This is a genomic window from Enterococcus sp. DIV1421a, from assembly GCF_051711025.1.
Lineage (GTDB): Bacteria > Bacillota > Bacilli > Lactobacillales > Enterococcaceae > Enterococcus_B > Enterococcus_B hirae.
The window spans coordinates 1-57,671 of the sequence record NZ_JBIOLU010000002.1; the positions used below are offsets into that span (position 1 = coordinate 1).

General features: G+C 31.6%; 57 protein-coding genes, 1 tRNA gene and 5 pseudogenes. 7 read left to right on the top strand and 56 right to left on the bottom strand.

What is annotated here, in order from left to right:
* From mobL to IGK21_RS13095, 25 genes are all read right to left on the bottom strand, one after another.
* Positions 1 to 364, bottom strand: a 364-nt coding sequence (mobL, locus tag IGK21_RS12975; RefSeq protein WP_438719505.1) for a relaxase MobL, incomplete at its 3' end; no start/stop codon positions are given.
* Complete coding sequence (locus IGK21_RS12980; RefSeq protein ID WP_002334431.1) at positions 364 to 738, bottom strand: hypothetical protein; 375 nt, start codon at positions 736 to 738, stop codon at positions 364 to 366. The genes mobL and IGK21_RS12980, both read right to left, overlap by 1 nt.
* Positions 722 to 1,009, bottom strand: a complete 288-nt coding sequence (locus IGK21_RS12985) for a hypothetical protein (RefSeq protein WP_161645545.1) — start codon at positions 1,007 to 1,009, stop codon at positions 722 to 724. The genes IGK21_RS12980 and IGK21_RS12985 overlap by 17 nt, the downstream gene beginning before the upstream one ends.
* 383 nt (positions 1,010 to 1,392) lie before the next feature.
* Positions 1,393 to 2,325 (bottom strand): hypothetical protein, encoded by a 933-nt coding sequence (locus IGK21_RS12990; RefSeq protein ID WP_161645544.1) that lies wholly within the window; start codon positions 2,323 to 2,325, stop codon positions 1,393 to 1,395.
* A gap of 16 nt (positions 2,326 to 2,341) precedes the next feature.
* On the bottom strand, positions 2,342 to 4,831 hold the full coding sequence (locus tag IGK21_RS12995; RefSeq protein ID WP_161652471.1) for a VirB4 family type IV secretion system protein: 2,490 nt from the start codon (positions 4,829 to 4,831) through the stop codon (positions 2,342 to 2,344).
* The gene (locus IGK21_RS13000) at positions 4,828 to 5,163 is read right to left on the bottom strand and encodes a DUF5592 family protein (RefSeq protein WP_094939986.1); all 336 of its coding nucleotides are present in this window, start codon (positions 5,161 to 5,163) and stop codon (positions 4,828 to 4,830) included. The genes IGK21_RS12995 and IGK21_RS13000 overlap by 4 nt, the downstream gene beginning before the upstream one ends.
* Before the next feature lie 85 nt (positions 5,164 to 5,248).
* Positions 5,249 to 7,306 (bottom strand): pLS20_p028 family conjugation system transmembrane protein, encoded by a 2,058-nt coding sequence (locus tag IGK21_RS13005; RefSeq protein WP_181918650.1) that lies wholly within the window; start codon positions 7,304 to 7,306, stop codon positions 5,249 to 5,251.
* A complete protein-coding gene (locus IGK21_RS13010; protein ID WP_181918651.1) occupies positions 7,307 to 9,865 on the bottom strand; it encodes a type IV secretory system conjugative DNA transfer family protein in 2,559 nt (852 codons plus the stop codon). It abuts the gene before it with no gap.
* Positions 9,862 to 10,251: a hypothetical protein gene (locus tag IGK21_RS13015; RefSeq protein ID WP_128436205.1), complete on the bottom strand. Its 390-nt coding sequence runs from the start codon at positions 10,249 to 10,251 to the stop codon at positions 9,862 to 9,864. Before IGK21_RS13015 ends, IGK21_RS13010 begins: the two co-directional genes overlap by 4 nt.
* Positions 10,252 to 10,620 carry a hypothetical protein gene (locus IGK21_RS13020; protein WP_181918652.1) on the bottom strand — a complete coding sequence of 123 codons (369 nt, stop codon included), beginning with the start codon at positions 10,618 to 10,620 and terminating at the stop codon, positions 10,252 to 10,254.
* 69 nt (positions 10,621 to 10,689) lie between these two features.
* Complete coding sequence (locus IGK21_RS13025) at positions 10,690 to 11,088, bottom strand: hypothetical protein (RefSeq protein WP_161652475.1); 399 nt, start codon at positions 11,086 to 11,088, stop codon at positions 10,690 to 10,692.
* Complete coding sequence (locus tag IGK21_RS13030; RefSeq protein WP_161652476.1) at positions 11,088 to 12,743, bottom strand: hypothetical protein; 1,656 nt, start codon at positions 12,741 to 12,743, stop codon at positions 11,088 to 11,090. Before IGK21_RS13030 ends, IGK21_RS13025 begins: the two co-directional genes overlap by 1 nt.
* Positions 12,718 to 13,827 (bottom strand): hypothetical protein, encoded by a 1,110-nt coding sequence (locus tag IGK21_RS13035; protein WP_081115502.1) that lies wholly within the window; start codon positions 13,825 to 13,827, stop codon positions 12,718 to 12,720. Before IGK21_RS13035 ends, IGK21_RS13030 begins: the two co-directional genes overlap by 26 nt.
* Before the next feature lie 23 nt (positions 13,828 to 13,850).
* Positions 13,851 to 14,210: a hypothetical protein gene (locus IGK21_RS13040; RefSeq protein ID WP_081115503.1), complete on the bottom strand. Its 360-nt coding sequence runs from the start codon at positions 14,208 to 14,210 to the stop codon at positions 13,851 to 13,853.
* Positions 14,200 to 14,397 (bottom strand): hypothetical protein, encoded by a 198-nt coding sequence (locus IGK21_RS13045; RefSeq protein ID WP_081115504.1) that lies wholly within the window; start codon positions 14,395 to 14,397, stop codon positions 14,200 to 14,202. Before IGK21_RS13045 ends, IGK21_RS13040 begins: the two co-directional genes overlap by 11 nt.
* A 75-nt stretch (positions 14,398 to 14,472) precedes the next feature.
* Positions 14,473 to 15,282, bottom strand: coding sequence for a hypothetical protein (locus IGK21_RS13050; protein WP_181918653.1), 810 nt, complete (start codon positions 15,280 to 15,282; stop codon positions 14,473 to 14,475).
* Between the two features lie 16 nt (positions 15,283 to 15,298).
* On the bottom strand, positions 15,299 to 15,763 hold the full coding sequence (locus IGK21_RS13055) for a hypothetical protein (protein ID WP_081115506.1): 465 nt from the start codon (positions 15,761 to 15,763) through the stop codon (positions 15,299 to 15,301).
* Positions 15,764 to 15,804: 41 nt separating this feature from the next.
* Positions 15,805 to 16,182, bottom strand: a complete 378-nt coding sequence (locus tag IGK21_RS13060; RefSeq protein WP_081115507.1) for a hypothetical protein — start codon at positions 16,180 to 16,182, stop codon at positions 15,805 to 15,807.
* 37 nt (positions 16,183 to 16,219) lie between these two features.
* Positions 16,220 to 16,324 (bottom strand): DUF3789 domain-containing protein, encoded by a 105-nt coding sequence (locus IGK21_RS13065; RefSeq protein ID WP_128436221.1) that lies wholly within the window; start codon positions 16,322 to 16,324, stop codon positions 16,220 to 16,222.
* Positions 16,325 to 16,532: 208 nt separating this feature from the next.
* Positions 16,533 to 17,579, bottom strand: a complete 1,047-nt coding sequence (locus IGK21_RS13070; protein WP_081115508.1) for an FUSC family protein — start codon at positions 17,577 to 17,579, stop codon at positions 16,533 to 16,535.
* A gap of 248 nt (positions 17,580 to 17,827) precedes the next feature.
* A complete protein-coding gene (locus IGK21_RS13075) occupies positions 17,828 to 19,345 on the bottom strand; it encodes a peptidoglycan DD-metalloendopeptidase family protein (protein ID WP_081115509.1) in 1,518 nt (505 codons plus the stop codon).
* The gene (locus IGK21_RS13080) at positions 19,346 to 19,627 is read right to left on the bottom strand and encodes a hypothetical protein (protein ID WP_081115510.1); all 282 of its coding nucleotides are present in this window, start codon (positions 19,625 to 19,627) and stop codon (positions 19,346 to 19,348) included.
* 218 nt (positions 19,628 to 19,845) lie between these two features.
* The gene (locus IGK21_RS13085) at positions 19,846 to 20,097 is read right to left on the bottom strand and encodes a hypothetical protein (protein WP_438719513.1); all 252 of its coding nucleotides are present in this window, start codon (positions 20,095 to 20,097) and stop codon (positions 19,846 to 19,848) included.
* A gap of 203 nt (positions 20,098 to 20,300) precedes the next feature.
* The gene (locus IGK21_RS13090) at positions 20,301 to 24,461 is read right to left on the bottom strand and encodes a SpaA isopeptide-forming pilin-related protein (protein ID WP_438719515.1); all 4,161 of its coding nucleotides are present in this window, start codon (positions 24,459 to 24,461) and stop codon (positions 20,301 to 20,303) included.
* Between the two features lie 149 nt (positions 24,462 to 24,610).
* Positions 24,611 to 25,543 carry a LysM peptidoglycan-binding domain-containing protein gene (locus tag IGK21_RS13095; RefSeq protein ID WP_081115513.1) on the bottom strand — a complete coding sequence of 311 codons (933 nt, stop codon included), beginning with the start codon at positions 25,541 to 25,543 and terminating at the stop codon, positions 24,611 to 24,613.
* A 140-nt stretch (positions 25,544 to 25,683) separates the two neighbouring features.
* Here IGK21_RS13095 and IGK21_RS13100 point away from each other — a divergent pair, with 140 nt between their 5' ends.
* Together IGK21_RS13100 and IGK21_RS13105 are read left to right on the top strand one after the other, a co-directional pair.
* The gene (locus tag IGK21_RS13100; RefSeq protein ID WP_438719517.1) at positions 25,684 to 25,929 is read left to right on the top strand and encodes a hypothetical protein; all 246 of its coding nucleotides are present in this window, start codon (positions 25,684 to 25,686) and stop codon (positions 25,927 to 25,929) included.
* A 51-nt stretch (positions 25,930 to 25,980) separates the two neighbouring features.
* On the top strand, positions 25,981 to 26,205 hold the full coding sequence (locus IGK21_RS13105) for a hypothetical protein (RefSeq protein WP_236592757.1): 225 nt from the start codon (positions 25,981 to 25,983) through the stop codon (positions 26,203 to 26,205).
* Positions 26,206 to 26,675: 470 nt separating this feature from the next.
* Here the strand turns inward: IGK21_RS13105 and IGK21_RS13110 are convergent, their stop codons facing one another.
* The 10 genes and pseudogenes from IGK21_RS13110 to IGK21_RS13155 all read right to left on the bottom strand — a co-directional run bounded on the left by IGK21_RS13110 (position 26,676) and on the right by IGK21_RS13155 (position 33,689).
* Entirely contained in the window at positions 26,676 to 27,041 is a 366-nt protein-coding gene (locus IGK21_RS13110; RefSeq protein ID WP_081115515.1) for a hypothetical protein, read from the bottom strand.
* 18 nt (positions 27,042 to 27,059) lie between these two features.
* Positions 27,060 to 27,400 (bottom strand): annotated as a pseudogene (locus IGK21_RS13115) (DUF5406 family protein).
* 18 nt (positions 27,401 to 27,418) lie between these two features.
* The gene (locus IGK21_RS13120; RefSeq protein WP_081115516.1) at positions 27,419 to 27,694 is read right to left on the bottom strand and encodes a hypothetical protein; all 276 of its coding nucleotides are present in this window, start codon (positions 27,692 to 27,694) and stop codon (positions 27,419 to 27,421) included.
* Positions 27,691 to 27,834 carry a hypothetical protein gene (locus IGK21_RS13125; RefSeq protein WP_164906917.1) on the bottom strand — a complete coding sequence of 48 codons (144 nt, stop codon included), beginning with the start codon at positions 27,832 to 27,834 and terminating at the stop codon, positions 27,691 to 27,693. The genes IGK21_RS13120 and IGK21_RS13125 overlap by 4 nt, the downstream gene beginning before the upstream one ends.
* 246 nt (positions 27,835 to 28,080) lie before the next feature.
* Entirely contained in the window at positions 28,081 to 28,299 is a 219-nt protein-coding gene (locus tag IGK21_RS13130; RefSeq protein ID WP_081115518.1) for a hypothetical protein, read from the bottom strand.
* Between the two features lie 480 nt (positions 28,300 to 28,779).
* A complete protein-coding gene (locus IGK21_RS13135) occupies positions 28,780 to 29,037 on the bottom strand; it encodes a hypothetical protein (protein ID WP_128436235.1) in 258 nt (85 codons plus the stop codon).
* A gap of 856 nt (positions 29,038 to 29,893) precedes the next feature.
* On the bottom strand, positions 29,894 to 30,199 hold the full coding sequence (locus IGK21_RS13140) for a hypothetical protein (protein ID WP_010738086.1): 306 nt from the start codon (positions 30,197 to 30,199) through the stop codon (positions 29,894 to 29,896).
* A 184-nt stretch (positions 30,200 to 30,383) separates the two neighbouring features.
* Positions 30,384 to 31,880: a primase C-terminal domain-containing protein gene (locus IGK21_RS13145; RefSeq protein ID WP_081186474.1), complete on the bottom strand. Its 1,497-nt coding sequence runs from the start codon at positions 31,878 to 31,880 to the stop codon at positions 30,384 to 30,386.
* A gap of 555 nt (positions 31,881 to 32,435) precedes the next feature.
* Positions 32,436 to 32,855: a hypothetical protein gene (locus tag IGK21_RS13150; protein ID WP_081115495.1), complete on the bottom strand. Its 420-nt coding sequence runs from the start codon at positions 32,853 to 32,855 to the stop codon at positions 32,436 to 32,438.
* Between the two features lie 21 nt (positions 32,856 to 32,876).
* The gene (locus IGK21_RS13155) at positions 32,877 to 33,689 is read right to left on the bottom strand and encodes a ParA family protein (RefSeq protein ID WP_081115494.1); all 813 of its coding nucleotides are present in this window, start codon (positions 33,687 to 33,689) and stop codon (positions 32,877 to 32,879) included.
* Between the two features lie 531 nt (positions 33,690 to 34,220).
* On the opposite strand from IGK21_RS13155, the gene IGK21_RS13160 reads away from it, so the two are divergent.
* A tRNA-Met gene (locus IGK21_RS13160) sits at positions 34,221 to 34,294 on the top strand.
* A 394-nt stretch (positions 34,295 to 34,688) separates the two neighbouring features.
* On the top strand, positions 34,689 to 34,808 hold the full coding sequence (locus IGK21_RS13165; protein ID WP_081115493.1) for a putative holin-like toxin: 120 nt from the start codon (positions 34,689 to 34,691) through the stop codon (positions 34,806 to 34,808).
* Positions 34,809 to 35,029: 221 nt separating this feature from the next.
* Here the strand turns inward: IGK21_RS13165 and IGK21_RS13170 are convergent, their stop codons facing one another.
* From IGK21_RS13170 to IGK21_RS13235, 14 genes and pseudogenes are all read right to left on the bottom strand, one after another.
* Entirely contained in the window at positions 35,030 to 37,237 is a 2,208-nt protein-coding gene (locus IGK21_RS13170) for a BspA family leucine-rich repeat surface protein (protein ID WP_181918635.1), read from the bottom strand.
* On the bottom strand, positions 37,221 to 37,559 hold the full coding sequence (locus IGK21_RS13175) for an LPXTG cell wall anchor domain-containing protein (RefSeq protein ID WP_128436446.1): 339 nt from the start codon (positions 37,557 to 37,559) through the stop codon (positions 37,221 to 37,223). The genes IGK21_RS13170 and IGK21_RS13175 overlap by 17 nt, the downstream gene beginning before the upstream one ends.
* Positions 37,560 to 37,768: 209 nt before the next feature.
* Positions 37,769 to 37,966, bottom strand: a complete 198-nt coding sequence (locus IGK21_RS13180) for a hypothetical protein (protein WP_181918636.1) — start codon at positions 37,964 to 37,966, stop codon at positions 37,769 to 37,771.
* A 148-nt stretch (positions 37,967 to 38,114) separates the two neighbouring features.
* A complete protein-coding gene (locus IGK21_RS13185; protein ID WP_181918637.1) occupies positions 38,115 to 39,536 on the bottom strand; it encodes a helix-turn-helix domain-containing protein in 1,422 nt (473 codons plus the stop codon).
* A gap of 477 nt (positions 39,537 to 40,013) precedes the next feature.
* Positions 40,014 to 41,060: a DUF916 and DUF3324 domain-containing protein gene (locus tag IGK21_RS13190; protein WP_309578074.1), complete on the bottom strand. Its 1,047-nt coding sequence runs from the start codon at positions 41,058 to 41,060 to the stop codon at positions 40,014 to 40,016.
* Positions 41,061 to 41,141: 81 nt separating this feature from the next.
* Entirely contained in the window at positions 41,142 to 41,819 is a 678-nt protein-coding gene (locus IGK21_RS13195) for a WxL domain-containing protein (RefSeq protein WP_181918638.1), read from the bottom strand.
* A 321-nt stretch (positions 41,820 to 42,140) separates the two neighbouring features.
* Complete coding sequence (locus IGK21_RS13200) at positions 42,141 to 42,752, bottom strand: DUF3862 domain-containing protein (RefSeq protein WP_128436420.1); 612 nt, start codon at positions 42,750 to 42,752, stop codon at positions 42,141 to 42,143.
* Positions 42,753 to 43,112: 360 nt separating this feature from the next.
* Positions 43,113 to 43,637: pseudogene (locus tag IGK21_RS13205) on the bottom strand (RNA-guided endonuclease TnpB family protein); the annotation flags it as partial.
* A gap of 127 nt (positions 43,638 to 43,764) precedes the next feature.
* A complete protein-coding gene (locus tag IGK21_RS13210; RefSeq protein WP_081115486.1) occupies positions 43,765 to 45,159 on the bottom strand; it encodes a glutamate decarboxylase in 1,395 nt (464 codons plus the stop codon).
* A 30-nt stretch (positions 45,160 to 45,189) separates the two neighbouring features.
* Positions 45,190 to 46,602 carry an amino acid permease gene (locus tag IGK21_RS13215; RefSeq protein ID WP_081115485.1) on the bottom strand — a complete coding sequence of 471 codons (1,413 nt, stop codon included), beginning with the start codon at positions 46,600 to 46,602 and terminating at the stop codon, positions 45,190 to 45,192.
* A gap of 989 nt (positions 46,603 to 47,591) precedes the next feature.
* Entirely contained in the window at positions 47,592 to 47,840 is a 249-nt protein-coding gene (locus IGK21_RS13220) for a hypothetical protein (RefSeq protein WP_081115484.1), read from the bottom strand.
* A gap of 78 nt (positions 47,841 to 47,918) precedes the next feature.
* Positions 47,919 to 48,140, bottom strand: a complete 222-nt coding sequence (locus tag IGK21_RS13225; protein ID WP_081115483.1) for a 50S ribosomal protein L22 — start codon at positions 48,138 to 48,140, stop codon at positions 47,919 to 47,921.
* A 145-nt stretch (positions 48,141 to 48,285) separates the two neighbouring features.
* Positions 48,286 to 48,846: a recombinase family protein gene (locus IGK21_RS13230; RefSeq protein WP_081115482.1), complete on the bottom strand. Its 561-nt coding sequence runs from the start codon at positions 48,844 to 48,846 to the stop codon at positions 48,286 to 48,288.
* An 892-nt stretch (positions 48,847 to 49,738) separates the two neighbouring features.
* Positions 49,739 to 50,377, bottom strand: coding sequence for an immunoglobulin-like domain-containing protein (locus IGK21_RS13235; protein WP_081115481.1), 639 nt, complete (start codon positions 50,375 to 50,377; stop codon positions 49,739 to 49,741).
* Between the two features lie 409 nt (positions 50,378 to 50,786).
* On the opposite strand from IGK21_RS13235, the pseudogene IGK21_RS13240 reads away from it, so the two are divergent.
* Positions 50,787 to 51,315 (top strand): annotated as a pseudogene (locus IGK21_RS13240) (transposase); the annotation flags it as partial.
* 42 nt (positions 51,316 to 51,357) lie between these two features.
* Here the strand turns inward: IGK21_RS13240 and IGK21_RS13245 are convergent.
* From IGK21_RS13245 to IGK21_RS13255, 3 genes are all read right to left on the bottom strand, one after another.
* Complete coding sequence (locus IGK21_RS13245) at positions 51,358 to 51,546, bottom strand: hypothetical protein (protein WP_081115480.1); 189 nt, start codon at positions 51,544 to 51,546, stop codon at positions 51,358 to 51,360.
* A 551-nt stretch (positions 51,547 to 52,097) separates the two neighbouring features.
* Positions 52,098 to 52,799 carry a nicotinamide riboside transporter PnuC gene (gene pnuC / locus IGK21_RS13250; RefSeq protein WP_081115479.1) on the bottom strand — a complete coding sequence of 234 codons (702 nt, stop codon included), beginning with the start codon at positions 52,797 to 52,799 and terminating at the stop codon, positions 52,098 to 52,100.
* Between the two features lie 12 nt (positions 52,800 to 52,811).
* Positions 52,812 to 53,534, bottom strand: a complete 723-nt coding sequence (locus tag IGK21_RS13255) for a nucleoside phosphorylase (protein ID WP_081115478.1) — start codon at positions 53,532 to 53,534, stop codon at positions 52,812 to 52,814.
* Positions 53,535 to 53,698: 164 nt separating this feature from the next.
* On the opposite strand from IGK21_RS13255, the gene IGK21_RS13260 reads away from it, so the two are divergent.
* On the top strand, positions 53,699 to 53,914 hold the full coding sequence (locus tag IGK21_RS13260) for an ATP-binding protein (protein WP_374220237.1): 216 nt from the start codon (positions 53,699 to 53,701) through the stop codon (positions 53,912 to 53,914).
* Between the two features lie 1,675 nt (positions 53,915 to 55,589).
* Positions 55,590 to 56,101, top strand: a pseudogene (locus tag IGK21_RS13265) (ISL3 family transposase); the annotation flags it as partial.
* Here IGK21_RS13265 and IGK21_RS13270 read toward each other — a convergent pair.
* The 4 genes and pseudogenes from IGK21_RS13270 to mazE form a co-directional block, all read right to left on the bottom strand.
* Positions 56,102 to 56,495: pseudogene (locus tag IGK21_RS13270) on the bottom strand (ParB N-terminal domain-containing protein); the annotation flags it as partial.
* Positions 56,486 to 56,611, bottom strand: a complete 126-nt coding sequence (locus IGK21_RS13275; RefSeq protein ID WP_229065704.1) for a hypothetical protein — start codon at positions 56,609 to 56,611, stop codon at positions 56,486 to 56,488. The pseudogene IGK21_RS13270 and the gene IGK21_RS13275, both read right to left, overlap by 10 nt.
* A gap of 230 nt (positions 56,612 to 56,841) precedes the next feature.
* Complete coding sequence (locus IGK21_RS13280; RefSeq protein WP_081115477.1) at positions 56,842 to 57,180, bottom strand: type II toxin-antitoxin system PemK/MazF family toxin; 339 nt, start codon at positions 57,178 to 57,180, stop codon at positions 56,842 to 56,844.
* On the bottom strand, positions 57,173 to 57,400 hold the full coding sequence (gene mazE / locus IGK21_RS13285; RefSeq protein ID WP_081115476.1) for a type II toxin-antitoxin system PemI/MazE family antitoxin: 228 nt from the start codon (positions 57,398 to 57,400) through the stop codon (positions 57,173 to 57,175). Before mazE ends, IGK21_RS13280 begins: the two co-directional genes overlap by 8 nt.
* Between the last annotated feature and the right edge of the window lie 271 nt (positions 57,401 to 57,671).

The window sequence follows — 57,671 nt, forward strand, 5'->3', positions numbered from 1 at the left end:
CCAGCCATTGATTATCAAATGAAAAAACATCTTGCCACATGACACTTCCATTTTTAGCGGCGGCGGTAAATTGTTCTTTCATTCTTTTTAAATCTTCTTCATTTAATTGGTGTTTATCTGTGGAAAATAAGCGAGACGTTTTGACAGGATTCGCCATATAATGAATGTACCCTTCTAATGTTTCGTCTTCGTCTCCTTCATACGCCGAACTCGTCCCTTCTCTATTCGTAAAAGCAGAGTAGGCCTCATAAGCTTCATTACGAACAGCTTCTTCTCGATCCATATAATCGATGTAAGACTGAAATGCAGACGAACCTGGTCGAGCAAATTTTCCAGTCATAATAATCCCAGGAGACGACCCCATCAGTCATTCACTCGCTGTTCAAAGTGATGAAAAATCTCTTGATTCCGTTTCATCTCTAAATGATTTTCTGCTTCTCTTAAAATATGATTGGGCTCTTGATCAGACGATTTCATTTTGGGAAAATCTTCGTAATGAAGTCGTGTGTTTTCAATTTCGTAAACCACATTCATTTTGTTTTCTAAATTTCGCAACAAACTTTTTCGCAAGCGACGTTCTTCATCTAATTCTTCTTGTAGTTGTTCGATCATTTTTTCTTGTGCTAAGTAACGATCCGCTAAAATATTTACCACACCAGTTTTCGTTCCACCAAATTTCCCTAACAGCTCATTTAATAAATCTTCTGTACGATGGTTAGGATTAATTGAAAATGTCATTGATGTTTTCCTCCCTTATTGGTTCTTGGACTAAAGGGATTAGTCCTTGTTGAACATTTAACAAATACGCTTGTGTGTTTAAATCTAAGTGGGCGATTACATCATCCATTATCGCCTTCATTCGTAATTCTGTTTCGAGTACTGCTTCAAATTTTCCTGCATCACGAATAAATTCCTTTAACATTTCTGAGCGACTACGATTTGATTTTTTACAAAATGCTTCAAAACGATCCCACTCTTCTTTATTCACATTTTTAATTTTTATATCCATTAATCATCTTCTCCTTTTAAACCTCATAGTCGACAAAAATTGACGAAATTTTTCTCCTTTGTTCGATAAAAAATAATAGATTCCATAAAAAATACAACCCATAAAAATAAAAAGGATCAATAAACACAATACGAATCGAATCAATGATCTCCCTCTCTTTCGTTCTAAAATGTAATTTGTCATTACTAATGCAAGAGCATAAGACAAAAAGGGGGGCCTAAACGTCCCCCAACCCGACAGTGTCGGGCTTTTTGAGGTACCCCCTAAAATAGCCGTTTTCACAATTTTTGTGAGGGTTACACAAATTCTGTTAACCAAAAAACAATTTTTGTGAGCCGTTTAACAGTTTTTGTGAGGGGTACTTTGAAATAAATTGGAAAAAATCACTTCTCTTTTTTGTGATAATCTTGAATCTGTTCATGAAGCTTTTGGATCTTCTCCTGCAATTCCTCATTGTTAGATTTTGCTTCAGTAATTTTTGTCTCATACTCACTAATTTGCGATTGTTTCGTTTGAATTTCTTGATTGGTTTCTTCAACTTCTGTCTTCGTCTCGTATTTCTTTTCGCTTTCTAACTCATTGATTTCCCTCTCAATTCCTTCAATAAATTTTTGACTTTGACGAATCAAATCTTTATTTGTTTGGATCAATTTTTCTGATTCTTTGATTTGTAACTTTAAACATTTTGCCAAATACTTGTCCTCATTTTGTGGTTTTGCCTGTGGATCTTCTGGTACTTTTTTTCGATTCATAAACAAAGCACCTTGTACAGTTTCTTCATCTGGATCGACTTCTTTTCGACCATAGTTTTCAAATAAATCTTGAATACTTTTTGGATCGAAATCAGGATTTGTTGGAGAAACAATACCAATATCAATGACGATTGATTTCCAATTTTCTGGAATCTGAGAGAGCTGAATCAAATAATAGTTCTCTGTTAAACGGATCAAATGATGCGGAATTTCTTGTTCTGTTTTTGATTCAGAAGCAATCATTTCTAACTTTCCACCTTCTGGCATTGTTCCATCTGCTTTCAATAATATCTCGGCATAATGTGTCTTTTCGTTATAGCCTCGTTCTAATTGTGTAAGGGTTAGATCATTCAAAGAAAGGCTATGATTCACACCGATAGGCGTGTCCGCTAAATCTTTTTCTGTCCCTAAAAGAATGGAAGGTACTGAAAAAAATAAGACCATTCCTATCGTAAAAAAAAGAGCCATACGATAAAATTGATCCGCATGCTCGACAAAAAATTGTTTCGTTTTTTTCCATTTTTGTTGAATAAAAGTAACGATAAGGTTCCACCTTCCTCTCAAAAAATAAGCGTCTAAACTAATGCCCACCGGCAAAAATTTCGATTTCTTCTTTTGATAAATCTATATTCAATTGGAAATTTCCTTTTCCTTTGATAGCTAAAATGGCTTGTCCTTGATTGAGATTAGGAATACTTTCTAGTTCGCTTTCACGTAGTGTTTCTTTGAATGAATCTTTTAATTCGTCAATCGAACTTGGGTCTTGTTTCATGATAAAAGTATAGGTCGACAGCTTCAAAAGTTTACGTACTTTCTCCTTAAAGTTGTCGGACGCCCCTTTAGAAAATAAATCTGAAATATCATGCGTAGCTAAGCCTAAACCTCCAAAGGCTTTACGTGCTTCTCGTTCATACCGATCAAGTAAATCAATGGCGTCCATGTTTTCTTGTCGGGTAATATTATGGAATTCATCGATCACTAACAGAGTTCGTATCGCTTCTTCTGGACGTTTCAAATGATTATCTACAAAATATTTTTCTCTCATTCCTCGTGTCATCGCAAGATTCCATACTAAGAAAAGAAGATTATAAAATTGTGCATTGAATACAGCTTTTCCTTTATTTAACAAACTACTCAAATCAAATGAGACGGAGTAATAATCTTCAAAATTTAAAGTCGTATGTTGATTAAAAATTTTTCCATCTGATCGCAACATGGCTTGACTAACTGAATAGATTTTATCTAACCTTTTGGCTTCAAACTCTGAGAGGCAGGAGCGAAATTTCCTTTCCTCTTCAAACAATTCATTGTGAATAAACTGAGAAAAATCTTCCAATAAAGGATATTGAATCGCTTCATATTGCGTGGCATTTTCCAATACCATTTGGTGATCAGAAAACCATTTTTCATAAAACAAATCAATATACATATCCAATGACGTATTTAGCTCCGGATCATTTTCTCCATGAATATTTGCGAAGATAATTTTCAATTTATTCTTACTAACGTTGTAACTTTCTTGTTCATCTACTTCGCCAGTCAACTCATTAATCACTGTCGCAAATATTTGGAAAGGATTGACTGTTCCATCACGACCAGAAGCGTCTAACGACAAACCACCATAAGCTTTCATGAAACGATTATTCTCGGCATTTGCCATAAAATAATACGTATAGTTGCCTAATAAATGATTGTGACTACCGATCTTTTTCAACGTTGAACTTTTACCAGAACCAGGAATACCGATCAACACAAAATTATAAGAAAGGCGCATATAATCCTTATGCCACATATCTAAAATAACCAATCCTCCTGTATTGGTTCGACCAAAGTAAAGGCCTCTTGGATCAATTAATTGGCTGTAATTCAATGGATAACTTGCCCCTAGATCATTCGTCGTCAACTCTTTCCCTTGACGATTTTTCGCTTGCTTTTGTTCTTTATGGGAGCGATAAAGTGCCAATAACTCTGTATCTTCTTCTCCCAAAAAGAAAGAAGCTTTATAACCTCTAATAGAAAGTCGTTGATTGATTTTATCTGCTTGTTGCTGGACGTCTTCTTTCGTTTTTCCTGAAATATAGTAACGTGTCGTCACTTCTTTTACGCTCTCATTCCCTGTGATCATGTCCTCCATCAATTCTTTTAATAATTGATACTCAATCCCCGCTTCTTGTCGAATGTCCTCTGAGAATCCCTTTCTCGCATTATCACGACTCTCTCCAATGGATTTATTCAACTCTTTTTTGATTTTGGATAAACCTAAATGAGAAATATCAACTGTGGTAATCACACCAGGTTGACGAAAAATTTGTTCTCCCCAATAAAAAAATTCTTTCTTTGCGTATTTATATAAATGAGAGACACCGATATAATTCCGTCCTGTTTGACTAAACCAATTTCCCTTAAAAGTAATTCCTGTTTGTGGCATGATCTCACTCATAAACTTCCAATCTTCTTTTGCTTTATTACAATAATCTGGGGCAGATAAAGAATCATCAAATTGCGGAGGGCGATCGCCTAAATTGTATAACTGATAAAGTAAACTTTTCTTTTGCGCCACTGAAATTGGATGAATATGAATATATTTGTTCACGCTGTGTAACACTTCAGAACGAGCATTCTCCAACGCTTCTCTTGTTTCTCCAAAAATTTGGATATACACGATATCTTCTAACAATGATTGTGACCGTTCGAGTTCCCATACTTTGTGTTCTCGCTGTTCTTTCAGATACGCACTCCCCTCTTTTGGAAATCGATCATACAAATAATCAATTTGTTGGGTTGTATCTGCCGCATACCCCATAAAAATTAATTTAATGTCTGACGTAGTACTTCGGAAAAAATCCACATAGCTTTGAATCCCTTGGCGCTGAATTTCTGTTGGTTCTTTACGAATCGAATAGTTTTCTAATAATAAATAATCTGTAAATCCATTTCTTGTGACAATACAATCTTCTTCAATCATAGAAACATGATTCATCAGTTTTAAGACACTGTTTGAGATTTTGTAATTTGGTTTGTGTTTCTTTTTCTTCTTTGTTTCTTTTTTTAAGGAATCATCGATAATCATTTTTCTGCCTCCATTAGTTGTTTATTCTCTTCAAACGCTTCTTGTTGCGAAAGATAGATCGTATCTGGGTGATAAATAGTCAGATCCTTTCTTAAAAGATCCACAAGTGTGGTAATATTCTTTTGACTTGGTTTCATTGGAGACGGCAACATCCAAAAAATAGTTACCAATACAAGAAATAGACGAAACCACAAGCGTAAAGGAGGATAAACTAAAGCTGCAATATAATTCCAACCATAAAGCAATACACCAAAAAATACGGCGGCATCCATTAAAGTGTAAACACCACCGACACGCATTGTATCCGTGATTCGGTTAGGGCGAGTAAACATATTTGTTCCTTCCTTTCATTTATCAGTAAAAGTTGAAGAACCCTATTGAGAAATAGAGTTCTTCATCAAACACCAATATAATTACTTATTTTTCTTTCTTTTCTTCTTTTTTAGATTCTTTAAGTTCGCCTTTTATTCTTCGTTTTTGTTGGCGATATTGCCCATAATCTTTTCCGAGATCATAAGCATCTCGATGTTTACTCATAAAGGACGAAGAATGATAACGTCTAGGATCTTCTTTTCCATAGCCAAATACTTTATTTTTAGTTGCTTGTTTTAATGGATTATTTTTCTTATGTTGAGACAATTCTTGATTTAATCGGTCAGACTTCGCAGAAAATGTTCGGTTTGGCTTTTCTTCAGTTTTAGAAGATTTTGGGTCGTCAGATGATTGATTGAATCCAGTTTCTTTTTCACTAGTAACTGATGAATGAGCTTCTTCCTTTCCAGATGAATCAGAATCGAAATCATCTGAATGAGTCATTTCTTCCGGTTCTTCAGACTCTTGACGTGCCATTTCATTGAATCCTAGTGGAGAATCAGAATTAATATCTGCTTCAGTTGGTTCTAGCGATTCCAAACTATCAAAATCTGAAGATTCAGGGGAAGATTCAGAAGTTTCTTGTGTTTCTTGTGTGTTTTCTCCCACACCTTCTGATTCTGTAGACGATTCTTCATTTTCAGAGGATTCTTGATTTTGTAAATCATTCGAATCTTTTGATTGGTCTTTCTCTCGTGCTTGCTCATTAAAGCCTTTATTAGATTTAGAATCATCTTCTTCCTTATTCTCTGAATCAGAATCACCACCATTCATCATGTCATTAATCCCCTTCAATCCTTTTCCATTGCCATTATTTCCTGCACCAGCAGTAGCTAATGACATTCCTAAACCAAAAGCACCAACATCAGCTAATGCACCACCTGCGGACTTCGCTGCACTCACACCAAAGTCTTTGATCCCTCGTACAAGTTTTGATCCACTGAATGCTGCCATCATTACACCGGCAGTTCCTTTCAAACCTGCATCAATTCCTGTCACACGTTGAAACCCATTTGGCCCATCGATCAATGCCCATGCAGCACCTGCCATCGCAATAATGTAAGTGAAGAAATCAAAATTCATCGACTTAATATAAACTGTCGCAACAATATAGATTTGAAAAAGAATTGGCACGTAGACTAACAAAGCAAAACTACCAACTAACTCAGAAAAAACAGCTTTCACTCGTTGCATACCCATGAAATCTGCTAAACCACCTTTGACTAACAAAACATAATCGCCATACATTTTGACAATGATTATTGCAAATTTGAAGGAAGTAATCGCTAATGCAACAATTGAAACAAGCTCAGTCAAATAAATATTAAAGAAATGGACTTTGTTTCGATAATAATTTGGTGAAAAGAATTTAGACATTAACCAAGCCGCAAAACCACTGGGTTGCTCAATATCTACTAATGAATCCTTTCCCTTAGAATCTGTCTCGATTTCTTTCTTAAAAACCTCTCCATTTTTAACATCTTCAGGTTTTTCAATTTTTTCTTGCATATCAATTTGTTTAGCACGCTTGTAATGATTCAAATTTTCTCCATCTTTTAACTTCCAACCTTCCTCTGCAACAGCTACTAAATCTGTTGTATTTTCTAAAATAATCGACTCACCTGGACTCTGGTCTACCTTATTAATGGCTTTAAATACGCCCTGTGTCATGCTTGAAGCCGTTGACCACAATGCTGGAGCCATCAATGTTAAACACAAAATCAGTAATAAATTTAAAGGTGCTTGTGTCGCTCCGTTTACTTTGTTAAACATTAATAAAATAAAAAAGCCCACTACTGCCATTAACAAAAGAAATCCTTTTAATGGATCAATTTTGTGCATTAGCTCAGTGAAAGCTGGATTATCAAAAATATTTAACAAATTTAAAAGGTTACCCATCACGCCATATAATCCATCTAAGACCCAGGCTCCACCTTCCGCAATCTTCATGCCTATTGGTCGTAAAGCATCCCAAATTGGATTTCCTTGTGTCAGATAACCAGAGTAATCATTTAACAACTTTAACAGTTGTTCATTAGACATCACTGTTGCACCATTTCCAGAGAGAAAATTAGTCACAACATTGGCTAGAATAAACGGCATTTATTTTTCCTCCCCTCCTATTTGAGTAAAACCATTATTTTCGACGCTTTGAATCATACGTTCATAAAGAGGTTCTCTACCAACATTGGCTAACCATTTTTTTATATCTTTAATCGTTCCTTCTTGAAGCAATTGTTCATACTCCTCCTCCATTCGTTGTGGATTTTCTTGTGACTCACAAAAAACTCGTACATCTTTTTTCAATTTCTGTTTAAAGAAATAACTTAATGGACTTGCTAAATCTAATTCTTGTATTCGTTGTTGTTGAACGTCTTCCGTAAAATACACGTCAAAAATTGTATCTAGTTCTTTCAAACGTGAATTTTCAACTTTTGGTTCGACATGTTTTCCTTGCGAAACACGTACAGAACCCTCTTCGACTGACTGATTTTCTGCTTCAATTGCTGAAGCTTTCTCTGCTTCAAAATCTCTCCCTTCAAGAATCGCTTGTCTTCTTTCTTCTTTTTCCTGAATCATTAAAGGATCAACCAAATAAAGTAAACTACTTAATTGAATTTGTGTATGAGGCGCATTGCGATACTCTTCCTCAATTTCATCCCAGGTACTTTCTTCATACGGAAGATATTTCCATGCTTCTAGCATTTTTGTTTCCCCACGATTGTAAATAGGATACATATTTTCAATGACATTCCCTGCTAAATCGTGAGTTTTCATGCTTCGAATCACAACAGTTTGTCCAAAAGGTAAACGAGATAATTCATCTTTAGTTAACATAGGGATACGTTCCATAGAATCAGTGAGTGTTTTCTCACTATCTGCAATCTTTCCTTGACGTGAAAGGGAAAGGTTCGCTCGATTCCCTAAGTCTTCAACAATCATTTCTCTTGTTTTCTTTGATTTGGTTTTAACTACAATGGTATTTCCGCAGTTGGCAATAATCGTATTCGCATCATCACCATACTTATCTAATTGTTCATAGTTTTGTAGAACAATCACATGACTAAGTCCTACTTTTAACCCATCGGTCATTTTCGTTGCTAATTCAGGGATTTTCACCATATTGCCTGCTTCTTCATAAAGAAATACCACTTGTCGTGGCAATTTACGATTCGGCTGTTTTAACCCTGCTTTTGTTAATTCTTTAAAGCTTTGATCGAAATAATTAGCCGCAATCTCGTGATTCGATTTGTCTTGGTCAGAAACAACTACAAAGACAGCCATTGGTTGTTCGCCAAACCCTAAATCCATGTAATTGATTGAATTTTGAGCCATTAACTTGGCATTTCCTGTTCTACGAAATGCTTTTAAATTCGTTAACATATGTGTTACCACATTCCCAATGGTTGATTTTGCAGGTGCAGAAGCTAAAATATCTAAATAAGCCAAATGAGCAGGGTGATCTAAAGGTAATTCTTGGAAATAGAAGTCTAATACTGACTTTCCTTTGTATTTACTGAATAATTGTTTTCTTTTTCTTAAATCATCTGTATAGTTTTGAATGACAGAATGAGATTCAGTAGTAATTTGATCACTGTTCATTTCCGCAATCATATTCACAATTGTATACATATTGGAAAGTTCTTCTCGTTGAATCAATAAAGATTCTTCAATTAATGCCAATGATCCAGCAGTAAATAAAGCAGTCGCCGCATTTTGCCAAAAAGGTTCTTTCGCATTTGGATCATGAAAATAGGTATAACATAAAGTAGCTAATTCTGCTTGAGCTTGATCGAGTCCTCGATCTCTCGCAATTGTTGTGTCTCCAAATAAATATTGTTTATAGTAATGAACAACCAGAGCTAAAGGATTCGTGGTATCTGAAACAGCTGTATCATTTAAATTCAACAATCTAACTTTGTAATTTCTTTTTTCCAATAATTTTTTCCACTTCAAATAAAGTTCTCCAGAAGGATCATGAATATTCATCGAACGTTTTTCCTTCATATTCGTTGTTCGACTGTATCCATCGATCGCTTTTTCAACTCCAAAAACCCCTTTACCGACACGAGTTTCCCCAACGATAGCCACATTCGTTGGCTCACTAGAAATATATTCTCGAACTCGATGACACTCTCGATCTTCATTTGTTCGAGGAGACGTTCCCACGACCATTCCTGATGGGCCATCATAGGCTTCCATATCATCTGTAGGCATGACTGGATACTGATAATCTAATTCACTCTTTCCATCTGCCCAACGAGACGTCGCCGCAGTCATAACATCTTCTAATGGCATAAAGCTTTTACGGACTCTGTATAATTTGTACCCAAATAAAAATGTACAAAATGAGGAAATCAAAAAGAAAAATAACCACCCTGTACTGTTTTTTGGTAACTGAAAGAAAAACTTTAACTGAAACGCATTTTTCCAGTCGCATTCTCCAAAAAGTCCATTTGGAAAGACTTCAGTAAGAATACTTGGTAAAGATACAATGTAGTTGGAAAATAAAAATAGAAAAATGAACAAACTAACAAATAAAGGATACAATACACGTTTCTGTCCAAGATAACGTTCAATATGCTTGTAGGGTGTGCGTGTAGGATCACGCCAAAATCGAGTACCAACTAAATCTCTTCTCCAAAATTTTGAATGTTTCATGTACGTTCTCTTTCATTTTGATAAAATAAATCAAAAGCATACGGTTGAAATGAAACTGTTTCATCCATTTCATTATTATCTATATATTGTTCCATCTGTTCATATTCTGTTGCTAAATACTCTTGTCCCAACTCTTCATGACCTATCAAATCAACCAACTGGTTAATTTCCATTTCTTTACATTTTTCTTGGCGAATCTGTTGGTATTCCTTCAGACTCTCAATGCGAAATTGAATCGCTTCTTCTAAAGTATGCGTCTCATCGTAATTTTTAATCATATAAAGCTCTTTTTTTGTTAGTTCCGTTTCTTCACAATAACGACGATAAATTTCACGTAAATCTATTTTATGAAGTTCTTCCTTTATTTTCTGTTTACTTAAAACCATTTATCCTTTTCCTTTCTTCTGATAACTTAAAAATATCTTTTTCACTTTTTTTAATAATTCATACGAAGTTGGTGCTTCAACGATAACTAGCAACAAACTCATTAGGAGAAGACCTAAATAACGTAAAATGTTTTGTTCTTCAATCATTCCGTTGATACTTAGATAGAAAACTAAAAAACTAAGTGTTAGATTCAATATACATCGATAAAAGGAAGCCAATTTATATGAACCTCTCGAAACAGTCATAGTAAAAGGCGTACGCTCGATATGATAATAAGAAGAAATCCTTTCAACAGGTATATTTCCATGAGGTGTCATAATCAAATCTTCTGTTACTTTTTCAAAACCTATATAAGTCAGATAGTTCAATGAGCTCTGCTTTTTAGGTAAATCATAATTTGTAATAATGGATTGATCATATACTTGATTTAAACAAATTTATAAAAATGTAAAAACAAATAAAATCAAGAAGGAACGAAAGGCAGAAATAGAACAACCTCCTGCAATAAAACCATCAAAATAACCGAATGTGCCTGTCAGTAAATAGAACCCCCACCATTTTAAAAATTGGCGTCGAATAAAAGAAAATAAATGATATTTCCCTCTTAGATAATAAAAAAATACTTTTACTATCAAAAAGATACCGTAATAGATTCCAACAAGCAGAAACAAACTGCCTAAGTCACCAGATCCTAATCCTCTAAAATAAATTTTATAAGATTTCAAACAATCATAACCAGAAAAAATCACTGGTAAAGAAAACCAAATACATGCAAGAATCAAAAATTCTTGCATGTATCGACGAATAACTAACGAATAATAATCGGTTTTACTCATTATACGATTTCTCCATTTCCTATTTGAGTGCCGCTATCCGAAGAAGATCCTTCTGAAAAAATGGAAGTTTGATCACTTGTATCTGTATTCATGGAGGATTCCGATTGATTTTGTTCATTTAACGATGGATTGATCATTTCTGGCGTTTCTGGAGCTGTTTCAGGCGTAGAAGGAGCTTCCACTTCTTCTACAGTAGGCAATGATTGAAAATCACTTAGAACGGAATCTACAGCGCTATTTTGTTTGTTAGCCTCATTGGCTACCGTTTCGACAGCCTGATTGGCTTGTTCCAAAGCAGGTTGATAATCCGTTTGTTGACTCTCTTCTATTTGGCTACCTACCACTTGATTAGTTGTATCTAATGCTTCTGAAGCTTGTGTCGCTTGGTTGATTTCATTCTGTACTGCATTGCTTACTTGTTCATTCGACTGCGCATTAGATACTGTTGTTTGGATCTCATTTTTAGTTGTAGAAACTTGTGTTTGTAACTCTTGATATTGTTGATTCATATCTGGTAACCGATTGGCTGTTTCTTGTGCTTGTTGAACTGATTCACTCATTTGTGTGGTCGTTTGATTGGCTTTGTTCTGTGCTTCTTTGATTTCAGTTACTTTTTGAGTCAATTGTTCATACGTTTCACGATATAAATCATAGTTGATTGGCAATACTTGTCCATCGACTTCAATCAATTTCTTGATTTCTTGTGATAGACGATTGTATTCATTGACTAGATCAGAAACTTTTTGCCATTCATTCGTTGCTTGTTCTGCAGTTTGTGCAGTTTTTTCTTCAATCATTGTTAAGTTTTCTAACTCTTTCTTTACTTGATTCAATGATTGATTCAATTGTTCTGCTTTATTTTTAACAGTGGTTAAAGCAAGCTTATTCGTAGTAATGAGTTGATCTAATGTATGATCTGGTTCATCTGGTGTAACTGGCGGCACTGGTTCTGGATCAGGTGTTGGCTCGGGAGTAGGGTCTACTGGTATATCAGGAATATCTGGTATAACGGGTACATTGGGATCATCTGGTAAAACAGGTATATCTGGAACAACTGGTTTTTCTTCGTCTATTCCTGGATTTTCAGGTTTCTCAGGTAAAACGACTTCTGGTTTTTTATCTGGCAAAATAGGTTTTGACAAATCCGTCAATTCTTCTTTGGACGATTGTTGTTTATCTGTCAGTAAGAATAAAGGTTCTTTCTTATTTTCACTATTTGGTTTAGTTTCTCGTTTTTGTTCCTTGATTTCTTGTACATCTAATGCTTTAGCTAATTCCCCAATGAGATTTGTTCGATCTTTCTTGTCATTATCTGACACTTTAAAACCAAAAATACTTGAATCATCTTCGTTATTTTCTCCTGTTAACACACCTAAAAGCTTATCCATACTACTTTTTCTCTTTGATGTTGATTTTTCTTTACCTTTTGTTTCTTTTTCGATTGCTTTTTCCCATGTTTTTTCACTTTCTTTATCGCTATCCATAGAATGCACTTGCTCTTTTTTGGCTACTTCTTGTTGTGGTGAAGTACTATAACTATAAGTAATAAGACCTCCTACGCCTAGAATAGAGACGGAACATAATCCGATTAACCACCATTTTTTCGGAATTGATTGAAACCCATTCCCTTTATTGTTCGTTGTTTGATTCGTCATTTGAAACTCCTCCTAATTGTTGTAATTTTTCTTCCCAAAGTTTATAGTTTTCTTCTGCTTCCTTACGTTCAGATTCAGAAAGTGTCGTATTCTCTTTGTCTTTTTGATATTTTTCAAGTAGATTCACAATACTTTTAGCCACAGATAGATCTTCAGTTAATTCTTCGTCATGAATTTCTTGATTGATTTGTTCTGCTTTTTTGACTTCTTTCTCATGAATGGCTTGATAAGCTTCTTCTTTTTTTGCAAGCTGAATCTGCTCGTCTAATACCGTACTTTTAATTTCTTGGTTGATTAGTTCTGCTTCTTCGATTTTTCCTTGCTTTAAATAGGCAAAACCAAGCATACCTTGTGTTTCTTCATTCACAGGCAAATCAGTCATTTCTGTGATTTTTTTCCACTGGTGTTCTAAAAAGAGTAAATAAAAGAAAGCAAGAGTTGATTTTCCTTCTTTTGATAGCTTAGATAACTCTTTTTTATTTTTTTCCTGATAAAGTTGCTTTACTAACACTTCTTCTTTTTGTGGGTATTCTTTCAACGCTACAATATATTCTTTCTTATCAACCAATGTTTGATAAGAATCGATTGGATGCGTCTTGATTTTTTGAGTTGAACTCCACAAAATACCAATAAAAAGAAGAAAAAAAATACTTCCTCCTATACCTATTTTTTTCCAATGAATCTTAAAAAAAGATTGCAAAGAATCAAGGTTGAGAGAAAAGTACTTTTTGTTCTTCTTTTCAGAAGACGGTGTGAAAGAAACTGAAGTAGACGAAGGTTGTGTTCCACCAGGAAAAGCTAATTCTTGATCTAACAACTCCAACAATTTCTGTCCTTTACGCTGTTTTAATGTGCCTGCTTGAATCATTTGTTCAATACTATAATGAATGGATTCATGAAATGATAAACCTGAAACACATTGATATTTTCCTTGATACAAGACTTTTTTATCTTGTACCAAGAGATAAGTCACCGAATTTTCTGGACGTAATTCTTCTGAAAGTTGTTCAAATTCCACATACGAATAGCGTTCTTTTCTAATTCGTACGGCATTAGATTCTTCAATCTTAACTTCAATCAACATTCTCACCAACTTTCATTTTCAAACTATTTAATGGACATAATCCAATCCACTAATTGTGCCGCAAATGAAATACCTAGAATAGAAACTCCAGCACGAATAATAATCATCTTTGCTTTTTGACTAACTTCCATAATTGGCATCATGTTAGCTAAAAATCCACCTGCAATAATTGCTGTTCCAATTGCAGCAGTGATATTTCGTACTAATTTTGTGATTGAATCACCAGCATGGTTTACTGAACTTTGTATATCAGCAAATGCTTCCATCGGAAGTACTAGTTGAAAGAGAAAAATAACCGCAAATACACTTAAACTAAATTTTACCCATGAAGAAATTCTATATTTTTTCCTTTGCCCTAAAAGATTCATTTGATTATTTTCCATTGTATTGTCCTTTCTGAATTTGATTGTTATTTGCTTGTTTTTTCAAGCTTTTTAAAATCAGTTCTTGATTTTCGGAAATAATTTTCTGGTGGAACTGATCTAATGCCGTATCATAGTCTTGGCCGTTGGCTTCTAAAACTGCCATTGCGACCTCTTTTGTTTTTCGTTGTTCTACAGATAATGCCATATTCATTTCTCCTTTATTTTTTTATAAAAAAAATAGAAGATACAAAATCTTCTATCTGAAAAACACTTGATTCAATTATTTTTGTAATTCGGGTACTCGTTTTCCTGACAATCGTTGTTCTTTTAGAAAATCACGTACTTTATGGTATTCTATACTCGGAATTTTCTTTATCCACGCATTTTTGTAGCCATACCCATTCCAGATAAAACCTTCTTTTCGTAAAATTTCACGATATTGATAAGCACCAGGAACAGCAATATAATACATTTGAACGAAAATTGGCTCTAAGAAGGAAACGACTTTCAACTCAAAATCTTGGTGAAAACTTTCCAAAATTTGTCGTTCTCTCATGGCTTGTGCTTCGTTTTCAAATTTTCTTACCCACATATGTTGACTAGATAAGTAAGAAAAATCACGTCTTTTTAATAAGGCACGTGCATGATAAGCACCCAAAACAACCACCGTATCTTTTTCTTTTGACTCTGTAAACTCCTTTGCAAAAGAATTGCCATAATACTGACAGAGTTTCTTATAATCAGAAGAGTCCTGACTATCCATTAAAAGATCTTCTTGATTGAGATATCCTTTATTTAACGCTGTACAGACTAAAGGATAGAAACGAGCATAGAACGTTTCTTTATGCGCTGTTTCGCCGAGATCCATAGCTTCTATATGATGAGCCACTTCATGCAAAGCAGTTAAAAAGTTTGCGCCAGGTGCCCGACTCAAATTATATATTTCGATTTTTCGATCATTTTGAATGTATTGTCCATGTTTTGATTTTAGCTCTTTAGGAACGATCCTAATTGTAAAGTCCTGATAGATTTTCTTATCTGGATAGGTCTCTTGAATGACTTGTTTCAATACATGTTCTAATAACAACATGATCACCTCTTTTCATTTAACTCTTCTTACCTATTAATTTTTCACTTTGAAGACAGAAATTCTCACACACTGTCATATATTGTAAAAATTCCTTTGAATCCAATGTCGTCTGAAGGCGAAATAGGATATTTCGTATGAAATACTGATTCAATTTAGAACAAATTATATCCATTTCTTTGATTCGTTCTTCTTTTGTCTGATTTTGAGATTCGCCTGAAGCATCTAACTCTGGAACAAAAAATGCCAACAAATGCGCAATTAGCTCAAAATAATTTGTTTCCTTATCTACCATTAAATCATTATATTTGTTACCGATTATTCGTTGATTTTCCAAATTCCTAATAAAATCTGGCAATTGTTGTACTTCATTAACTATTTCTCGCAATTCTTTTATTAACGGTTTTAATTCATCTGATACATGATTTCCTGTATTTTCGATTGATAAATCAGGAAAAGATAGATTTTCCTCTTGTCTCTCCAAATCAAACATCCTCCTAAAATCCTAAATTAAATAATACCTACTTATTCTTTTGTAGTTTGTTTCATCAGATTTTCCGTAAATGCCTGACGATCAATTCCAAAATTTAAAGCCCCACTTCGAGATTGGATCACTCTCAAAATAGGTACTTCTTGAATGACATTTCTTCGATCATCTAAAATACACAAATTCTTAATATATCGAGCATTTGGTAACTGTTTTTGATAAGTTGGTTGACTCTTAACAGCATTGTCAGGTAAGCAATAACAATATTCAGTTTCAATTATGCCATTCTTTTTCTTTCTCAATTTTCTTGAAACACGAGATTTGATAATGTCTCTACTATAGGCATAAAAATTGTAATCTTTCTCTTCTAATAATAAATCCTTCACAGGATATAAATTTGATTTTTGGTTTTCCAAGATAAAAATTCCTCCTAAAAATTAGATAAATCTGTTTTTATTCTCTTTTAAATTGTTGATCTTCTTGTTTTCCTGGAACTAATAGTGCCATGATTCCTATTCCAAACATAGTACCCACAAACAGACCTGCATAAAATATCATATGAACTCCTTCCTTCTTTCCTTTATAGCAAAATAAAAACAGCCTTATTTCCTAGAATAAGACTGTTTTTGGATCAAGCAAGCGCGATTGAAAAATAAATTATATAAAAAGATAATAATATAAATTTATTTTCTATACTTATTTTTATTAGAATAATTATTATACTTACTATATGATATGAGCAAGCTCTTTTATCAATTAGCCTCTTTCACAATTTTTTTTGATTTAACAACATTTTTACAAACCAAATTCCCAAAATAGCTAAGCTTACACCTAACAAGTTATAAGTAAACCGCATTGCTAATGTTTGAGGAATTCCATACATCTGACTAGCTATCGTCAACGCACCAATACAATTAAAAACCGTTTTATAACGGTAACTTGAACAAAATCCTAAACAAATACCACCCAATAAACTTAGTATCTCAATTGGTAAATACATACTTAATAGAATAAAAGAAAATATACCAATAATTGTGCCTAACAAACGATCGGTTGCACGTGTTTTCAAATCAATTATTGAAAATCCATAGCTCGCAAATAAAGAGGAAAAGGCAAACCCAACCCACATGAATCGTTCAAAAGATATATACTGACTAACAGACAATAATAAGCTAATGAAAAATACATAGGAAAATAACCAAATTTTCAATGAAACACTCTTTTCTTTTAAAGCATTGAACATTGTCTTTTTTTTGTGCTTATTGCGATGATTATGATAAATTATCCACCAAAATATAAGGAAAAAGAGACCAAAGAAAAGAAGACGATCATTCAATAATTTTTTCGTTATTTGTTCTGTTATTGTCGAATAAACAACAAATATATAAGAAAATCCATATAATGACGGATTTCCCATTTTGGGATCACTTAGAGTAGCAATTAGTATTCCTCCTAGTAAAAGGAAGTGCAACAATACTTGCAAAGTAAAATGTGGTAATAAATGGACAAATGGTGCAACAAAAAACGCACCAAAGACAACACTCAAGCCTAAAATTGATTGAGCGTATTTATACCCAAAGTCAACGAATCTTAGACTAAGCATCATACAGAAAAAGACAATAGCATATGACTTATTGGATTCACCAAAAAACTTCGTAGATAAAGCAATCACACAGATAGCAAAACCAACAATTAAAAATGAACGTAAAACTAGGGATAAAAGATATTTTCTACGATCATACTTGGATTTTGTACTTTTTATTTTTTGCTTAAGTATTAAAGGATCTAATTGTAGTAATTGATAAAAAGTCATTCTCTCTACCTCCTTACTAATACTGCTAATTACTTAACTAAATCTAGCAGTTATAAATACTTGAAGTAAGAGTTTTTTGGAAAATAGAGAATACTTATATAATTAATTTTTCACTTACGTAAATCTCTCATATCGACCAAACTAAACTACTATACGTCATACTTCTTTTGCTAATTTTTAATTGTTCAACATAACTTTTTATAATTTTTGTACTCAACTTATTCAGAAAATCAATATTAGAATATTTCTTAGAATAAGATTGTTTCTGGATCAATCAATTGTGATTGGTTTAAGCTGTGATCTAAGCATAATTCAAAATGTAAGTGACTACCTGTACTGTTTCCTGTCGAGCCAACATAACCAATAATTTGTCCTTGCTTTACTTTGTCACCAACTTTGACTTGATATTCTTGTTGATGCGCATATAAAGCCGTTGTACCGTCTTCATGCTCGATAGCTACATAATTCCCCCAAGAAGGGTGAAACTCGGCTTTAACGACTGTTCCTGCTTTGCTAGCATAGATTGGCTCGCCTTGTGCTGCTGCCAAATCTAATCCTCTATGAAATTCTCCCCCACGAGTGCCAAATGGACTAGAAATCGTATAGTTTTTCACTGGTACGATATAGCCTTCTTTACTTAACTGCGGCCCTGCTACTTCTTTATCATATGTGGTTAAATCATAGGTCTCGATTAGACCATTTAATTTTTTATCGTAGCTAGTATCTGTCGCATAACGTCCTGTTAGAAATTTTGTAGCTTCTTGATAAGTTTTTGCATTTGACTTCCAAACTCCATCGTAGAAATGGCTATTTCCTGTTAAGCCTTCTTTTAAGAGTTGAGCATAGTCATTTAAGCTATCCTCGTAGTTCTCGTACTGTCTAAAAGTAGCTTGGGTAGTATAAAGTGTTCCATTACCTAAATCTTCTTGTGTCGCAAAAGAGACACCTTTTCCATTATATGTCCCTTTGATTCCAAATAAATTATAATTTGGTGCTTGCGCCAGCTGGCTTTGACCACTCGCTGATTCCAAAATGGCTTGGGCAATCATGACGGAAGCATACAAATCATTTTCTTGTCCAATCTTACGAGCAGATTCGCCAATTTTACGAATAAACGTTTCGACTGACTCATCTTTTTCAAAATGAATGTTTCCTTCGTTATCCTGTGTGCTAGAAGGTACTAGCTCTTGGATTGGTGCAGTTGGTGCTTGATGATAAGCTTTTGACTCTTCTTGCACAGTTGGTTGAGCTTGTGCCTTTGTTTCTACTTTGGATTGCGCATTTTGTTCAGTTGTTGAAGGCTGTGTCGCAACCGATTGTGAAGGAGTGATTTCCGCAGGCTTCGCTGGTTGTGTTGTTCCATGATTGCCCGATTCACTCGGTTTTGTAGTTGGCTGTTCCACAGGAATCGTTTCTGAAGGCTCAGTAGTATCTTGCGTATTATTTTCTGGTTGACTAGAGTCAATCGTACCAGAAGTAGTTGTTTCTGGTTTTGACTCTGTTGTTTGTGAGCTATCTGCCGTAGAGTTAGTCGTCTGATCGTTTGATTCACTTGGTTTTTGTTCAGGTTGTTCAATGGAAGAATCTGTTGTGGTTTCTTCCTTAGTTGTATCTGTACTATCAGTTGTAGAACGATCTGTATTCACTGTCGTTGATTGTTCTGTCGCTACAGTTGATTGTTCTTCGTCTGCTAAAACAGATGGAGTATAGCCAACAACTTGACCTAATAATAATAAAGCAGATAATAGTTTACTCGTTCTCTTCATCTACAAATTTTCTTCCTTTCCTTTATTCAATATAGTTTCTGCAGGAATCTTTTGTCGAATTTGAACCCACCAATAATCTGGTAATCTAGGAACATATCCTTCTTTTTCTGCAATGAACAAACAATTCAAAACGACGGATATACTTAAAGAAAATTCATGATAGTTATCCTTCATTTTGAAAAATAGTTCTTCTGAACATTCTTCACACAGCGTATGATCTTCTACTTGCCAAACGCCTTCTTTTAAGTCAGAAGAAACCTGATTATCACAATTGTTATTCACTTATCGTTATCCTCCTTCATTCTAACCAAAATCTCTCAACAATAAAGTGACTTCACATTTTTTTCAAAAAATTTTTATAAAACTCGCTACTTCCTTTATAAAACCAAATAAGCGATTAGAAATTTTCTAACCGCTTATTTGGTATTCAATTTTTTATTAATTATTTGTGCGACTTACAACGAACAAAATAATACAATATTAGCATAGAAAAAATAAAATTACACTTTAACCATTTTTGTAAAATCTGCATAGCCTTTTTCTGTCCGAGAACGTATCATTGACAGCTTCTTCATAGTAATATGATAATATTCTTCACTTAAGAAGAAAGAAAAGAAATAAAATAAGGGATAGTTTCTTTGCTTAATAATCTCGTCTCCAATAATTAGTTGAATATTAGTTAAATCTCTTCCTTCTTGAAAAACAACTTCTTTATTCTTAATTAACCCACAAGTAAGACACATGCCATACATTCTACATATTACTGGTCTTACTTCGTATATTGAACATTTATATTTTTCTAAAAAGATACATTTTTTTGCTTTCCTTCAAAATACATAGGGGCAGCATATTTTTTTGTAGCATTTTATAATTGTTCAGAAATTTAGAAAACATTTTTCTCACTCTCCTTGAATAAAAATAGAGATAGTCGTTTCAACTATCTCTATTTCATTAATTATTTGTGTGATTTACGACGAACAAAAACTACAACACTAGCACAAACAAAAAGAACCAAGCCGATCATACTTATTAGTACGTTGCTTGATTCATTCGTTTTTGATAAAAATTTAGGCGTTTTGAATGTGACAGTTTGATCTTTATTTTTCAAATCATCTTCTTTACCAACTTCTTTTGTTTTCTCTTTGTCGTAATAAATATAGTGAGTAGCTACCCCTTTTTGACCGTCTTTCATCGTATTTTTTGCGATTGGAATATCCACATAAATTGTTTCATTCTCAGCTTTTGCGGTATACGTAGACTCAACAGTTGTAATCACCTTTTTCGTTGCTGGATCAACGTATGGCGTTACGATATAGTACGTATGAAAAACTTCTGCGCCTTTGATTTCTACTTTATCACGCAATGTATTATCAACAGTAGGGGCAGCTTCTTTTTTGCCGTCTACGGTTGCTAAAAGTGTGATGATTTTCATTGGCTTACGTTTATTGACCGCTTTAAGTGAAATCTCTTGCCCATTGGTTTCTGGCGTTACTTCAAAGCTCAAATCGTCTGCATTTGGATAGTACCAGTTTAATGGTTTCGTTTCTTTGAATTTGTATTTTCCAGTTGGTAATTTCTTCACAGCGATTTTTCCATCTTTATCTGTCTTATACGTGTCGATCACTGTTTCTTTTTTACCATCTACACGAATTAATTGGAACTCAACCCCTTCAAGCGGTTTGTTACCTAAGTTATCCGTTTTGATTAGCTCAACGTTTGTATATGCTAATTTGTTTTCAATCTCTTTTCGAGCCATTTTCGTCAAGATTTCTTTATTTTCAGCGTATCCGTCCGCAAATACATGAATATTATGTTCTTTCTCATTGCTTGATGGAACATATTGGAACGTATATTTTGTTTCATCTAATACATGATCTTTCCCAGCGTTCACTTCTTGTAAGTAGTAATTACTTGGAATATTAGGTAAGGTCAATCCTTCAAATGAAAGTTTTCCGTCTTCTACTTTTGCATAAGCAAGAGCATTACCTTCTGGTAAGATATCATAACCAATTTGTAGTCCTTCTTCGCCAACATATAAACCGAACACTTGACCATTTTTCGCATTTTCAAGCTCAATGGTTGGTTTTCCATCTTCCCAACCAGTTACGACTTCTTGTTTCTTATAGCCGTATACATTGATTTTTTGTAATGAGTTTTCAATTTCTACATCAGTCGAAGATAATTCAACCAATTGACCTGCATATTTAATTTCAAAAGGTATTGGTTCTTCCGCCATCACAAAACCACTTGGTGCTTCAATTTCAATTGCTTCATATTTCCCAATATACAAATTAGGATCAGAAAGAGTATCTCCTAAATCATTTGTCACTAATTCAAGATCTTTTCCGTCTTTTTGAACATACTCACCTTTTGCTAAACGAACGGTACCGTCTGGCGTTGTAATGTCTTCTGCCGCACGAACTTTGAATTTGACACCTGCTAAATCCACTTGATCGTATTGAATATCGACATATTTACCATATTCGCCTTCTTTTTCGACAGTAGAGATCCCTTTTTCTCCAGTTTTATGAATTTTCACTTGCCCTTTTTGTGGCATGTTCTTGAACTTAATCGTAATCACACCACCTGCATCAGCTTCAGTTACAGAAAAAACAACTGGTTCAGTCGCAAGCAAGTAACCTTCTGGCGCACGTAATTCACGGATTTCATAACGATTTTTACCAAATGGTAAACTATCACTTGTGACCAATTCCCCTTTGTCATTGGTTTTAAACTCGTCACTGACTTCCAATGAATTAGGAACACGCATTGAAACATAGTCCCCTTTTCCATCATTTGACCATCGATCCCAAATTTTGAACGTGGTATCTTTCAATGGAATTGTTTTTCCTGTTTCACCATCTACTTTTACTAGGTGTAAACGAGCTTCAATGATTTTATCTTCCAATACCCAGAATAATTTTTGATCTTCTTCCGAAATCGTAAATTCGATTGGATCAATCGTTAGATACCCTTCAGGTGTTTTAGTTTCAGTCATTACATACGAATCATAAGGCAATGTTTTACCTGTACTTGCTTTACCATCTTTATCGGTCGTAATTACTTTGACTGGTTTCCCTGTTGTTTTAGAAGTAATTGTAAATTCTGCCCCTTCTATTTTAGGTTTCACATTATCAGACTTACCAGTCACTTTGTCCATTACTTTTTTTACAAGTGATTTATCACCGATTTTAACGATTTCTATGCCACCTTTAATCACTTGATCTTTTACAGTCATTGATTGAACTGCAATTTCTTTATCTTGACCAGCATAAGCAATATTTACTGGATATTTTGTTGGATCAATGTTATAGCCTTCTGGCGCTTTAATTTCCTGCACGTAATAATCGTGCATAATTTGCACATTTTCAAAAGAACCAGTGACTTTATCTTCTGATTTTTTCAATGTCACTTCTTTTACTTTTTGACCATTCGTCTCAAACAAGCCATACGCAGCGCCTTCTAATCGGGCTGAACCTTGCGGTTGATTTCCTGTCTCTTTATCTTCTTTAATAAGATCTAAATGACCCACTTGTTTTTTATTTTTGAAAGTTGCCGTAACTGTTTGATTTGCTTCGATTGTGACTGTTTGTGGTGTTTTGTTCAACACATAACCGTTAGCAGCTTGAATTTCCTGAATCGTTACTTTTGTCCCATGAGGAACGTCTTTCAGATCAGCTTCCCCATTTGCATTTGTAATAACTTCTACCTGTTTTCCACCATAAGAAAGTTTGAATTTCGCACCAGAAATAGATTTTCCTGTATCTGCGTCTACTTTTTTAATTTTGACGTTTCCGTTTTTTAGTACTTTTATATTTATATCTGAATATGCTGGATCTCCTATGCCAGCAAAAATTACATCTTGAAGCCAAGACGCTTGATATAAAATTTTAGCCCTTTTAAATGAAGGATCAATTTCATACTTAAATCTAACAAATCCATTAATATTACTACTTGAAGTAGGAGTAACTTTTAAAGTATTTCCAGATTGAGAAATAGTAACATTAGCATTATTATTTAGAACTTTATAATAAGGTAAGGAATTGTTCGAATCCGTTAGTGTCAAAGTCTCTCCTAATTTAATAGTATATGTTTTTCCATCAAATGAAGGCTTTGTATAAAAAGCATTGACTTTTTTCATTACCTCTTTTTTGAATGATTCATAACCCGCTTGGCTTATTCGACCTTGACCACTTAAATCTTTAATATCAGAGGTTGTTACTCCAGTTGTCACTTCTTGAACTAATTTTTCTGTATAAAAAGCATTCACAACTGATTTTTGTTTTTCCCACCCCCAATAAACGACTAAAGAAGCTTTTACATATTTGTCATCAGATACCTCAGAAGTAGTAAAACCAGCATTCGCTCCCCAGTTTAAAGGCACTCCTGGTTCCACACACCAAAGCATATTGCCATTACCATCTTTTTTAGCATAATAGCCAGTTTCTACATTTCCATTCGATTGTGACCAATGAAAAGCAGAATCACCATAATTAGAGTCAACATAAACAACTCCTGTTCCTCTAGGCATAACAAAAAAAGCACTTCCCAATACTGCTCTCGCTTGTGCTTGGTTTTGTGCTTTAATTAATTCTACTTTTTGTAGTACCTCAAACAAATTAGAACGATACGAAGTCCCTGTCGTACTACGAATTGAACCGTCTTCTAATAATTCATAACCATTATCTGCAAATATTTTTTTCACTTCTTGATTTAATTGATCTTCAGTCTTCGCAGGAACAGGCGTTAATGATTGTCTATTCGCTTGATCTGATTGTTCTGTTAAAGAATCAGAAGTTGTTTCTTCTTTACTTGTACCTGTATCATCAGTTATAGAACTTTCAGTTACCATAGGAATGGATTGTTCTGTTTTTCCTTCTATACCTTTGCTTGCAATTTTGTCTTCCTTCTGTTTATCTTCTTGAACAGAAGAATTGGTTATATCTTTGTTTTCTTTTTGAGAATTGCTCTTTTCTACTTGACTACTTTCCGCTTGATTAGATATTTCTGTTTCAGCTAATGCACTTAATGGTTGACTAATAACACCAGATAAGCTCAATAAGAGCATAAAAACAGTTACTTTTTTCCGTATCTTATTAAATTGATTAAACTTCATCTATACTTTCCTCCCTATAATTTTTTATCAATTTAACAATACAATTAGTAATTCATTGAAATCACCTCTTAAAATAAACATAAAAAAAGAAGAAATAACTTATCGTCATTCCTTCTTTACTAACAAAAAAATTACTATTTTAAATTATCTTAGTAGAAATCAATCGAGAATTTTTCAGAACCATCACTATAATCAATAGTAATCAATTTATATCCTTTAATACTTAAATCATTCGCAGCTTTTTCATCAGCAAATTTATTTGCTTCTTCTGGAGTATCAAACACTTTTCCACTATTTCCAATGTATCCACTCACAATCGTTGGAGCTTGTGGCTTACTTGGAGTAGTTGTTCCAGTATTTCCGCCTGTTGATCCTGAACTACCTGTGTTTCCTCCGCTTGGTTTATTGCTAGGTTGTAAAGGTGTTGTCGTACTTCCACTATTTCCTGGAGTTGAAGGGGTTGTTTGTCCTCCACCAGTATTTCCACCTATCGAACCATTTTGATTACCATTATTATTTGGTTGACTTGGTTGTGTTGGTGTTTGAGTTGTGCCACCGTTATTTTCTGGCGTGCTTGGCGTTGTTGTTCCTGTATTTCCAGTTGTTTGACCGCCAGTTTGTATATTACCTGTTACTGTGTTATTAGTTGAAGGTGTTGTTGTGCTTTGAGTTGCTGAATTTGTTGTATTATTGCTTGTTGTACCTTGTACTGGTTGTCCAACTGGTTGGTTTGCAACTACTTTATCTTCATTTTGGATTACTGATTGTGCAACTGTTTCTCCTTTGTTATTCTGAACAGTTGCTACATTGCCATCAAAAACTAGTTTATTGCCTGCGTAGATTAAGTCTACATTCGCAATTTTGTTCATATCTGCTAATTTTTGTACAGAAATGTTTGTTGCTTGACTGATTCCACTTAGCGTATCTCCCCAAACGATTGTATATTCGTTACCTTTCATATCTGCTTTGATTTGTTCCACAGTACGTGGTGTCCATTCTTCTGCATTTACTTTCTCGTGAGCAGTTGCTAACGCAACTCCACCAATAGTTGCTCCAAATGCAAGTACTCGTAATAATTTCATGTTTCGTTCCTTCTTTCATTTTATTTTATATTATATTTATATAATATAATTACAACCATTTTAGATTAGATTTTTTAATTTTTTTCATTTATAATATCTTTAGTATAATTTTTATTAATTAATAGAATAAGGAGAGAACTATGGATACTAAAGACATTAATGAAATAAAGCAATGGATGAATAATAATCTTGTTACTAAACAAGAAGCTCTAAAAATTACTGGACAATCTGCTCAAGGATTTCAACAATCTGTTCGTACTAATATGATTGATCCCTTCTATGAGAGCAAGGCTGGTAAAGGTCCTTCCATTGTACGCTTGTATTTAAAAAGCGACATAGAAGCCTACGCTAAACAATTACAAGCGAAGAAGCAGAAACACCAATAAGTCGTTTCTGCTTCTTTATCGAAAAAACAATTCAATATGGAGAAAACTATTATGAAGAAAAAATCCCTCATAATCTTATCACTCAGTATCGTACTGATATCTGTACTTATCATTGCTTTTTCTCTGTTTAGAAAAACAGAAACAAATAGTTCCGTAACCACCACAACCTCTAGCAGTGTGATTAGTAATTCTAATTATCCTTCGCTAAGCGAACTAAAAAAACTTCAAGGTGCTGATATTCAAGATTTGGGAAAAACTCAAATTAGTACTTTTTAAAGATAAAAACATTGCTATTCTATCTCCCGAATCAGGAGAAGAAATCCAATTACCTATCAAAGTAACGAACAAAAAGAATAATTTGTTTGAGATTCCAGAACTGAAATATGCTTCTAAATCTTTAAAAATAGGTGATTTTTTTGGATTAGCAAGAAAAGATAAACAATACTTTACTTACCAAATAAATACCTGATTAGTTTCTGTTGGAAATACTTTTTTAGAATTAATATAACAAAAGAATTATATCAAACTTACTTGTTATTTAGTTCGTCATATTCATAATTGTACGTTTTAAATTCATAATCGTATCAAATGTACGAGGGAAAAAAACTCGTAAATTCATTTAGAGAATTTGAAGAAATATTACCTACCTATTTTCCTACCAAAATTTCTCTTATATACTTTTTGTTTATCGTGCAAAAGAAATAACATAAAACCTACTAGTACTAAAAAAATTAGAAAATAGCCATTCATACGATCATTCGTTCCTTCCTTGTTCTTTGTTGATATATATGGATAACTGCATTTGCTAACTCGAATTGTCGTTGTTTCCAATTCTTTGGATCTCGACACCAGTTCACAAATTCACTACTCGTATACAAATAGGAACTATCAAAAATTTCTTCAAACATTGTTGCTAGTTCAATTTCATCTGACTCAGCTGTAACAAACAAATACAAATCTGAAAATGTTATTCCTTTGGAAAGATAATTTGCAAAATATTCGATTCTTTCTTGTACAAAACTTGGAATTTTAGATTCAGTCAATTCCTTTTCATATTCTTTCCTCAACCGAAATGTAGTTAAAGAAACTGTGCTAATTTTGTTTATTTTCATTGTCTATTCCTCTATTCTCTATTTTTCTTTATCTGCTACAAAATCAATAATTTCAATACCAACAATATATTCGCTCAATATGACCAAGCATCTTCTACAGATAATTCGTCTCCTTTATCGTTCGTAAGAGTCATTTGGAACCACTCATTGCCTTCATCATCTTCAGAAAGCAATCCAAACCCAACTGGATTATCAATCAATGGTTGATCGTACAAATCATCCTCGTCTCATGCTAAAACATCTAATCCTTTATAGTTTCCACCTTTTCTAAACATTACAAATCCTTTATAATCCCAACGTTGAAAAGAAACTTTAACAGTATGTTTTCCCCATCGAATATTAGGATCATAATTTTTCATCTGCTGTATCCTCCTCTTTTATGACACAATCAAATATTGATGTGATACGCCTTCTTCAAAACGATAATAGACTTTCACTCGTTCAAATCGTTTCAAAAGACCAAAAAAACAACGTTTTTCTTTTGGTGAAAAATGTGCAATATATTGACTTACTGGAAGCTGACGATCTTTTCTTTGACTAATTTCAGCTAAAATCTCTTTCTCAAAACGACGAATGAGTTTTCTTTCTTCCCGTAAATCAGTTCTTCGAATAAAAGCATCTACCAAAGGACTGTAATGATATTTTGTACTCACACCATTGCCTTCTTTCCAGGAAGTACAAGAATAACTAATGACTCAAAAATTTTTTTCGCATGAATCCATTCATAGGCTTCTGTTTGGCTTTGACAGGAATAATATACATGTCCGGTATATTTCCCCATAACCTTTACCATAGACATTGACTCCTTCTCTTAATTAATTTTCTCGAAATACTTTACATATAACATATTCGTTATCGATTATTCGCTCTAAAGAATCACAAGGATAGATTCTCTTTTTATTTTTCTTTTGGTCTTCCTTTACGATCCACTGAAGTTTTTGGATCGTTTCTTCACTGACCGCCATCTTGATCCTTTTTTCTTTGTTTCCATCAGATGTCCCTTTCTTTACTAGTAGGTGTCTCCTCTATTTTTCTAAACCTAAGCAGTTCGCAATTTCAACATTCGGACAACCTGACCGTTTTGAGTGACATAATTTGGAAGAATCGCCTGACTTCTTGATAATTCCGCTAATAATTGACGATAACGTCTTTCTGACCATTTCTGTCTTCTTTGTTGCAGAGAAACATATTCAGCCATCGAAATTTCCTTACGTTTTCCAGATTCTAAAAAACAAATCAATCGTTGAATTTCCGTCATTTGAACGCCTCCTAATAAAAAATTCCTCTTGTTTACAAGTAAATCAAATAAAACAAAATATAGTGTTCGTTGTTAGGGAAAACGATAACCTGGCATGTTAGGTAAATGCTCAACCTGTGAACCACAAATCACACGAAATGTACCAAGTATCAGAAATCCTTCTGCTAACAGATAGTTACCGAAGTAACCCTTACCTGTGCTACTTATTTCTCCGCAACTTGTCCTCACACAATCTTCCCAAAGGTTCACTACGCCTTCAGGTACTGTCCTTCCAAACACGACCGTAGATTAGACAGCAAGAATATCTACGACTAGCAAGAAAACATTCTTATCTCCTTCTAAATCTTTTACACCTCCTAATTTAGAAAACAGACGGTTTTCTTACACCCTTAAACTGTGTTCTTTTTATTCAATTTTCAAGGACCAAGGGTGTTTACAAGTAAAGAGATTTACTTGCAAACAAGAAAAATCTTTCCGTTCTTACATGTATTTTGTCTTGTAAGGTTTCTCCAGAAACAAGAGTCCTTCTCGCTTCTTTTTACGCTTTGCAATCACTTGATAATTCACACCAACAACCGTTCGAGTGGAACGATAAAGCATAGAAATTGGTCGAATTTGCTTTGATTGACGATTAATAAATCGTCCGTCCCCTAAATTAGCCCAAACACTGTTGTTATAAAGCTTAATTGTAATTGCTTGACGTTTCAGATCCTCAACTGTACAAAATTTTCCAAACATTGTTTCCTCCACTTCAAAAGTCTCAAACTATTATTGTTCCACTTGTTGTTGAACAATGTGGAACCCAACAAAAAAAGAGAGAAACTAGCTACTACCTCCAAAGAAGCAATAACAGTCTCTCTCTTTCTTAACTACAGAATCTCGCTTAAAACACGACAATAAAGCAACAGTACAACTAAAAAAATTTTTAGATACACTGCACCATAAAAGAAAAAAACTACAACAAGTATAAAATACAAGATTGTTCATTGACTTAATTTTATGGTATTATTGTTCGTGTTGCAGGGAAACCTGTAACTCAAAAAGGAGCAGCACCGTTATCGAAGCTAACGGTCGGGGTAGAAATCTATGACCTTTGAAAGAGTTGGCGCTCTTTCTCAGCGAGATTTCTAAACCACTCCTTTTTTTGTTGGGCTCTACATTGCACAACAACGCATCACAACAAAAAAAGTATATTTACTTTTAAATTCATTCTAATTTGAAAATTTCTAAAAAAACGATAACATATTCATTCACAATCTGCAAATAAATTCATCATTTTATTTTTCTGCACTTCCAAAAAGTCGATAACAGTAGACTTTCATCCTCCTTTACTCACAAAATCATTTACTCATGAATGAACAGCTGCTCAATCAATTAACAAAAGATAATAAATCGTTTTTTAGTAAAAATCTTTACAAAAAAAGCATAGCACAAAACTAAAACAGGAACAAAAGTTCTTTTTGATCCTTTTATTTACGATTTTGAAACCAAAACCAACGATTATGATTTTATCTAATCAATTTCTAATTACGATATATGATAAAATAAACAATTCTATTTGTAATAATTGTAATATAATAAAATTTATCAAAAATCAATCTAAGCGTTTTTTCACTTTCTTTCCCTTCTTGAATCCTACACGTTCACGATAACAATAATAGTCTTCTTGTAGCTTCAACAACTCTTCATAGATTTCCCCCATATTATGACTAGAAGCCAAGGACAAAGCATAAATAAACGACGCAGGCAACGTCTCTACCGAACGCTCCCTTGTTACCCAACTAGCCACCGTACCTTGATTAAAGCCATAAAGTTCACAAAACTGCTCCACTGGCATACCTAAATACCGCAAGATATACACATTTACCGCATGAGAGTACACATACAACTTCATAGACATAAAAACCCCTCCTTCAGATAGCTACCCATCATTACATACGTAATAATAACATATAACTAGCAAAATAATTAAAGAGAAACAGCAAAAGACCAAGAGATACTCTCAGACATAGCTAAATAGACTAAGGGAACCGCTAGAAGTATCAAAGATATATTGTAAAAGGCAATTGGCGTCTTTTATTTTTTCAACCTGTATCGACTTCAAATAGCCTGATTTCTTTGGCTTCTTTCTCAGGTAGGAGCTGTTGAATGGTGCTTGTCCATTCATCGATTGTTATCTTAAACTGCGCAATGATTCCTTGAATAAAGGCTTCTTTTTCTTCTTTCTTCGCTTGGATCAAACTTGTGAATAATACACGTACTGAAGCAAGTAAAAGTCCGCCACCACGCCCTTTTTTGACATTGTAGAACACTTTGTGTTCTTGCTTTAAGGAACTTAATGCACGATCCAGACTTCTTAAAGGCATGTTCAATTGTTCCGCCAATTCTTTTTTGGACAGTTTTAAATAAGGCATACGAAGATCACTTTTTTCGCTCAAATAACGCATGATATCTTCTTGCCATTCCTTTTTATGACTGTATTGGCGTTGCTCACGTGATTTCTTAAACTTCCACCACCCACGACGTTGGATAAACAACTCGTTTTCTTGAATATCCGAAGCTACCCATTCCTGGCATAATTCTAAAACAAAGTCACGATTGGCTGCTTGATAATTTCCAGAATACGCACTTTTGACAATCTTTCGCACTTCGCCTTCAGACAACGGTTCATTTAAGCGTTCGTTAAATTCAAACATGTTATACTCACAAGTTTCTTGTCCGTAACCAGAAGAATAATAAGCCAAAGAGAGTGTAAAAATCACGTTATTCCGTCCTAATCGACCTTCTCCCCCAATAATGTTTGCTTTTCGTAGTAACAAATCAAACCACGGTTCATCAACTTGGCGATACTCTTTTTTCTCAGGAAAAACAATCAATTTCGCGTTTCTTTCTGCTTCAGTTTTTTGGTTAGATGCCATTTTCATTGACCAATTCAACCAATCAGAAAAAGAATATTGATTTTCTAGCTCACAAAATACAATATTTTGTTTGTTTGGGAATCGAGCAATTCCAAAATGGTTACAACCTACATCAATACCTGGTAACTGATTAGCCAATTGTGTCCGAATCGTTGTAGAAATACGTTTTGCCACTTCAATTACTTTAAAATTACTATTTTTCGTCACATAAGCAGGTGTTTTTAATACAAAATAGACTTGATAACCTTGCTCTGATTCTAAAATGAGCGTTGGCATATACCCTAATTCATCCACACAAGCTAAGAAAATCTCTCCTTGATGATTTTCTTTAGAATCAATATCCACGACAAAAGTATTGATTTGACTAATATTTTTCTCCGAATGCCCTTTAACGATTGAACGATTTTCGTCCGCATAAGTTCCATAGCGATAAACATTTGGTGTCCAATGAGTCAGTTTGGATTCATTTTCTAAAATCGCTTCTTCAGACGTAATAACCATGCCACGCCCTGCATTCATCAATTGTTTACTGCGGTACGCAAAGATAGCACCATTCCTGCTGGTATTCTCATACCCGACAGGCTTCATGGTGCTGTTTCGATATTTGTATGTACGAATGCCTTGTTTTAACAAAGCACTGTAGAATTGATCTAAGTTTTCCATCCTAAAATTTCCTCCGAATTGTATTGAAAAAAAGAACACATGGCAATTCTAAAACTTGTTCTGTGTTCTCTTTCAATATTCGGCTTAAATTTCTGTAAAAACCTAGAAAAATATCGCTTTATCTATTGAACTGCTCGCTCTAAATGTGCTATAATTTAAACACATTTGTAAAACAAATAAGTGGTTTATCAGACCGCTTAATTTATTTATTGAGACGAGCGCGAACACATGAGTCTGTTTCATGTGATTCAGAAATAATTGATTCGATCAAAATCAATTATTTCCGTCTCTTTTTTGTATGCTTAATTTATTTGAATATAACAAAATTGTAATTGTTGTTCAAGTACGACTTTTCTAAAGGTATAAGTTATAAGTAAATAAATACAGAATAAGTTATTCCTTTTATATCATTAAAGTATAACTTATTCTTTTTATATCTAATAAAAAAAGGCTTAATATCAATATATAAATTAATTTCATTAAAGTATAACTTATTCTTCTAATTATAAAAACAAGGTATAAGTTATACTTTAATTTTTTTGGTAATCAAAAAAATTATAGTTTTTCAAAAGCTTTTTTGATTTCAAAACGCAAATGTTCTTCCTTAGAAACACCAAGTTTTTGAGTAATATAAGCTTCTGCCAATGTATCTATTAATTTTTCAAATGTGATTCTTCCTTTTACTGATTGTAGTTCTTCTACATAATCTTGCATTACATTTAATTTTGACTCTAGTGCTGGAGATATTTTTTTTGGCTTTGTAACTTTATATCTGTCATCAGTAATTTCTACAGGACGGCCTCTTTTTTTGCTTGTATTAGGAAATGACTTTATCTTTTTGTTAAAAAGTGTTTGTTCAAAATCATTTTCGCGATTTATTGAAACTGATTTTTTCTTCTTATTTCCAGGTTGCAATAATCCAGAATACTCTGTATCAAAATCTATATCAATATCAAAAGTTTTTCTTTCACTCATATTTTACTCACATCCCTATAGTTATTCTTCAAAAATTTTTCTACGAATTTCTAATTCTGCTAATATTTTAATAAAAGTTTCATGTGCTCGATAATCCCATTGATCGTAATTTCCATTTCTGTACTTTTTTAATGATATCCCTTCTCTTGAATAGCGTTTTAGTCTTGTTTGAAAATTAACTATATTTTGAGACACAGCAGATCCATATAAATTTATTGCATCAGACAAAACATTCTTATCTAAATCATTATTTGGTTCAAGCATACATGCGATTATAGAAATAACTTCAAGATCAATATTATACTTATTTATCATAAATTTTTGATATCCAATATATTTTCCTATACCATCTAAAGATTCTTCCTGTGTCTGAAAAGCAATAATGCTATAATCTGAAGCTGCCATAGCATTATCTGAATAAGCACTAATAGTAGGGGGAACATCAATAAAAATAGCATCGTATTTATCCTTAATCGGTACTAAAAGCTTTTCCAACACCATAATTTGATCCTTTTCATCTTCATAATTTGTAATTACATAATTTGAAAACGATCTAAAACTTGTGTCACATGCGATTAAATCTAAATTTTCCATAATAGGAGTAATACAAACAGATAGATCATTTTCATTAATTCCATTTACGATAGTTTTTTCAATATGTTTCATATTTACAGTCCGAGCTAAAATTTGAGAAGCATTTGCCTGTGGATCAATATCAATTACTAATGTCTTTTTCTTATTAATTACAGCATTATCAAAAGCTAACATTGTAACAATTTTAGTTTTTCCAACGCCTCCTTTAAAATTTCCAACTGTATAAGTAGTTGCTGCCATTTGTTTACCCTCTTTCAATATATTCTATATTTAAAGTATAAGTTATACTAAGATTTTAATCAATATTTTTTTATACTTTAAATTAAAATACTGATATTATAGTAATAATAGTAAAGAAAAAAGGTATAAGTTATACCTTTTTAATAAAAATACTTTTACCTATCATTAGCAACTACTTCGAAACACGATGGAGATTAGCGCTTCTCTTGAAGCTGGAAAATTCTTCGAAATTTATTTTCCTATGTTGTTTTCCTGTGACCATTTTTAATTAGATTTCTAGTCTAACTTTTGGGATGCACATCGTTGAGAAGAAACACATGATTATATTGACAATTGTAAAAAATGTTTGATAAAATAATGATGTTATCGTATGTAAATAAAAATTAGCAATCAATTTCGTAATTAAGCACACTTCAAATTATGCGATAACAGGGTTGTTGCCACAAAAAACTGATGCTATCTCTTTATATTGTTCATGGTGGCAAAAAACTGATGCTATCTCTTTTTTATTGTTCATGGTGGCAATAACCTGTACCCTTAGCTCATTTGATTAGAGCATACGGCTCATAACCGTTCGGTCGTAGGTTAGAGTCCTACAGGATATACATAAAGTGTTTAACAAGAATGTTCATAAGTTCGAGTTTTATAGGATAAAGATACATTAATAAGCTTTTCTTTACGAAGAAAAGTTTATTATTTTTTGTAATATGTTATTTAAGTCCGAATAATTTAACTTGTACCCATTGTGTAGTAACTTTAGTGTTTGCAATTCTTCAAAAGAAGTAAAGGAAGTAACCAAGTACATGTATCTGATCCAATCAATAGATTTTATTGGATGAGTCGTACAACATTCGAGAATATCTATAATGCTCGTAAATATCTGTTGTTGTTCGTTAACGAATTGCAATGTTAGGATAGTTTTGAAGTAGTTTAACATGCTATAATTGAACGGTAGAAAAGTGAAAAGATGTTGACAATCCCTTCTAGGAGGTGGTGCTTATGTGTGTAAGTATCAAGTCTAGGGAAAGGAGAGCCTTAATTTCAGCGTTTGAGGCGCTACAGCTAATGATTGCATTTGCAATGTTAGTTTTAGCTATCAAAAATGACAATAAAAAATAAACCATCTAACTTCACTTTGGCAAGCAGTTAGATGGTCATTCAAACTATTTAATACAGCCATCGTCTTTTTAGGCTCTTTGTCAAATGATGTTGACAAAGAGCCAGTATTTATAGAAAAAATTAGTAAAATCAATTATTCAATTAGTATGGATGATTATTACAGAATAATAATAAACATAGAAATACATCCATTTAATAAGGATATATTTCTATGTTTGCATTTAAGGGGCAGTTACTAAATTCCATGTTACTGTAGCAGAGTAGTTTCCTACCTCTATATTTTCGACATTTGGTAATATCAAAGAGACATCCCCTAAATTATAGTCATAAACTCCATTTAAGTGTTTATTTGAGACATTACTCATTAATGTACTATCTACAGTTGTGATCTTAGCATTATTTGTGCCTGTGACGTCACTGCATTCTTGTAAATCTGTTGATGGATTATAAGCATTTACTCCATTATTTATATTCTGTTTAACATTAGAGGTACCTGTGGTTTGTAAGTAGGCATTATCTATGGATCCTTCAGAATTCCAAGTAAGTTTTGCATTCAACCTCCATGGTGTAGTTGAATCTTCTTGATCTCGTATTCCTATATTAAATGTACTATTTTTTGTTAAAGGAATAGATTGTTCTCCAGAGTTTTTTAAAGCTACTTCTCCTGTATTAAATGAAGAAGGTATATAAATCATGGATAATGCAGCAGATGATGGAATTTTTTTATTATCACTAGAAGTATTTGGATCATCCATCCATTGTGCAGTATATTCTGTATTTAATAGATCTAAAACACTACTTGCTTGATCAGGATTTGTTCCAGAAATCGTCCACTTTAGAAAACCTGTGCCTTGTTTTGTTGGAGTATTTTCTGTTACCCACTGTTTGAAATTAGACACATTTAATATAGAATCATTTTTGTCTACAGCACATTTTTTAATATAGTATAAATTTGAATCACCATTTGAAAAGGTTCCTCCATTAGCGTTTAAAAATGGTGAATTTACTAGCTTTCTAAAGTTGGACGTATAATCATAAGTAAGTAACGGCTGAGCTTTACTTCCATCTATAATAACCAATAAAGGAGTATATTGCTCACTACTATGTTGCGTGAACATAAGATAAGTATCTGTATTATTAGTTACTGTAGCATTTGAGAAATCAATAAAGCTTAGCGTAGGACAACCATAAAACATTCCTGTCATATCAGATACTTTAGCAGTATCAAATTCTGCAATATTCAGATTAGTTAAGTTAGAACAATCTTTGAACATATAACTCATGTGTTCAACATTGTTTGTCGGAAAAGTAAATGTTGGCGAAGATAATCCAGTACATCCTTCAAACATAAAATCCATATTTTGAACGTTATTTGTATTTCCTAAATTTATATTATTTAGAAATTTATCATCTATATTAGTACAACCAGCAAACATATGGCTCATATTTATTACATTAGATGCATCAAAATTGAAACTACCAACATTTTTACTATTTAAACTACTACATCCATTAAATAGATATTGCATATCAGTAACGTTACTAGTACTAAAGTTGTTGCCAAGTACCAGACTAAGTCCTAATTGAGAACAACCATCAAATGCATGAGCCATGTTAGTTACATGTGAAGAAGTGGGTAGATACATATTTTGTAGCTGGGTACAGTCTTGAAATACATTAGACATATCTGTTATTACAGTTTGATCAGCACCTGAATCTAGATTTAATCCTTGTAAATTAGCCTGCTGTAAATTTGTAGCTCCTTTAAATGCGGCATGTAAAGAAGGGTTAGATGAACTACTTAATAGCCCTACTTGTGATGTAGTATTTCCATAAGTGCCTGCTACAAATGTGATACTAGTTATTTCTTTATATTTATTATTTCTTAAAAAGTAATCGCTACTATCTTGATTCATGTTTCGAATGACAATATGATAATTACCTGTAGTAGTACTTAATCTTCCTGGTATAGTGATATTAGTGTCACTTCCCTTATAATAGTTTAAACAAATAAATCCTCCTTTTGTGTTGTAGTCCCAATTTTCCAACCATTCATTTCCCATCTCAGCAGTCCAACTTTGTCCATTTACTGTCGTAGGTTCAACATATTTTTTAGGAGATATGCTTCGTTCCTCAATATTTTTATCTTTATTATTTTCTTTTGTAGCAGGTTCTTGTGTGCTTTCAGTAGTATTTATGTCAGAAGAACTAGAATTACTTGTTTCTTCTTGATCAATTATTGAATTACTATTATTCAATGAACTTTCCAAATTATTATCAGAACTTAAGCCAGTACTGGTATCGTTTGATATTTTTTCCGTAGAACTTGTTTTTTCTTCTGCTGAAACAGTTAAACTGGGTATCCAACTATAATTTATAAGAAAACTTGAAACAAAAACTATTAATATTTTTTTACGTATATTTTTCATCGAGGTTTCTCCTTTTTGATAAAACAATATAAAAGAAACAAAAACTAATAAACATTATCCCTAATAATGGAGTGAGTATATTCAGAGAATCATTTGTCTTTGGTAATTGTTTAGCGATTTCAATTTTTTTATCAGATTTATTCTTGTTTACATCGGAATTAGTTGGGTTACCTGGTAATGATTCAGGCATAATTTTACGTATAAAATTTACTGAAACGGTAGTCGTTTGATAATCATCTGCAAATATAGGAGAGGATAATCCAACACAACTAATTGATATAAACAGCGAGACTATCCAACGAATAATTCGTTTTTTACGCATTAAAATTGCCTCCTTCTATTAACTTCTATAATATTTAAAGTCAATTTAATTTTAACTTGTATTTTTTTTTAAATAATTTTTTTTTTTGTATAAAAAAATTATTTTAAAATATGTATTATTATATTGATTCAGACCATAAAAATACGCATTTTATAAATAAAAAAACTCAGAATACAAAAATACATTTTTATATTCTGAGACCAAATTATTTAATAGGTTAGAACAATATGTTCAAGATCATGAATAACCTCATTATACACAGATTTTTCAGCAATTAAGGATTCTTTAGTAACTCCAAATTGCTGTAAATCCTTTTCTGAATCACACAAATCACACATTAGTGTATTAATATATTCAGATGAGGATTTATATTTTGCTATCAGATCTGATATATAGTCAATATTCATATTATTACCTCCTAAAAGTTTAATATTTATAAGTGAGATATTAAAAATAAGGATAATTAAATTCACTACGATAAAAATTACCATATAACTAAGTTGAAAAAATTTTAAAATTTTATATTTAAAAATAAATATCATACATTTTTTATAGTTATTTTTGAAAAAACAATAAACTTTGTTTTTGTCTATTGTAAGTTGCATCGCCAACAATCATATAAGTTTTATAATTTGGTACAGTATTTAAAAGCTCAATATCATCAATAATCAAAATATCTATATCTTGTTCATTTAATTCATAATAAGGGCTTATGTTTATAGCTTCCTTAAGCTCTTGACAGTACTGTGTTTCAAAAATTGTACCTCTGATGGAATATACTCCTACATTAACAATGTTATCTGTTATATATCTTTTTTGAAAAGCAATAATCATATATGAAAGTAATTCATATACCCAATTTATATTTATGTTTTTGTTTATAAACATATCTTTAAAATCTTCTTTTAAATTGTCTTGTATTTTTTTTAGGTAGCCAGATCTTTTTAATTTTGGTGTTAAGAGAGTTCTAGAAAAATAATAATATGGATATATTAAATTAGAGAAGTGAATGCAGCCTTCAATTTTGATAGATAATACTTCTAAAGAGCTTGGAGAAACATTATATGGATCTTTCATTAATACAGATAGTATGAAGGATTGATAATGATATTCTTCTATCAATTCGTGAGAGAAAAAATATTTTTCTGATTCCATATTTTCGAAATGTAGACTTGACATATTGAAAATAAGAAATATTAGAATTAAAAAACATCCTTCTTTGTCAAAAGATCTTGGATTGATTATTGAAAAAGTTTCTTTTATTTTATTTAATAAAGGGCTCTCTGTGTTAATAAAGTTATCGTAACAAATCGTATTATGTGTTTTACACACTTTTTGTAAATAAAAACGATCATGTACTGTTAATATCCAAATACATAATTCTCTTATAACAAAATATTCCGCTTTCATATGATAGTAATCTAAAAATGTAACTACCCGATTTTGTAAATCTAATACATTAATTTTAGAAAATGATTTTTCAAATGGCTGTTTTTCAATTTGTAAACACAAATTATAAAGCACCATAATTGCCTCTAAATTACCTTCTAAAATAACATAGGGTCTTCTCTGTATGTATATGCCTACATTTTCTAGATTTTTATCCATGAATTTTAATATATTAAACAATTTAGAATGACTAATATACAACTTTCCAGCTAATTGTTCAAAGGTAAGTTTTGGCTGAAAAAAACAATAGTGAAGAATATCTTTTACCACACTTTGAGAAAAGTAGAATTTTTGAACATCATAAAGGGAGAAATTTTTGTAATTAAATATTATTAAACTATCAGAAATAATTAGAGCTTTATCAGGTAATTCATTATGTAGTTCTTGCAAGTATTTATTAACTGTAGCACTTGATAAATATAGTTCTTTAATTAATAAATTTTTATTTATTTGTCCGTTGTTTTCTACAATCAATCTTATTATTTCTGCTTTGAAAAATGAAGATTTTTCATAAATTAATCTCAGCATTTCTGCACCTCCGTATTTATTCGAAGATATCAAAGATTATGTTTACGGGTATGTTTATTTTTTTTTTAGACACAGTAAAAAAATAAGTATTTAATGTATAATATTATAGTAAGATAAATAAATATTGTGTTTTATATCTTATTATATTTAAATATAAAAATTAATAATGTTAAACACTTAATTATTTACACATAAATAATAACATACATTTTTTATATGGTATATATAAAATACAGACTGTTAATTACCAACAGCCTGTATTTCTATAAAGTTATAATTGATTATTGATAATAAAAATTGAAGATATACCTAAACCAAGTAAAATTAAGGTACTAATAATTAATAATCCATTAATTGAAAGTTTTCTCATACTAATTTTACTAGTAATAATATATTTATAATCTTGTAGCAACAAATATATATTTATGATAAAAAATATGATACTGATACTGATGGTACAGATACTCCAAAGATACATTATTTTTCGCTCCTGTTGTTCTTAGTATTGTATTTTCGTCGATAAATGTAAATTGTTCCCAAAACAATAATAATTATTAAGAAAACACTACTATATTTAAACCAATTTGGTAAGATAACCTTAAATACAGATTGTTTATTAATTTCTTTTGCTTTATCTCCTGCAATGTCAAATTTGCGCTCAAAATTCCAGGTGTTTTCTGCAGTTTTTACAGTTCCTTTAAATAAATATTTTCCTGGTTTTAAATCTTCTTTACCCCAATCTATTTGAAAAGGTAAGCATGAATATGGTGCAATTGATACGTTATCCATTGAATTTTCTTTTATTTTTTTTGTTCCATCTTCTGAGTATACAGCACCTTTTACTTGTGCTTTGGAGAAAATATAAGGATTAGGGTTTAAAATATCTGCTTGAACCACTTTCTTTCCTGATGATAGATCGGCAGCAATATTTTTCAATTTTACAGAAACATTTTTAAATAAGTTGATCTTATCTTCATTAGTCAAAACAATTCCAATCGTATAGCAATAATCATTTCCTACAGTATTTTTATTAGGTTCTTTATCTTTTTTCTTTTCTGACACAACCACACCACCTACTACCACCCCATTTATAGGAGTTGCTGGCATATCAATATTTAATGTTGCCTCTGCAGTACTATTTTTGGGTACTACTATTTGATTTTTTGTAGTTTTTACTAAAGATGTAAGTGGTATTCTTAATGAAGAATCATCTTTTAATTTTCCAGAATAATCTATAATACCATTACTATTAGTATTTGCATTTACAATTTTGATATCTAAAGTTTTATCTTGATTGGAACTGTTCATTAATTTTATATTAATTTTATCTTTAGAATCGGGATTTTCTTTTAAATAAAAATATCCAGAATTTTTATCTATTTGATTTTCTTTTTTTATTCCTTCAATAGAGAATCCACCAAAAGTTTTATTTTTGTTATCTTCTGCTGATACTGTATTAAAAGATGCTAAGTTGCTAATCACAAAAAGAGTAATCATTAATATTTTTGTTATATTTCTATACACTATAATCCTTCCTTATTTAAATATTTTAAATGAAAAAAACAGGAATAATATTCCTGTTTTTTTCATTAGTACGCCGATATATTATGGAGTTTGAGTTAAATTCCAAGTAATAGTATCTGATGCAGATCCTGCATTTACTCTGGAAACATCAGGAATATCTAAAGTTGGTGTTCCTAAATTCAAGTCATATGTTCCAGAGAAGGTATTACCTGCAATACCTTTCATAATTTCTTGGCTAGCAGCTCCAATTTTGACATTTTGATTTACCTGAATCATATCACCTGTTGGTAATGATTGTAGGCTCCCTTGGTTATCGTAAACTTTAGCAGTAGATGCTTGAGTATCAATTGTAGCTCCCACATTAGCTAAATCTCCAGATAATTGAGCTGTTAGAGTCCATCCTTGAGTATTATGTTGAGTATCTTTTACCCCAACGTTAATTGATTGTCCTGATGCTAATGTTAGTTGCTGCGTTAATGAACCTTGAGCGCTAATTTCCATTGTACCAAAATCCATGTCATTTGGAATATACGCCAATGCAAAATTTCCAGCAGGATCTAAAGGTTTGTTGGTATTGGTATCTCCATCTGGATGGTCAGGATCTGATGGATTTGGAGGTGTTGGATTACTGTTATTTTGAGAAACAGTAAATTGGGCTGTTACACTTGTAGTATTTGTGTCATCTGCAAATACACCAGTAGATCCGATTACCACAGGAGCTACTAAAGAAACAGCAGCTAATAAAGCTTGTTTTTTCATAGTATATACCTTCCTTTTTAATATTATAAGAATTTGAGTTATCAGATACACGTACCTCAAATTCAATTGAATGATAACACTAAAAAAACAGGTGTATACTTTATTATTTTTTTTTTGAAATTTACTTTTTAAAGTAATAATCATTATCCTATAAATTAATACAAAATAGAAATTTTTATCCTATCATTGGTGATTATGTCAACTTATATTTAGTAATTAGTCTAGTTGCAAACTATGATGATTTAAATGATTACCTACTTTTTGTAAATTTTACTTCAGTAACACTATTGTTTAATAAATTTAACACTTCTTGAAAGTCATTTATACTAATCCAACCTCATTTTTAGAAGTAGCAATATCATTCGTAAATGTGATAACAAAATAAGATCCTAATGGTCCAGTAGTATTTGTTTCCCACGTCAATGTTTGAATATTTTCACCATTTGAATTTTTATATTCCGCAATAGCATTCGGGTTACCAAATTTTTTAATAGCTTTTTCCTTTGATAAATCCTTATTCATTTGAATTTCTCCAAATACTTTAGAAGAAACTACTTTTTCTTTATCATAAGAAACATATAATCCAGATACTGATTTTTCGACAACATTGTTGTTTTCTGTACCAACAGTTAACTTAGCACCCAATTCTCCTGTCTTATTACTTCCCCAGGTATAAATGGTTTCAGAATTTCCCGAATGATCTGTAGAAGATTCCGTGTATAACGGAGAACCTAATATTTTATTTACATTCTCCAAACCTGTTCCTATTGTTAATTTATCATATACTGATTTTACTTCTTGAGCAGATTTCTTTTCTGTTGTTGTAATTTCTGTTGTTTCTTTCTTTTCATCATTTTTAGCGATAGTCATTGACCCAATACAAATAAAGATTACCGTAATGACTCCTATAATAATATAGATTATTTTTTTCAAAATACTTCCTCCTATTTAAATGACTAAAAAAATTATAAATAATTAAAAGCTCAGTTCCTAGGTTTTTAATAATTAATTTAATTCCTAAAAAAAAATTTAAAATTTTTTCTAGGCTTATACTATTAGACTACAGGGGAATGGTGACTACAGTGAACTACTCATCTCATCACTCAGCTAAACCTATCGGTTTTTAAAACTCGAAATGAGAGATTCTTGGGAAAACAGCATACTTGATAGCTTATTTTTTCACTAGCAATGGTGTCTCTTATTTACCAAGCTCTACTCCTACGGTTCTTTATTTTATCTACCCTGATTTTTGATTATTTCTGTATTCAACTTATTCAGAAAATCAGTACGTTAATTCATTACTTTTTCGTGTAATCGAGCTACTATGCATTTCTATTTTTAGCTTCAAAAAGATTGATCCCTTTATTTTTAGCCAATAACTTACGTCTGACAATCTATGTTGTTCATATTTTAGTCTCTTTTCCATTTTTAATGTGAATTTATTGTTATCAATCTTTTGTTTGAAAGAATGGCAGCGTCAATAATACATAAGTAAATACTAATTGCATAATTGTTTTTTTTAACTCGACAACTTCTTCTTCACGCAGCAACGAAACATAGTATTTGCCACTTGAATGACGTGAGATTGTGATCAAACCTTTAGATTATCTATAAAGCTTAATTTTAACTAAAAACTTCAATTTAGAAACTTTGACGAATTTATTATCAATCAAAACAATTGTTCCATTCTGATTGTTGGTTGTGCAACTTTGAACCAGTTTTTTTCTTTTGAACGACGACATATTCATCACGGAAAAAATTATTGAACTCCTTGTCTAGATTAATTTTTGTATTCGCTAAAGCAAGACTATCCACTTTTCCTTAAATTCCAGTGTGTATTTCCTCAAAAAAAGCACCCCTCTAAATTAGATTTTTAGTCTAACTTTTGGGGTGCACTTCACTTAAACAATTTACAGGAGGTAAATAATTACTTATCTGTTGAAATTTAGTGGGAAAATCCATAAGTAATATCAGGGGATTCTTTCCGTATAGATCTTTGATTTAAGTGATCAATGCCAGTCTTCATATCTTGAATTAAATCTATGGCCATTTGCATACTTAAGTCTGCTCGACAAACAAAACGTTGGATATTAATATTTGATAGATTATCAGGTAACGGATAAGTAGGGACTTGCCACCCCTTCATTGCAAATTGATCGGTTAGATCATATAAATTCCAAGAGATAGAAACATCTTTCTTCAATTTATAGCAAATAATTGGTAATTGTGAACCGTCATTATAAATATCAAAATAACCCATTTTATCAATTTCTTTTGCTAAATATTTTGCTACATCACTGGTTTTTTTATGAATTGATCGATAGCCTTCAAACCCATTACGGATAAATGTGTAATATTGTCCTATTATCTGACTTGCACTTCTTGAGAAATTGATTGCCATTGTTGGCATTTCTCCTCCAAGATAACTAACTTTGAAGACTAATTCCTCTGGTAAAAAATCTTTTTCTTTCCAGATAACCCAACCAACACCAGGATATACCAATCCATATTTGTGTCCAGAAGTGCTAATTGAACGTACATTTTTCAAACGGAAATCCCATTCAAGTTCTGGTTCCATAAATGGTACAAATAATCCACCACTGGCAGCATCTACATGAATATATACCTTGTAGTCAGTCTGTTTGTTATATTCCTCTATTTTTTTATCTAATGCCTTTATATCGTCATATTTTCCTGTATAAGTGATTCCTAAGATACCTACTACGCCAATCGTATATTCATCAAAATAATCGGTTACAGTGTCTATATTGATACTCCCATGTTCTTCATCAATCGGGATTGTGCGCATTTCAATATCCCAATAAACACAGAATTTTTCCCAAACGACTTGATATGCAGAAGAAATTACTAAGTTAGGTTTTTGTTTATTGATATCTAAACCAAGTTTTTTTACACGATTACGCCATGCAAATTTTAATGCTAATCCCCCCAACATACAAGCTTCACTTGAACCTACAGTCGAGGTACCTATAAAATCAGATTCATCTGGAACATTCCATAAGTCAGCAATGATGTTAACACAACGATTTTCGATTTCTGCTGTACGTGGATATTCAGTTTTATCTATTGCATTTTTGTCCAATGTTTCACACATGATTTTTGCAGCTTCTGGTTCCATGTATGTTTGACAAAATGTAGCGAGATTTTGTCTTGACACACCTTCATCAATTAATTGATCTTTTACCAATTGATAAGCATCTCGAGGAATCAGCGAGCCTTTTGGCAGTTTATACATAGGAATCGCTTCGTCCATCGCTTCATTTCCGAAAATAGGTTCCAAATATTGTGCTTCATGTCTATTTTTTTTACTGAATAACATTTTTCTCTCCTCCTAAAAAGCACTGATTTCTTAGATTTTTCTGTTATTTCCTTTTTCATCAAATGTTTTATAAATCCCAAAAGGGATAACTAAAATAATTAACCAGCTAATAATTAAGATGGCTAAATACGTTCCTCCTTTACCATAACCGATATCGTTAGGTGGAAAAAACGATATAAAGAATGCAAAAACTGAAACAAGTAACCCTATAATTGCCACACCAATTTTTACTTTCTTTCCACCAGGAATTTGGTATGATCTTGCTAAATCTTTCTTTTCTTTCACTAATTTGATGTAAGAAATAAATAAAAGAACATAAGCTACAAGATAAATACATACTGTCAAAGCCATTGCAACAAAGAACGAAAGATTAGCTCCCCCTCCTCCTAGTGTTAGTACAACTGCCCAGATAGAAACGATTATTCCTTGAATTAATACGATATTGGTCGGTACATTATATTTATTAACTTTTGCCATTTGTTTTGGTAGCAGTCCATTTTTAGCTGCTTCAAGCATAGCAGTCGATGGGCCAACCACCCATGTGGCAATTTCAGCAACAACACCTAAACAAATAATGACTGCAATGATACGAATAAGAGTTTCTCCTCCACCAAAATGATGAATTAAATAAGAATAAGCTTGAATTACTCCTGTATCTAGTGATAACTGATCTTGTGGGATTGTTGCAGCAACTGTAGCACCACCCAATGTATCTAAAATAATTGTCAAAATTACTAATATCAAAATAGCCTTAGGATAATTTTTTCCAGGATTATCCATATCTTTCACATGACTGGCAGACGATTCAACCCCTGCATATGCTAAAATAAATGAAACAAAGACCACTAATGTATTTATTTTAGTAAAATCTGGAATCCAAGCATCCGCACTAAAAGAGACTTTTACTGGATTTCCTTGCGCAATATAGAGAATACTTAAAGTGAAAAGAAGGACTCCAGTCGCTAATATTCCGACAAAAAATCCTATTTTTGCAATTTTAGCGGTATTTTTTGTCCCAGTAAATTGTGATATTGTGATCAACCAAAAAATTATTAATGTACCGATTAATTTCAACCAAACATTTGTATTTAAAGCAGGCCAATTAAGTGCGTAAGATAGTGCCCCTATAATAAAGTAAATCATTGTAATGAAACCTACTGTAATTTGAAACCATTGAAAGAAAATAGCAGCAAATCCCCATTTTCTACCTAAAGTTTTTGATACCCACGTATAAAGACCTCCTTTTTCCCATCCTTCTACAGTAGCCATTTCCGCAGAACAAAGCGCCACAGGAATAAACCAAAGAAAGCCACCAACTAGTAAATAAAAAACTAGATTCATCTTTGATGTTGCAAATGTCGGATACTCATAAACTGTCATGACCATTGAGGCAGTTATAGCAAAAAAGCTCATCAAAGATAGTTTTTTTGTACTTCTATCCATTGTTTTTCCTCCTTATTATTTATTTAATAAACTCATAAATGCGAAATTCTAATTTTTTTCGTCATTATGAAGTCTTCAAACAATGTTGCAATTACTCGCATTCTGTATTTCCCTTTCTTAGATATTATTGTGTTTGCTAAAAAAGAAAGCGGTATCATTATTATCGGAAATAAATAACTAATTTTAGATATCATTAAGTTATCTTACTTAACGAGTAAATAATTATTTTAGAAAAAACAATTTATATATCAAATACGAAAAAAAGTAGTAAAAAATTTTTTTTACTTAGCAAAAAAGTAATACTTGATTTTTAATATGTAGATAAAAATAATACATGTTATATTTTTACGATTTAAGAATACTCCGATAAATAAAGATAGTCAAATAAAAAATATATTACCTAATTTGTTTTTTATTGTTAATTGTATAACTTGAACTAATTTTTAAAATGAGAAAATCCAATAGATTTATTACAAAAGAAATTTTTATATACATTATCTAAAGTTAGTTAGATATTAACCATGAAAAGACTATATACTTCTTTTCTTTCAAAAATGGAAAATTATTTTATGTAAGTGTTGGCAGTATCGTTTTTAAAATAATCCTTTTTTATTTCTTCGTAATCTCTTATTCTATTATCGATCTCAAATTGTAGTCCTTACGAAAACAACCAAAATACTAAAAAAAATCGTCTTTTTTTCATTAGTAAAAATCAGAATTTTTATACTTTTAATTGTTTCGTAAGGACAATTTATTTTCTTAATTTTTGAATATATTTATTAATGATATCAAATTAGTACGCCACTCATTGATAATAGATCAATCATTTATTTCCCAAAAAATGGTTTTACATAATTAATTAGATGATATTGGTAGAAAGTCAAAAACAAAAAGTATTTAACTTAATTTCTTCACTTTATAATTTAAATTCATTGAACAATGTTTAAACAAAATAAAAGTTATTCAATGTTTCAAGAAAACATAAAATTTTATCTTTGTAAAATCTTTCTTATAATGCGGATAACTAAAGAAATAGTTGGAATAATCATCAAGTCCATTACTATATACCAAAAGTCCATTACTGCATTTTCCCACGTAATCGGAACAAATACACCTACTAATAAAATCATAGCAAGAATAAACAAATTAAAGATGAATGCAGACAAAAACTCCTTCATACTAACATTTGCAGTATAATTAAAACTTCTTTTCCAATAATCCATATATGCTTGAATCATTATTTTATCCCCTTTTAAATTATTAAAATTAAAAATATTTAAATATTAACATATAAAAAATGTCTAAAAACAATCAAATTACAAACTAGTATAATTATTTAAGTCTTTTTTGGGATCACATAGCGGAAACGTATATCCCTCTATTTTGAATTTTCTTTTTGAAATTAAATATCGCTCAATTCCATATTCCGTTTTATTTTCAATAATAAAAGTATTTTTTCGAAAACGAACTACTTTTCCTGTGCAATATTTTTTATTCACATCAATTGTTGAAAGTTCCATGCCTTCTTGAATCAACATATATTTCTCACCTGATTTTTATTTATTAAAATTGTTATTTCTATAGATATTCATAATTTGCAGATTTGAAAATAACTGGATATATCTTTGTTGTTTTTCATAATAAGAAATAATTTGTTCGAGATAATGTCTTTGTACTTATTTTTTATTCCTTCATTTTATTTAAGTAACGATAAATTGTTGTACGAGAAACATTCCAACGTTCTGCAATCGTCTTAATAGGCGTACCACTATCCACTAAAGTCTTCAGTAATTCCAAATCCTGAGAGGTCAATTTTTCAGGACGTCCACCAAACCTTCCTCTTGCGCGTGCGGCAGCACGTCCAGCTGCTGATCGTTCCAAGATCAAATTACGTTCAAATTCTGCAAATGCCGCGAATAAGTGAAACATAAGTTGACCAGTCGAACTGGATTTATCCATCGTGATATTTTCTTGAAGACTATGAAAACTTACACCACGTTCATTCAAGCGATTCACAATCAAAATCAAATCTTCCATATTCCTTCCTAATCGATCTAAACGCCAAACGACAAGTGTATCTCCAGAACGAACAAAATCGATGGCCATTTCCAATCCTGGTCGATTACTTTTTGCCCCACTCATATGATCGGTAAAAATTTTCTCACAACCAAATTTATTTAAACTATCTTCTTGTAAATCTAAATTTTGTAATCCAGTAGATACTCGCGCATATCCTATTTTCAAAAAAATCACCCCTAACTAAAATCTATTGTAACATAACTTTATTTATACGGTTTAAATGAACATAGATTTTGTTATGGGTTTATGAACATAAAATGAATTCATTTTTTGAAAAATAAAGGTAAAAAATAAAGTGTTCAGAAATGGGTCATTTTATGGACACTTAACATCTACAAATAATATTTTGTAAAACTTCGCGCTACCAAGTGTTGTGTAGTAATGTAAACGATAAATAAGTGTTCATATTATATACAAAATTTAAACTACAAGGGAGTCTTTAGTAATCAAATTGCCGTATGATAACAGTGAAAAGTCTTCAGATAATAAAAAATACATTGTTGTATATTCAAAAGATAGAGTAATTATGTTAGTTCCTAGTATCAAAGATCCACTCAGTGAGTGAGAAGAGGCGTAATATCGTAAAAAAATGAAGGAAAAGATTTAAGGGCAGAAATTTTATAGTGTTAGAAGAAAAAACTATATTCCTAAAAAAGATAGAGATTTTCTTTTACAAGATATGGCCAACCTTGAAAAATTATCCATATATTTTGAACATCTTAGTTTACAATGCTTTAGACACATGCGAAAATAAGTTACCTAGAAACGTCAACACAACAAAAAGTCTTTTTCAAATATGAACAGGAGATTCACCTATCCTTATCGAAAAAATATGCTAACACAAAATTAGAAACTCTTCACACATACATATGAAAAAATTGAAATGAATTACTTATAGATTGAGCAGTTTCTCAAATATGAGCTTGCCAATTTTTCTGATTAATGGGTCAATCAGCTATGCATAAAAAATATCCAAGCTAGTGACCCTTACTAGCTTAGATATTCATATATGATATTATCAGCCAGATACAATAAAGATACTCTTTAATCAGAAGGATTAATTAACTTTAACATTAATTACGGTTCTAGTGTTACCGTTACTGTCATATCCGACAACTTCCACTTTGTCTTTATTTTTTGTTATTTTATCTTTTGCGAATAATGAAAAACCTTCTTGTCCATCACTATTCAAAGTTGTTTCTTTTTTTCTAACGACTTTGTTATTAACTCTTAAGGCTACTGTATCAATTCCCCCTTGATTAGTACCAGAAATATATGAATCTCCCAAATGATAATTCTGTGAAGTATTCATTTCATAAGCGTCATGCAATTTAGGGAGAACCTCACATTTTTTTTTTGTAACAATTTGACCTGTATTCGAAATTCCTTCTACTTCAAATACTTTTGTTTTAGAATCTAAACCTAGGAAAGATGTACGTACTTTAAACTTACCATTGGATACATTGACTGAGACTTTCTCTACCCCATTAACAATAAATTTTACTTGAGAAATACCTGTTCCAACACCTTCAACATAAGGATCGGTCCAAAACATTTTTTTAACATTTAACTGATAAGCCTGTACCTCTGACACATTAGCCGTATCTGCAATACTGTCTCCATGTACAATAACCTCTGAGGAACATCCTATACTGAATAATATACTTGAACTGACTAAAATATTTCTTAACTTCATTTTATAATAAATCCTTTCAACATTATATAATTGACATATGGTATTTTGTTGCAATAGAACAATTATTTTTTATGATAGTCATCCCTGAACCATCATTATGTTATCCTTCCCCTTCCTTTAATAATGTTATATATTAAAAGAATATTCTTTCAAATTGTATCAATACTATTTTAATATATATATATTAATTATGTAATTTTATTTTTACAAATAATCATAAAAAAATAAATATAAACAATTCAATACTATATATATCTGTTTTAAAAATAATATTTCTTTGTTTTTCTTTAAATGAGGAGTGATTTCTTCTGGAATTAACTAAAATTTTTTATCTGTCATTTTATGGACACTTATTTTGAGATAAAAAGATACTCCGAATATGATTCTAGTTTTGAATAGTAACAAAATTATAGGAAGAACTTTTTTAAACCACCGAGTGAAGGAAACCAAGTCACGACTTAAAAGTGCTTCTCAATACCAATATGGACTTGGTAAAAAAATGAAACGTTATTGGAAACTCCTACAAAAAGAAGAGGCAAAGTTGAACGATGAAAAACAGGTTTGGCGTGCCAGTTTTAAAGATTATTTAACTGAAAGAGAGATTGTCGATCGACTGATAGCTACTTGTCCCAACCTGCGACAAAGCTATCAGTTATACCAAGATTTTCTTTATGCAGTAAAGAAAAGAGAGCATTCACTATTTGAGGACTGTTTATCCAGAGTAGTCAGCCAGCTACCTGAAACTTATGCGACAACTTTGCGAACATTTAAAAAGTTTCTGCCATAGATTCAAAATGCTCTCCGCTACAGTTATTCAAACGGACCACTCGAATGTTTAAACAACCATATTAAAACGCAATGCTTATTGGGTTCGAAATTTTTATAATTTCAAACGACGGATCATGATTCGACACGGTAAAACTATTTTAACCAAATAAAAAGAACAGAAAGAAGTTTTTCTTCTTTCTGCCCAAATTATTCTAAGATTTCTCTTTACCAACATCATTTGACAAAGAGCCTGTATTATAAGAATGTATTAAATAAGGGTGTTCTAAAAGTCTGGAAATTTTTTGCACTTCAGCAACGATTTCCGGATGCGTTAACCATTCTGGATCATTTGTTAATTGACAAATTTTCTTGCGCAAAATGATTTTTGAATTTTGTTCCATAAGATCACTTCTTGAAATAAAAATTGTGAACTACTCGCCACTTAGCTAAACCTGATTGTTCTTAATGCTTGAAGTGGGAAGTTCTTGGGAAAAGAGCATACTTGCTAGCTTATCTTTTCACTTGCAGAGTTTTCTCTTATTGACCAAGCTAATTCTCGTAGTTCCTACGCTTCTCTCGGTCAAAATGCAAACTACAACATAATGCTATGACAGACTTAGTTCTGTTCTCACTCTAATCACAATCATTGTTACACCTGCATCATCATGAATGACTTCACATTTTACTTGTGGTGCTAGTTCAATATCTTTCAATCGGACGTTTTCAGACTGAAATTACACAATTGAGCTTAGAATCAAAAAAATTATATCATTTACTTTTTCGATTTCCGATTTACTAACACCGAACAATATTCATCCCTACTTATAAGGGATGAATGCCTAAATATGTTAAAATAGTCGGAGAAAATTCATTTATTTGGAAAATAAAGATATATTTTGATTTTATAGAGAGTTTTAGTACATTGACAAGTAATTTTATTCTTTTTTAACATTTACTTTCGACTGTTTTCTGCCCATACTTTTGTAGCATAAATAGAATTAAATAATAATGCTGCTTGTAAAGCCACTTGAGATAAATTAGCACCCAAAGTACCTATAGCTGTATCTCCATTTAAAATTTGTATAGTTAAAACACTCCAATAAATAAGATTGGCCAAGTTTACTATAATCCATAGAGACCAATTCTCTCTATATTTAAGTATATAAAGAATTTGCGCAATAAAGCTCAATACAAAATTTATTGAATCAAAATAAGGTAATTGACCATTTACTTGACTTAAAATAAACCATCCCATTAACCAAGCAATAAATGCACCAAAGAATATTAATTGGCGCATTTTATTTGAAAATTGATGAACTGATTCATCATTTCCCCACATAAACCAACCAATTGGTTGAGAAATAACATAAATAATATCCATTGAAAAAGAACCATATGCATGGCTAATCCATGCTATGTAAGTCATTGCAATGCATTGAATTGTACCAAAAATAAATGCTACTCTTCTTCCTTTCATTCCATATACTAAGGACATGATCCCAGTTACACCAGATAACATTCCAACCAAACTATCAGGAGCAATTGCATAAACTAATAATTGAAGAGTAATCAGTCCTAAACAATAAATGACTTCAAATTTTTTCCAATCCAAAAATAATTGATTATATAACCACGAATGAGAATTATTCTGCATTACTTTTCACCTCTAAATAAATGAATCACTCAAAATGTCTAAAGCTAATTTTATAGCTTCTTTCTCACCTTTTATCATTTGTCTATCCTGGTCTACAAAGTTATTAACTCCCTCTCTAAGATCATTTTTGTAAGGAACAACATTCGTTAATATCGACAAGGTTTCGATATTTCTTTGACGACCAACTATAAATAAAATTCCTGATTCCATGTCAGCGGCGATAATCCCTTTAGAAGTCCAAAAATCTTCACATTGTTCATTATCATCCATATAAAAACCGTCGTGAGATCTTACAATTCCATAATTTGCATTAGGTTTATATTTATATGCAGAAGCAAGCAAATTAAATGATGGGACTGCAGGATAAATACTTGGAATATATTTCTTTGATAGTCCATCATCCCTTACAACTCCCTCAGCAATAATTATACTTCCTAGATCAATATTAGGTTGCATAGCTCCTGCAGAACCTACTCTAATAATTTTTTTAATGCCAATATTATTTAACTCTTCAATTGCGATAGCAGTAGAAGGAGCTCCGATCCCTGTGGAAAGAACTAGTATTTTTTTATTTTGGTAAATTCCTATAGATGATTTATACTCTCGATTGTAAGTTAAAAATTGGAAATTACTCATCATAGTTAATATTAAATCAACTCTAGCAGGATCTCCTACAATAATGGCACTATCAACATCTATATCAGAATTTAGACGAATATGGGGTTGAACATTCATAAACTAATCCTCCTAAAACAAAAAAAGAAAACGTTTTAGTTATTTTTACTATAATCGTTTTCGTTTGTCAATAATATTTTTATTACCAAAATTCATTTTATCTACTTGTTTAAGATATAGTATGAAGGAATTGGATGATATTCGTATAAAGAAAGTAAGACGTTTTGATCAGATTTTTTACAACGAATATTCCTTTGTTTCCATGGGCTGAAATCTTTCAAGATAAAAACTTAGCAAATGCACTCATCGATCAATTAGTGTACCACGCTAAGATTACTAAAATTAATGGAAAGTCTTATCAGATTAAAGATTATAAAGAAAAAAATTGTCGTATAGGTAACCTTGTTATTTGTGGGCTAAAAACCTACATTTTTGAATGACCATTAACTTTTCATTCATGATTGGTAAATAAGAGACACCATTGCTAGTGAAAAAATAAGCTATCAAGTATGCTGTTTTCCCAAAAATATCTCATTTCAAGTTTTAAAAACCGATAAGTTTAGCTAAGTAGTGAGTAGGTCACTTTCTAGAGTGATTCTAAAGAAATACACTAGACAAATAATAATTTACGGAAGTATTTATTATGGCATTGACAAAGCATGAAAAAAATGACCTAAAGTTGAAGAAATAGTTAAAACATCTAGAATGTCTACAGATGAGTCGCAGATTTTACTAGAAAAACAAAAGAAAGATTGAACAGCAAAAGATCGAAAAACAATAAAAACAGATCCTGATATTAAAAGTCTAATAGAAATATTTAGTAATTTTGATGGAACAAAGGAATATGAAACAGTTTACCAAATGGCAAAATTTTATTTAAAAAATAATTATGATGAACATGTACAACAAATTATTACAAATATTCAAGATGCTAAATTTATCAATTAACTCGTAAAAATAGAAAAGGGGAATAAGAGATTAATCCCTTATTCTCCTTCTTACAGAGTTTAAAAATTTGAGATATTGGAAGAGATAGGAATTGTCAATTATAAATAAAATTCATATATAAGTTTTGGGAAATGGTCAATAAGTATATAGAATTATTTATAATGACAATTATACTTTATGAAAAAAAGACTTTAAATTTCAGCCTTATAAGCTATTGGTTTGAATAATTATCTAAATCTTTTTTTCAATTTAATTTTAGAATTATTCTGATTAAATGCACTTTCTTTTTTTCTTATTATTGTTTATTTTTTAAACTATCATAACTGTTATTCAATAAATAATCCCGATTTCCTAATCAATAGTATAAAAAAAATCATAAATTATATATGTTTACTAAAAATAAAAAAATATGTAATGATTTTTTTATTTATAATAGAATCAAGTTAGGTGATTAAAGATAGAGAGAGATTTTTAAATAAATTGTTATTGTCTCCTTGAATATTTTTGATTTACATTGTTTGCTGATTCTATTACCTAACTTAAACACCCACCATCATAGTTACCTCTTAGTTTAAAATATCTATACTAAGAGGTGCTATGAGTTTATAGTGGAAAGAATAATTGAATGAACTATGAAGTTTATTCTTTTTCTAAAGTTATCAGGAATAATTATAGAAACTTCTCTAATATATGCTTCTGAAAATTTATATTTTCTAAGTTGTATTGTATTATTCTAATATTAACATCGTAGTAAGTATTGTTATCAATAATTTTCCTACATATTTGAATCTATTAAATAAAAAAGATTAAGATAATAATTTTAAAACTTATAAAAAATGCGAATTTTAGATAAATAAGTCCCCCTATTTATTTATAATTCCTCCTGAGAAAAATTCAGGAGGCTTTTTCTATGTTTTTAATAAGATTAACATAAATATGTATATTAAAATACTTGCCTACCTATATATTTTGAATGATAAGTATTTATAGAAAATACTTGTAAAATCAATTACTCAATCGGTAGAAACAATTTCTACAGAAAAATAATAAACTATTTAAATATATCCATTTAAATAGTTTCTATACTTTTGGATGTAAAAATATAGAAAAGATACTCTGAAATCCTTTACAATTAATTTGGCGAACCAATTCATAAAAGGATTCAAGATATCTTATACTCAGCTTATCAATGATAACCTAAATATTATAGACTTAAATATCTATTTCGAGGAAAATTGTTTAACCAAAAAAAAATATAATGGGCAAATTTGTTTGATTTACAAAGATACTCTCTAATACACGCCAGAAGAATGTCCGCATTGTCTTTGTGTCGTCCCCTCTAAGATCATTCATTGGGGGACGGCAACCATCCTGTTGTTACTTAATGAATTCTTTGAGTATCGGGCCTATATGGGAGTTAAAGAAACAACGATTCAAATGAAAGTCCTGCCAGATTGCCTTCGTAGAGATATCTCTGTCGCTAAGAAACACTGTTTATTAGTCAAAAAGTTCGTTGATCTATCGTTACTCACTTAAATGAGATGATAAAGGAAATCACTAGTTAGAAAAATATTTCCATTTCTTCGGTTTATCGTGTCATGAAGAGATTCTACCGCCCATCGAACCCTTTCAACCAGACTTTGCCTAATGTCTTATGCTTTGATGAATTTAAATCGGTTATCACTTAATCCTGACTCTACTAGCATCTGCACAATTTCAATGGAATATTTACCTCTAGCACTATTGTATCGAATGGTACTGATAATTCTTTCAGTTATTAGTTTATCAATGATAACTACAGATAAATGATTCTCTTCTCTTTTCGCAATTTCAGGAGATTTTTTTCATTACTAAATAACCATTATAACCATCTACAATCTCATAATAATCTTTTTCTTTCACATAATAACAAACAAACGGCATTGTATATCCATCTACTAAAATAGATTGTTCTAATAATTTTAACTCCTTAGGCGCTACTTTATTTGGATTATAATCATTAATTCGAATTTTACTAATTGGAATTCTATAAACCTTATAAACAGGGTTTAAAAATCTTTCATCTATTTCCATAGAACCATTGTCTCTCTTTTTTTGTAATTCATCTCTAGTTTGAGAAAAACCCATATAGCAACAAAAGTATCATTTTTTAAGATAGTAATACACATTCTTTTATAAGATAGAACCAATCGAAAGTGTTTAATTGATACATCATCTGGACAATCATAAAATTAAATTTTATGATTGTCTGTTTTTTGAAGAATGAAATTTTTTCAAGTAAATATTTCTAGTTTCCTTTGGCAATATATGCTGTCCAAATATCTTCAATCTTCCAATCCTATAATGGATAAAAATTAAAAATATTATGATACACTCTAAAAATATATTGTATCGAGCCAAATTCAGTTTTTATCAATCATCAAAAATCAATTTCTAGTGAATAATCTAAGATTTGTTTCACTAATAAAAAGTCTTCTCCTCTTAATCGATCGATAAACTCTTTACTCACAATTCGATCAGTATCGAAACTATGAATTTGTGTCGCATTCACTCTTCCATGTATTTTATATCCATGCAATGGAATATAACCAGAAAAATCATTTCCGCCTGAAGTAATTGGACACACAATAATATAATTTGTTTTTCGATTATACGCATTGGAAGAAACAACCAGTGCTGGGTGTTTCCCTCTCATCTCTCTCCCAAAAGAAGGCGTAAAATTCAACCATATGAGATCACCTTGTTGCGGTTCATACATCCTTTTCTATCTCCTCCTGAGCTAAAAATTGCCATTCCTCATCTTCAGCCTTTTGAAAAGCTTCATCTGACAAAAATGGATTTTTTATTTTTGGCGTAAAAATCAATCCACCATTTTTTGATTTATAGGTGACATACTCTGTTCCTGCTTCAACTTTATATTGTTTTGGAATTGAAATAGAGATTGAATTGCCAACTTTTCTGGCTGTTACATTAATCATTTTACATTCCCCCTCTTCACAACGAATCTTACCATGTAAAACATAATTTAACAACGTATATATTCTTAAAATGATTGGAATTATCTTCTAAAAAATATACCAATTGGTTGATCAATTCGTTGTAAAGATTCCAGTATATCTTGGTATTTTAACTTTTCTATCCTTGTTTGATCCCATAAACATAAATGACTATCCAGCCTTGATAAAACAATTTGTGCTTCTGTTACTTTCCCATCAGCTAAAAGTTCATTTTTTACGTAGTTTAAGTATC

What these genes read in the sequence shown, in the direction of transcription:
- IGK21_RS12980 (WP_002334431.1), bottom strand. Translation starts at nt 738, where the DNA reads ATGACATTTTCAATTAATCCTAACCATCGTACAGAAGATTTATTAAAT.
- IGK21_RS12985 (WP_161645545.1), bottom strand. Translation starts at nt 1,009, where the DNA reads ATGGATATAAAAATTAAAAATGTGAATAAAGAAGAGTGGGATCGTTTT.
- IGK21_RS12995 (WP_161652471.1), bottom strand. Translation starts at nt 4,831, where the DNA reads ATGATTATCGATGATTCCTTAAAAAAAGAAACAAAGAAGAAAAAGAAA.
- IGK21_RS13000 (WP_094939986.1), bottom strand. Translation starts at nt 5,163, where the DNA reads ATGTTTACTCGCCCTAACCGAATCACGGATACAATGCGTGTCGGTGGT.
- IGK21_RS13005 (WP_181918650.1), bottom strand. Translation starts at nt 7,306, where the DNA reads ATGCCGTTTATTCTAGCCAATGTTGTGACTAATTTTCTCTCTGGAAAT.
- IGK21_RS13010 (WP_181918651.1), bottom strand. Translation starts at nt 9,865, where the DNA reads ATGAAACATTCAAAATTTTGGAGAAGAGATTTAGTTGGTACTCGATTT.
- IGK21_RS13015 (WP_128436205.1), bottom strand. Translation starts at nt 10,251, where the DNA reads ATGGTTTTAAGTAAACAGAAAATAAAGGAAGAACTTCATAAAATAGAT.
- IGK21_RS13025 (WP_161652475.1), bottom strand. Translation starts at nt 11,088, where the DNA reads ATGAGTAAAACCGATTATTATTCGTTAGTTATTCGTCGATACATGCAA.
- IGK21_RS13030 (WP_161652476.1), bottom strand. Translation starts at nt 12,743, where the DNA reads ATGACGAATCAAACAACGAACAATAAAGGGAATGGGTTTCAATCAATT.
- IGK21_RS13035 (WP_081115502.1), bottom strand. Translation starts at nt 13,827, where the DNA reads ATGTTGATTGAAGTTAAGATTGAAGAATCTAATGCCGTACGAATTAGA.
- IGK21_RS13040 (WP_081115503.1), bottom strand. Translation starts at nt 14,210, where the DNA reads ATGGAAAATAATCAAATGAATCTTTTAGGGCAAAGGAAAAAATATAGA.
- IGK21_RS13045 (WP_081115504.1), bottom strand. Translation starts at nt 14,397, where the DNA reads ATGGCATTATCTGTAGAACAACGAAAAACAAAAGAGGTCGCAATGGCA.
- IGK21_RS13050 (WP_181918653.1), bottom strand. Translation starts at nt 15,282, where the DNA reads ATGTTGTTATTAGAACATGTATTGAAACAAGTCATTCAAGAGACCTAT.
- IGK21_RS13065 (WP_128436221.1), bottom strand. Translation starts at nt 16,324, where the DNA reads ATGATATTTTATGCAGGTCTGTTTGTGGGTACTATGTTTGGAATAGGA.
- IGK21_RS13070 (WP_081115508.1), bottom strand. Translation starts at nt 17,579, where the DNA reads ATGACTTTTTATCAATTACTACAATTAGATCCTTTAATACTTAAGCAA.
- IGK21_RS13075 (WP_081115509.1), bottom strand. Translation starts at nt 19,345, where the DNA reads ATGAAGAGAACGAGTAAACTATTATCTGCTTTATTATTATTAGGTCAA.
- IGK21_RS13085 (WP_438719513.1), bottom strand. Translation starts at nt 20,097, where the DNA reads ATGTATGGCATGTGTCTTACTTGTGGGTTAATTAAGAATAAAGAAGTT.
- IGK21_RS13090 (WP_438719515.1), bottom strand. Translation starts at nt 24,461, where the DNA reads ATGAAGTTTAATCAATTTAATAAGATACGGAAAAAAGTAACTGTTTTT.
- IGK21_RS13095 (WP_081115513.1), bottom strand. Translation starts at nt 25,543, where the DNA reads ATGAAATTATTACGAGTACTTGCATTTGGAGCAACTATTGGTGGAGTT.
- IGK21_RS13100 (WP_438719517.1), top strand. Translation starts at nt 25,684, where the DNA reads ATGGATACTAAAGACATTAATGAAATAAAGCAATGGATGAATAATAAT.
- IGK21_RS13105 (WP_236592757.1), top strand. Translation starts at nt 25,981, where the DNA reads ATGAAGAAAAAATCCCTCATAATCTTATCACTCAGTATCGTACTGATA.
- IGK21_RS13110 (WP_081115515.1), bottom strand. Translation starts at nt 27,041, where the DNA reads ATGAAAATAAACAAAATTAGCACAGTTTCTTTAACTACATTTCGGTTG.
- IGK21_RS13125 (WP_164906917.1), bottom strand. Translation starts at nt 27,834, where the DNA reads ATGGTAAAGGTTATGGGGAAATATACCGGACATGTATATTATTCCTGT.
- IGK21_RS13130 (WP_081115518.1), bottom strand. Translation starts at nt 28,299, where the DNA reads ATGACGGAAATTCAACGATTGATTTGTTTTTTAGAATCTGGAAAACGT.
- IGK21_RS13135 (WP_128436235.1), bottom strand. Translation starts at nt 29,037, where the DNA reads ATGTTTGGAAAATTTTGTACAGTTGAGGATCTGAAACGTCAAGCAATT.
- IGK21_RS13140 (WP_010738086.1), bottom strand. Translation starts at nt 30,199, where the DNA reads ATGTCTATGAAGTTGTATGTGTACTCTCATGCGGTAAATGTGTATATC.
- IGK21_RS13145 (WP_081186474.1), bottom strand. Translation starts at nt 31,880, where the DNA reads ATGGAAAACTTAGATCAATTCTACAGTGCTTTGTTAAAACAAGGCATT.
- IGK21_RS13150 (WP_081115495.1), bottom strand. Translation starts at nt 32,855, where the DNA reads ATGAGTGAAAGAAAAACTTTTGATATTGATATAGATTTTGATACAGAG.
- IGK21_RS13155 (WP_081115494.1), bottom strand. Translation starts at nt 33,689, where the DNA reads ATGGCAGCAACTACTTATACAGTTGGAAATTTTAAAGGAGGCGTTGGA.
- IGK21_RS13165 (WP_081115493.1), top strand. Translation starts at nt 34,689, where the DNA reads ATGTGTGTAAGTATCAAGTCTAGGGAAAGGAGAGCCTTAATTTCAGCG.
- IGK21_RS13170 (WP_181918635.1), bottom strand. Translation starts at nt 37,237, where the DNA reads ATGAAAAATATACGTAAAAAAATATTAATAGTTTTTGTTTCAAGTTTT.
- IGK21_RS13175 (WP_128436446.1), bottom strand. Translation starts at nt 37,559, where the DNA reads ATGCGTAAAAAACGAATTATTCGTTGGATAGTCTCGCTGTTTATATCA.
- IGK21_RS13180 (WP_181918636.1), bottom strand. Translation starts at nt 37,966, where the DNA reads ATGAATATTGACTATATATCAGATCTGATAGCAAAATATAAATCCTCA.
- IGK21_RS13185 (WP_181918637.1), bottom strand. Translation starts at nt 39,536, where the DNA reads ATGCTGAGATTAATTTATGAAAAATCTTCATTTTTCAAAGCAGAAATA.
- IGK21_RS13195 (WP_181918638.1), bottom strand. Translation starts at nt 41,819, where the DNA reads ATGAAAAAACAAGCTTTATTAGCTGCTGTTTCTTTAGTAGCTCCTGTG.
- IGK21_RS13210 (WP_081115486.1), bottom strand. Translation starts at nt 45,159, where the DNA reads ATGTTATTCAGTAAAAAAAATAGACATGAAGCACAATATTTGGAACCT.
- IGK21_RS13215 (WP_081115485.1), bottom strand. Translation starts at nt 46,602, where the DNA reads ATGGATAGAAGTACAAAAAAACTATCTTTGATGAGCTTTTTTGCTATA.
- IGK21_RS13220 (WP_081115484.1), bottom strand. Translation starts at nt 47,840, where the DNA reads ATGATTCAAGCATATATGGATTATTGGAAAAGAAGTTTTAATTATACT.
- IGK21_RS13225 (WP_081115483.1), bottom strand. Translation starts at nt 48,140, where the DNA reads ATGTTGATTCAAGAAGGCATGGAACTTTCAACAATTGATGTGAATAAA.
- IGK21_RS13235 (WP_081115481.1), bottom strand. Translation starts at nt 50,377, where the DNA reads ATGAAGTTAAGAAATATTTTAGTCAGTTCAAGTATATTATTCAGTATA.
- IGK21_RS13245 (WP_081115480.1), bottom strand. Translation starts at nt 51,546, where the DNA reads ATGGAACAAAATTCAAAAATCATTTTGCGCAAGAAAATTTGTCAATTA.
- pnuC (WP_081115479.1), bottom strand. Translation starts at nt 52,799, where the DNA reads ATGCAGAATAATTCTCATTCGTGGTTATATAATCAATTATTTTTGGAT.
- IGK21_RS13255 (WP_081115478.1), bottom strand. Translation starts at nt 53,534, where the DNA reads ATGAATGTTCAACCCCATATTCGTCTAAATTCTGATATAGATGTTGAT.
- IGK21_RS13280 (WP_081115477.1), bottom strand. Translation starts at nt 57,180, where the DNA reads ATGTATGAACCGCAACAAGGTGATCTCATATGGTTGAATTTTACGCCT.
- mazE (WP_081115476.1), bottom strand. Translation starts at nt 57,400, where the DNA reads ATGATTAATGTAACAGCCAGAAAAGTTGGCAATTCAATCTCTATTTCA.